The organism is Aliiroseovarius subalbicans, assembly GCF_022678625.1.
Classification (GTDB): Bacteria; Pseudomonadota; Alphaproteobacteria; order Rhodobacterales; family Rhodobacteraceae; genus Aliiroseovarius_A; species Aliiroseovarius_A subalbicans.
On record NZ_JALBYQ010000001.1, the window covers coordinates 905,660 to 960,772 of the forward strand.

General features: G+C 62.4%; 58 protein-coding genes and 1 tRNA gene (2 of these 59 only partly in view). 35 read left to right on the top strand and 24 right to left on the bottom strand.

The window, feature by feature from the left end:
* The 3 genes in view from pdhA to MN188_RS04460 are tightly spaced (at most 27 nt apart) and all read left to right on the top strand, a layout consistent with a single transcriptional unit that may run on beyond the window.
* A protein-coding gene (gene pdhA, locus MN188_RS04450; RefSeq protein WP_242106389.1) for a pyruvate dehydrogenase (acetyl-transferring) E1 component subunit alpha crosses the window boundary here: on the top strand, positions 1–64 show its end. It extends 926 nt beyond the left edge of the window; only the last 64 of its 990 coding nucleotides appear in the window; its start codon lies off the left edge, out of view; it ends in the stop codon at positions 62–64.
* Positions 65–91: 27 nt separating this feature from the next.
* Positions 92–1,447, top strand: a complete 1,356-nt coding sequence (locus MN188_RS04455) for a pyruvate dehydrogenase complex E1 component subunit beta (protein WP_242106390.1) — start codon at positions 92–94, stop codon at positions 1,445–1,447.
* 12 nt (positions 1,448–1,459) lie between these two features.
* A complete protein-coding gene (locus tag MN188_RS04460; protein ID WP_242106391.1) occupies positions 1,460–2,767 on the top strand; it encodes a pyruvate dehydrogenase complex dihydrolipoamide acetyltransferase in 1,308 nt (435 codons plus the stop codon).
* Between the two features lie 54 nt (positions 2,768–2,821).
* Here MN188_RS04460 and MN188_RS04465 read toward each other — a convergent pair whose 3' ends face one another.
* Positions 2,822–3,388 (bottom strand): Tll0287-like domain-containing protein, encoded by a 567-nt coding sequence (locus MN188_RS04465; protein WP_242106392.1) that lies wholly within the window; start codon positions 3,386–3,388, stop codon positions 2,822–2,824.
* Between the two features lie 306 nt (positions 3,389–3,694).
* Positions 3,695–4,516 (bottom strand): serine O-acetyltransferase, encoded by an 822-nt coding sequence (gene cysE / locus MN188_RS04470; protein ID WP_242106393.1) that lies wholly within the window; start codon positions 4,514–4,516, stop codon positions 3,695–3,697.
* A 69-nt stretch (positions 4,517–4,585) separates the two neighbouring features.
* Here cysE and MN188_RS04475 point away from each other — a divergent pair, with 69 nt between their 5' ends.
* Positions 4,586–4,942 (top strand): TraR/DksA family transcriptional regulator, encoded by a 357-nt coding sequence (locus MN188_RS04475; RefSeq protein ID WP_242106394.1) that lies wholly within the window; start codon positions 4,586–4,588, stop codon positions 4,940–4,942.
* A 37-nt stretch (positions 4,943–4,979) separates the two neighbouring features.
* Here the strand turns inward: MN188_RS04475 and MN188_RS04480 are convergent, their stop codons facing one another.
* The 10 genes from MN188_RS04480 to MN188_RS04525 all read right to left on the bottom strand — a co-directional run bounded on the left by MN188_RS04480 (position 4,980) and on the right by MN188_RS04525 (position 14,425).
* Positions 4,980–5,282 carry a DUF7742 family protein gene (locus MN188_RS04480; RefSeq protein WP_242106395.1) on the bottom strand — a complete coding sequence of 101 codons (303 nt, stop codon included), beginning with the start codon at positions 5,280–5,282 and terminating at the stop codon, positions 4,980–4,982.
* Position 5,283: 1 nt separating this feature from the next.
* The gene (locus MN188_RS04485; RefSeq protein ID WP_242106396.1) at positions 5,284–7,725 is read right to left on the bottom strand and encodes a phage tail protein; all 2,442 of its coding nucleotides are present in this window, start codon (positions 7,723–7,725) and stop codon (positions 5,284–5,286) included.
* Complete coding sequence (locus tag MN188_RS04490) at positions 7,652–7,972, bottom strand: hypothetical protein (protein WP_242106397.1); 321 nt, start codon at positions 7,970–7,972, stop codon at positions 7,652–7,654. The genes MN188_RS04485 and MN188_RS04490 overlap by 74 nt, the downstream gene beginning before the upstream one ends.
* 227 nt (positions 7,973–8,199) lie before the next feature.
* Positions 8,200–9,351: an endolytic transglycosylase MltG gene (mltG, locus tag MN188_RS04495; protein WP_242106398.1), complete on the bottom strand. Its 1,152-nt coding sequence runs from the start codon at positions 9,349–9,351 to the stop codon at positions 8,200–8,202.
* On the bottom strand, positions 9,351–10,613 hold the full coding sequence (gene fabF / locus MN188_RS04500; protein ID WP_242106399.1) for a beta-ketoacyl-ACP synthase II: 1,263 nt from the start codon (positions 10,611–10,613) through the stop codon (positions 9,351–9,353). Before fabF ends, mltG begins: the two co-directional genes overlap by 1 nt.
* 84 nt (positions 10,614–10,697) lie before the next feature.
* Positions 10,698–11,360, bottom strand: a complete 663-nt coding sequence (locus tag MN188_RS04505; RefSeq protein WP_242106400.1) for a HigA family addiction module antitoxin — start codon at positions 11,358–11,360, stop codon at positions 10,698–10,700.
* A 186-nt stretch (positions 11,361–11,546) separates the two neighbouring features.
* Positions 11,547–11,780, bottom strand: coding sequence for an acyl carrier protein (locus tag MN188_RS04510; protein ID WP_242106401.1), 234 nt, complete (start codon positions 11,778–11,780; stop codon positions 11,547–11,549).
* 176 nt (positions 11,781–11,956) lie between these two features.
* On the bottom strand, positions 11,957–12,694 hold the full coding sequence (fabG, locus tag MN188_RS04515) for a 3-oxoacyl-[acyl-carrier-protein] reductase (RefSeq protein ID WP_242106402.1): 738 nt from the start codon (positions 12,692–12,694) through the stop codon (positions 11,957–11,959).
* A gap of 9 nt (positions 12,695–12,703) precedes the next feature.
* Positions 12,704–13,642: an ACP S-malonyltransferase gene (gene fabD / locus MN188_RS04520; RefSeq protein WP_242106403.1), complete on the bottom strand. Its 939-nt coding sequence runs from the start codon at positions 13,640–13,642 to the stop codon at positions 12,704–12,706.
* A 150-nt stretch (positions 13,643–13,792) separates the two neighbouring features.
* Entirely contained in the window at positions 13,793–14,425 is a 633-nt protein-coding gene (locus MN188_RS04525; protein WP_242106404.1) for a hypothetical protein, read from the bottom strand.
* A 268-nt stretch (positions 14,426–14,693) separates the two neighbouring features.
* On the opposite strand from MN188_RS04525, the gene rpsF reads away from it, so the two are divergent.
* The 4 genes from rpsF (at position 14,694) to MN188_RS04545 (ending at position 16,639) form a co-directional block, all read left to right on the top strand.
* Complete coding sequence (gene rpsF / locus MN188_RS04530; RefSeq protein ID WP_242106405.1) at positions 14,694–15,050, top strand: 30S ribosomal protein S6; 357 nt, start codon at positions 14,694–14,696, stop codon at positions 15,048–15,050.
* Between the two features lie 19 nt (positions 15,051–15,069).
* Entirely contained in the window at positions 15,070–15,297 is a 228-nt protein-coding gene (rpsR, locus tag MN188_RS04535; RefSeq protein WP_242106406.1) for a 30S ribosomal protein S18, read from the top strand.
* Between the two features lie 10 nt (positions 15,298–15,307).
* A complete protein-coding gene (gene rplI, locus MN188_RS04540; RefSeq protein ID WP_242106407.1) occupies positions 15,308–15,934 on the top strand; it encodes a 50S ribosomal protein L9 in 627 nt (208 codons plus the stop codon).
* Between the two features lie 207 nt (positions 15,935–16,141).
* The gene (locus tag MN188_RS04545; RefSeq protein WP_242106408.1) at positions 16,142–16,639 is read left to right on the top strand and encodes a transglycosylase SLT domain-containing protein; all 498 of its coding nucleotides are present in this window, start codon (positions 16,142–16,144) and stop codon (positions 16,637–16,639) included.
* A 60-nt stretch (positions 16,640–16,699) separates the two neighbouring features.
* Here MN188_RS04545 and tig read toward each other — a convergent pair whose 3' ends face one another.
* Together tig and MN188_RS04555 are read right to left on the bottom strand one after the other, a co-directional pair.
* Positions 16,700–18,031 carry a trigger factor gene (gene tig, locus MN188_RS04550; protein ID WP_242106409.1) on the bottom strand — a complete coding sequence of 444 codons (1,332 nt, stop codon included), beginning with the start codon at positions 18,029–18,031 and terminating at the stop codon, positions 16,700–16,702.
* A 21-nt stretch (positions 18,032–18,052) separates the two neighbouring features.
* A tRNA-Leu gene (locus MN188_RS04555) sits at positions 18,053–18,137 on the bottom strand.
* 161 nt (positions 18,138–18,298) lie between these two features.
* On the opposite strand from MN188_RS04555, the gene MN188_RS04560 reads away from it, so the two are divergent.
* Together MN188_RS04560 and MN188_RS04565 are read left to right on the top strand one after the other, a co-directional pair.
* Positions 18,299–18,832 (top strand): Hint domain-containing protein, encoded by a 534-nt coding sequence (locus tag MN188_RS04560; protein WP_242106410.1) that lies wholly within the window; start codon positions 18,299–18,301, stop codon positions 18,830–18,832.
* A 158-nt stretch (positions 18,833–18,990) separates the two neighbouring features.
* On the top strand, positions 18,991–19,368 hold the full coding sequence (locus MN188_RS04565) for a Hint domain-containing protein (protein ID WP_242106411.1): 378 nt from the start codon (positions 18,991–18,993) through the stop codon (positions 19,366–19,368).
* On the opposite strand, the gene MN188_RS04570 is transcribed toward MN188_RS04565, so the two are convergent.
* Positions 19,365–20,909, bottom strand: coding sequence for an NAD(P)H-hydrate dehydratase (locus MN188_RS04570; RefSeq protein WP_242106412.1), 1,545 nt, complete (start codon positions 20,907–20,909; stop codon positions 19,365–19,367). The two genes, MN188_RS04565 and MN188_RS04570, sit on opposite strands and share 4 nt — an antisense overlap.
* A gap of 175 nt (positions 20,910–21,084) precedes the next feature.
* On the opposite strand from MN188_RS04570, the gene MN188_RS04575 reads away from it, so the two are divergent.
* The 4 genes from MN188_RS04575 (at position 21,085) to MN188_RS17670 (ending at position 23,857) form a co-directional block, all read left to right on the top strand.
* The gene (locus MN188_RS04575) at positions 21,085–21,423 is read left to right on the top strand and encodes a P-II family nitrogen regulator (protein WP_242106413.1); all 339 of its coding nucleotides are present in this window, start codon (positions 21,085–21,087) and stop codon (positions 21,421–21,423) included.
* Positions 21,424–21,455: 32 nt separating this feature from the next.
* On the top strand, positions 21,456–22,862 hold the full coding sequence (gene glnA / locus MN188_RS04580; RefSeq protein ID WP_242106414.1) for a type I glutamate--ammonia ligase: 1,407 nt from the start codon (positions 21,456–21,458) through the stop codon (positions 22,860–22,862).
* Positions 22,863–22,986: 124 nt separating this feature from the next.
* On the top strand, positions 22,987–23,466 hold the full coding sequence (locus MN188_RS17665; protein WP_338023232.1) for a hypothetical protein: 480 nt from the start codon (positions 22,987–22,989) through the stop codon (positions 23,464–23,466).
* Positions 23,444–23,857, top strand: a complete 414-nt coding sequence (locus MN188_RS17670; RefSeq protein ID WP_338023233.1) for a hypothetical protein — start codon at positions 23,444–23,446, stop codon at positions 23,855–23,857. Before MN188_RS17665 ends, MN188_RS17670 begins: the two co-directional genes overlap by 23 nt.
* On the opposite strand, the gene MN188_RS04590 is transcribed toward MN188_RS17670, so the two are convergent.
* Positions 23,814–25,010 carry a class I SAM-dependent methyltransferase gene (locus tag MN188_RS04590; RefSeq protein WP_242106415.1) on the bottom strand — a complete coding sequence of 399 codons (1,197 nt, stop codon included), beginning with the start codon at positions 25,008–25,010 and terminating at the stop codon, positions 23,814–23,816. The genes MN188_RS17670 and MN188_RS04590 overlap by 44 nt on opposite strands.
* A 252-nt stretch (positions 25,011–25,262) precedes the next feature.
* On the opposite strand from MN188_RS04590, the gene MN188_RS04595 reads away from it, so the two are divergent.
* The gene (locus MN188_RS04595) at positions 25,263–25,475 is read left to right on the top strand and encodes a hypothetical protein (RefSeq protein WP_242106416.1); all 213 of its coding nucleotides are present in this window, start codon (positions 25,263–25,265) and stop codon (positions 25,473–25,475) included.
* Positions 25,476–25,528: 53 nt separating this feature from the next.
* Positions 25,529–26,353, top strand: coding sequence for a hypothetical protein (locus tag MN188_RS04600; RefSeq protein ID WP_242106417.1), 825 nt, complete (start codon positions 25,529–25,531; stop codon positions 26,351–26,353).
* A gap of 7 nt (positions 26,354–26,360) precedes the next feature.
* Here MN188_RS04600 and MN188_RS04605 read toward each other — a convergent pair whose 3' ends face one another.
* Complete coding sequence (locus tag MN188_RS04605; protein WP_242106418.1) at positions 26,361–27,140, bottom strand: heme-dependent oxidative N-demethylase family protein; 780 nt, start codon at positions 27,138–27,140, stop codon at positions 26,361–26,363.
* Between the two features lie 106 nt (positions 27,141–27,246).
* On the opposite strand from MN188_RS04605, the gene dddP reads away from it, so the two are divergent.
* Together dddP and MN188_RS04615 are read left to right on the top strand one after the other, a co-directional pair.
* A complete protein-coding gene (dddP, locus tag MN188_RS04610; RefSeq protein WP_242106419.1) occupies positions 27,247–28,590 on the top strand; it encodes a dimethylsulfonioproprionate lyase DddP in 1,344 nt (447 codons plus the stop codon).
* Between the two features lie 129 nt (positions 28,591–28,719).
* The gene (locus MN188_RS04615; RefSeq protein WP_242106420.1) at positions 28,720–29,130 is read left to right on the top strand and encodes a c-type cytochrome; all 411 of its coding nucleotides are present in this window, start codon (positions 28,720–28,722) and stop codon (positions 29,128–29,130) included.
* Positions 29,131–29,205: 75 nt separating this feature from the next.
* On the opposite strand, the gene MN188_RS04620 is transcribed toward MN188_RS04615, so the two are convergent.
* Positions 29,206–30,078 carry an endonuclease/exonuclease/phosphatase family protein gene (locus MN188_RS04620; protein ID WP_242106421.1) on the bottom strand — a complete coding sequence of 291 codons (873 nt, stop codon included), beginning with the start codon at positions 30,076–30,078 and terminating at the stop codon, positions 29,206–29,208.
* A 145-nt stretch (positions 30,079–30,223) separates the two neighbouring features.
* On the opposite strand from MN188_RS04620, the gene MN188_RS04625 reads away from it, so the two are divergent.
* From MN188_RS04625 to purF, 9 genes are all read left to right on the top strand, one after another.
* Positions 30,224–31,435: a bifunctional alpha/beta hydrolase/OsmC family protein gene (locus MN188_RS04625; protein ID WP_242106422.1), complete on the top strand. Its 1,212-nt coding sequence runs from the start codon at positions 30,224–30,226 to the stop codon at positions 31,433–31,435.
* 111 nt (positions 31,436–31,546) lie between these two features.
* Positions 31,547–32,596, top strand: a complete 1,050-nt coding sequence (alr, locus tag MN188_RS04630; protein WP_242106423.1) for an alanine racemase — start codon at positions 31,547–31,549, stop codon at positions 32,594–32,596.
* Positions 32,593–33,375, top strand: a complete 783-nt coding sequence (locus MN188_RS04635; RefSeq protein ID WP_420838962.1) for an MlaE family ABC transporter permease — start codon at positions 32,593–32,595, stop codon at positions 33,373–33,375. The genes alr and MN188_RS04635 overlap by 4 nt, the downstream gene beginning before the upstream one ends.
* Positions 33,372–34,118: an ABC transporter ATP-binding protein gene (locus MN188_RS04640; protein ID WP_242106424.1), complete on the top strand. Its 747-nt coding sequence runs from the start codon at positions 33,372–33,374 to the stop codon at positions 34,116–34,118. The genes MN188_RS04635 and MN188_RS04640 overlap by 4 nt, the downstream gene beginning before the upstream one ends.
* Positions 34,119–34,194: 76 nt before the next feature.
* Complete coding sequence (locus tag MN188_RS17735) at positions 34,195–34,653, top strand: GFA family protein (RefSeq protein WP_353890416.1); 459 nt, start codon at positions 34,195–34,197, stop codon at positions 34,651–34,653.
* Positions 34,654–34,815: 162 nt separating this feature from the next.
* Positions 34,816–35,247: a paraquat-inducible protein A gene (locus MN188_RS04645; protein WP_242106425.1), complete on the top strand. Its 432-nt coding sequence runs from the start codon at positions 34,816–34,818 to the stop codon at positions 35,245–35,247.
* A 106-nt stretch (positions 35,248–35,353) separates the two neighbouring features.
* A complete protein-coding gene (gene radA, locus MN188_RS04650) occupies positions 35,354–36,718 on the top strand; it encodes a DNA repair protein RadA (protein WP_242106426.1) in 1,365 nt (454 codons plus the stop codon).
* Between the two features lie 28 nt (positions 36,719–36,746).
* Positions 36,747–37,310 (top strand): CvpA family protein, encoded by a 564-nt coding sequence (locus tag MN188_RS04655; protein WP_242106427.1) that lies wholly within the window; start codon positions 36,747–36,749, stop codon positions 37,308–37,310.
* Positions 37,311–37,571: 261 nt separating this feature from the next.
* The gene (gene purF / locus MN188_RS04660) at positions 37,572–39,023 is read left to right on the top strand and encodes an amidophosphoribosyltransferase (protein ID WP_242106428.1); all 1,452 of its coding nucleotides are present in this window, start codon (positions 37,572–37,574) and stop codon (positions 39,021–39,023) included.
* A 4-nt stretch (positions 39,024–39,027) separates the two neighbouring features.
* Here the strand turns inward: purF and MN188_RS04665 are convergent, their stop codons facing one another.
* Positions 39,028–39,660 (bottom strand): NADase-type glycan-binding domain-containing protein, encoded by a 633-nt coding sequence (locus tag MN188_RS04665; protein ID WP_242106429.1) that lies wholly within the window; start codon positions 39,658–39,660, stop codon positions 39,028–39,030.
* A 291-nt stretch (positions 39,661–39,951) separates the two neighbouring features.
* On the opposite strand from MN188_RS04665, the gene MN188_RS04670 reads away from it, so the two are divergent.
* The 5 genes from MN188_RS04670 to MN188_RS04690 all read left to right on the top strand — a co-directional run bounded on the left by MN188_RS04670 (position 39,952) and on the right by MN188_RS04690 (position 43,697).
* On the top strand, positions 39,952–40,218 hold the full coding sequence (locus tag MN188_RS04670; protein WP_242106430.1) for a hypothetical protein: 267 nt from the start codon (positions 39,952–39,954) through the stop codon (positions 40,216–40,218).
* A 53-nt stretch (positions 40,219–40,271) separates the two neighbouring features.
* Entirely contained in the window at positions 40,272–40,925 is a 654-nt protein-coding gene (locus tag MN188_RS04675; protein WP_242106431.1) for an SDR family NAD(P)-dependent oxidoreductase, read from the top strand.
* A 96-nt stretch (positions 40,926–41,021) separates the two neighbouring features.
* Positions 41,022–41,807 carry a 5'/3'-nucleotidase SurE gene (gene surE / locus MN188_RS04680; RefSeq protein ID WP_242106432.1) on the top strand — a complete coding sequence of 262 codons (786 nt, stop codon included), beginning with the start codon at positions 41,022–41,024 and terminating at the stop codon, positions 41,805–41,807.
* Positions 41,804–42,457, top strand: coding sequence for a protein-L-isoaspartate(D-aspartate) O-methyltransferase (locus MN188_RS04685; RefSeq protein ID WP_242106433.1), 654 nt, complete (start codon positions 41,804–41,806; stop codon positions 42,455–42,457). Before surE ends, MN188_RS04685 begins: the two co-directional genes overlap by 4 nt.
* Before the next feature lie 88 nt (positions 42,458–42,545).
* Positions 42,546–43,697 (top strand): peptidoglycan DD-metalloendopeptidase family protein, encoded by a 1,152-nt coding sequence (locus tag MN188_RS04690; protein WP_242106434.1) that lies wholly within the window; start codon positions 42,546–42,548, stop codon positions 43,695–43,697.
* 54 nt (positions 43,698–43,751) lie between these two features.
* On the opposite strand, the gene der is transcribed toward MN188_RS04690, so the two are convergent.
* The 3 genes from der to MN188_RS04705 are packed head-to-tail and all read right to left on the bottom strand — an operon-like array spanning position 43,752 to position 47,283.
* Positions 43,752–45,212 carry a ribosome biogenesis GTPase Der gene (gene der, locus MN188_RS04695; protein WP_242106435.1) on the bottom strand — a complete coding sequence of 487 codons (1,461 nt, stop codon included), beginning with the start codon at positions 45,210–45,212 and terminating at the stop codon, positions 43,752–43,754.
* A gap of 48 nt (positions 45,213–45,260) precedes the next feature.
* Complete coding sequence (locus MN188_RS04700) at positions 45,261–46,607, bottom strand: outer membrane protein assembly factor BamB family protein (RefSeq protein WP_242106436.1); 1,347 nt, start codon at positions 46,605–46,607, stop codon at positions 45,261–45,263.
* 40 nt (positions 46,608–46,647) lie between these two features.
* Complete coding sequence (locus tag MN188_RS04705; protein WP_242106437.1) at positions 46,648–47,283, bottom strand: hypothetical protein; 636 nt, start codon at positions 47,281–47,283, stop codon at positions 46,648–46,650.
* Positions 47,284–47,490: 207 nt separating this feature from the next.
* Here MN188_RS04705 and MN188_RS04710 point away from each other — a divergent pair, with 207 nt between their 5' ends.
* Together MN188_RS04710 and MN188_RS04715 are read left to right on the top strand one after the other, a co-directional pair.
* Positions 47,491–48,717 (top strand): efflux RND transporter periplasmic adaptor subunit, encoded by a 1,227-nt coding sequence (locus tag MN188_RS04710; RefSeq protein ID WP_242106438.1) that lies wholly within the window; start codon positions 47,491–47,493, stop codon positions 48,715–48,717.
* A complete protein-coding gene (locus MN188_RS04715) occupies positions 48,714–52,523 on the top strand; it encodes an efflux RND transporter permease subunit (RefSeq protein ID WP_242106439.1) in 3,810 nt (1,269 codons plus the stop codon). Before MN188_RS04710 ends, MN188_RS04715 begins: the two co-directional genes overlap by 4 nt.
* An 80-nt stretch (positions 52,524–52,603) precedes the next feature.
* Here the strand turns inward: MN188_RS04715 and MN188_RS04720 are convergent, their stop codons facing one another.
* Positions 52,604–54,424, bottom strand: a complete 1,821-nt coding sequence (locus MN188_RS04720) for an ABCB family ABC transporter ATP-binding protein/permease (RefSeq protein WP_242107403.1) — start codon at positions 54,422–54,424, stop codon at positions 52,604–52,606.
* A gap of 98 nt (positions 54,425–54,522) precedes the next feature.
* Here MN188_RS04720 and MN188_RS04725 point away from each other — a divergent pair, with 98 nt between their 5' ends.
* Positions 54,523–54,840 (top strand): ArsR/SmtB family transcription factor, encoded by a 318-nt coding sequence (locus MN188_RS04725; RefSeq protein ID WP_242106440.1) that lies wholly within the window; start codon positions 54,523–54,525, stop codon positions 54,838–54,840.
* Positions 54,841–54,843: 3 nt separating this feature from the next.
* Here MN188_RS04725 and MN188_RS04730 read toward each other — a convergent pair whose 3' ends face one another.
* Positions 54,844–55,113, bottom strand: the 3' portion of a protein-coding gene (locus MN188_RS04730; protein WP_242106441.1) for a LysM peptidoglycan-binding domain-containing protein. Its footprint extends 1,002 nt past the window's final position; only the last 270 of its 1,272 coding nucleotides appear in the window; its start codon lies off the right edge, out of view — the gene reads right to left on this strand; it ends in the stop codon at positions 54,844–54,846.

The window sequence follows — 55,113 nt, forward strand, 5'->3', positions numbered from 1 at the left end:
CGAGTTCTCGAAAGAGAGTTCCGAGCCCGCGTTGGACGAGCTCTGGACCGATATCTACGCATAAGCCCCTGGACAGATTGGAGAAAACAAAATGGCGACAGAAATTTTGATGCCCGCACTGTCCCCCACGATGGAGGAAGGGACGCTTGCGAAATGGCTGGTCAATGAGGGCGACACGGTGTCGTCCGGTGACATTCTGGCTGAAATCGAGACCGACAAGGCAACGATGGAGTTCGAAGCGGTCGACGAAGGCGTGATAGGCAAGATCCTGATCGCCGACGGCACCGAAGGCGTGAAGGTGAACACCGCGATTGCAGTGCTGCTGGAAGAAGGCGAAAGCGCCGATGCGCTGCCCGAAGCCGCCACCCCTGCCGCCCCCGCCCCCACCGCCGAGGCCCCGGCCGCCGCAGCTGCACCCGTCACCCCGGTTGTGCCGGATGCGCCGGATTACCCGGCCGGGACCGAGATGAAATCGACCACGGTGCGCGAAGCCCTTCGCGACGCGATGGCCGAGGAAATGCGCAGCGATGACGCGGTGTTCCTGATGGGCGAAGAGGTTGCCGAGTATCAGGGCGCCTACAAGGTCAGCCAGGGTCTGCTGGACGAATTCGGCGCGCGCCGCGTGATCGACACGCCGATTACCGAACATGGCTTTACCGGGCTTGCCTCGGGGGCTGCGATGGGGGGACTGCGCCCGGTGGTCGAGTTCATGACCTTCAACTTCGCGATGCAGGCAATCGACCACATCATCAACACCGCCGCCAAGACGCGGTACATGTCGGGCGGCCAGATGTCCTGCCCGATCGTGTTCCGGGGCGCCAACGGGGCCGCAGCCCGCGTTGCCGCGCAGCACAGCCAGGATTACGCATCCTGGTATGCGCAGGTGCCCGGCCTGCATGTCGCCATGCCTTATTCGGCGGCGGATGCGAAAGGTCTGCTGAAAACCGCGATCCGCGACGACAACCCGGTCGTGTTCTTGGAAAACGAGCTGCTGTATGGCAGCGCCTTTGATGTGCCGGTTCTGGATGATTTCACCATCCCCTTCGGCAAGGCGCGGATCTGGCGCGAGGGCACGGATGTGACCATCGTCAGCTTCGGCATCGGCATGAAATACGCGCTGGAGGCTGCCGACGCGCTGGCCGAGGACGGCATTTCCGCCGAAGTCATCGACCTGCGCACCCTGCGCCCGATGGACACCGGCACGGTGATCCGCTCGGTGATGAAAACCAACCGCTGCGTGACGGTCGAAGAAGGCTGGCCGGTGGTCTCGATCGGCGGCCATATCTCGGCCACGCTGATGCAGGAGGCGTTTGATTACCTCGACGCGCCGGTGATCAACTGCACCGGCAAGGACGTGCCAATGCCCTATGCGGCGAACCTGGAAAAACTGGCGCTGGTGACCACGAAAGAGGTCATCGACGCCGTGAAATCCGTGACCTACCGGTAAGGAGACAGACAAATGGCTACCGAAATTCTGATGCCCGCCCTGTCCCCGACGATGGAGGAAGGTACGCTGGCAAAATGGCTGGTCAAGGAAGGCGACACCGTGTCGTCGGGCGACCTGCTGGCCGAGATCGAGACCGACAAGGCGACGATGGAGTTCGAAGCGGTCGATGATGGTGTGATCGGCAAGATCCTGGTCGCCGACGGCACCGAAGCGGTGAAGGTGAACACTCCAATCGCGGTGCTGCTGGAAGACGGCGAAAGCGCCGATGACATAGCGGTCAGCGCACCTGCGGCCTCTGCCGCAGCGGCGAAAGAGGCGGCCCCTGCAGGGGGCTCCGATGCCGCCGCACCCGTGGCTGCGCCTGCACCCGCAGCCGCGCAATCCGCTGATGGTACACGCATTTTCGCCTCACCTCTGGCGCGGCGCATTGCTGCTGATAAGGGGCTGGACCTGGCCCAGATCACCGGCTCCGGCCCGCGTGGGCGGATCGTGAAGGCCGATGTCGAAGGCGCCACGGCCACCGCCCCTGCCCCGGCTGCCGCCGCCGCAGCGTCCCCCGCAGCGGCCGCGACTGCGCCCGCCCCCACCGGTCCCTCGGCCGACATGGTGGCGCGCATGTATGACGGGCGCGATTATGACGAGGTCAGCCTGGACGGCATGCGCAAGACCATCGCCGCGCGCCTGTCCGAGGCCAAGCAGACCATCCCGCATTTCTATCTGCGCCGCGACATCCAGTTGGATGCGCTGTTGGCTTTCCGCAGCCAGTTGAACAAGCAGCTGGAGGCACGCGGGGTGAAACTGTCGGTCAATGATTTCATCATCAAGGCCTGCGCGATTGCGCTGCAACAACATCCCACCGCCAACGCGGTCTGGGCCGGGGATCGGGTGCTGCAGATGAAAGCTTCGGACGTGGCCGTGGCCGTCGCGATCGAAGGCGGGCTGTTCACGCCCGTGCTACAGGACGCCGAGATGAAGTCGCTGTCGGCTTTGTCTGCCGAGATGAAGGACCTTGCCGCCCGCGCCCGCGAGCGTAAGCTTGCGCCGCATGAATATCAGGGTGGCGCCTTCGCGATTTCCAATCTGGGCATGTATGGCATCGACAATTTCGACGCTATCGTGAACCCGCCCCACGCCGGTATTCTGGCCGTGGGTGCAGGGGTCAAAAAGCCCGTGGTGAATGCCGAGGGCGAATTGGCCGTGGCGACCGTGATGTCGGTCACCATGTCCGTCGATCATCGGGTGATCGATGGGGCGCTTGGCGCCGATCTTTTGAACGCGATCAAGGACAACCTTGAAAACCCGATGACCATGCTGGCCTGACCGGTACGCAGATCAAACAAGAGGCCCCGGCACAAGTCCGGGGCCTTTTTCGTTTCAGTCCAACACTTTGGACAGGGTGAACACGCCACGCATTTCACCCATCGCGAAACCACGTGCCATGTCTTCAGGGTAAAGCTCGGCCAGTTTTGCCACCACAGGCGCGGCCACTTCGTCACCGCCATGGCAGTTCACGCAAAGCTGCCCGGTCGGGATCGCCTTTACAAGGTGGAACACCTGTTTGCCGTCTTCCTCGACGATCTCGGCCTTGACTAGGTCATCCGCCTTTTCACCAGCGGCCTCGCGGGCCAAGAAGCCTTCGATTGCCGCCGCCGTATAGGCATCCGGCGCATTGTCCGGATTTCGCAGCTTGTGGCTGGAGCGTCCCACTGACCAGCCGCTGTCAGCCGACAACGCGGCGGCGATTTCCGGGGCACGGGTGTTGCAGACGCTGATCGCCTTGGGGGCACCCCCTTCGGCCACGGCCTGCATCAATTCATTCTTCAGCGTGCCGCCAAAGGTCATCATCAGCGCCTTGCCCTCTTCGAGCAAGGCTGCTTTGTCCGCTGCCGTCGCAGGCAGGGCCAGCGCGATCAGAGCCGCGCTCAGAGCCATCTTCTTCATGTATCCTCCCGTTCGTTGCCGTCTGTTCGCGCAGCCCCATGCTGGCACGACAGCGTCCATCTCGGAAGGAAAAACATCCAGACATTCAAATATTGGCGGATTTGACCCGCCAACACACCGCCCGCCCAACCGGCGGGAGGGGCTGCCCAGACCCCTGGGGGGATCAGGCCGCAACGACCGCCAGAAACAACGCCGAGAAGGCCAGAACGGCAGCAATCCAAATCTGTTTCATGGCGAAGACTCCTGATGTTTTCAGCACCGGGAACCTGTCACGTCAAACTGGAAAAAGCATTGACTAAGATCAAGTTAGACGCGGCTCTTCGTGCAGCCATCCAGGGTCTGGTCCATTTCAACCGAAGGGTGCTCGCAGCCCGCCTCGCCCACAACCTTGGCCGGCACGCCGGCGACGGTCACGTGGGCCGGAATGTCCTTCAACACCACGGATCCTGCAGCGATCCGGGTGCAGCAGCCGACGCGGATGTTGCCAAGCACCTTGGCGCCCGCGCCAATCAAAACGCCGTCTTCGATCTTCGGATGACGGTCCTCATCTTCCTTGCCAGTGCCGCCCAAAGTGACGGAATGCAGCATCGAGACATTGTCGCCGACTACCGCTGTTTCACCGATAACGATGGAATGGGCGTGGTCGATCATGATGCCCTTGCCGATGCGCGCGCCGGGGTGAATGTCGATGCCGTAAACCTCCGAGCACCGCATCTGGATGAAATAGGACAGATCCTTTCGCCCTACCCGCCACAGGTGATGCGCCAGACGATAGGCCTGCATCGCCTGGAACCCTTTGAAATAAAGGATCGGCTGCAACATGCGGTGACACGCCGGGTCCCGGTCCACGATCGCGGCCAGATCGGCGCGCGCGGCCTCGGACAGGCAGGGATCAGCGGCATAGGCTTCATCCGCAATCTCGCGCAAAAGCACCATGCTCATTTCGTTCGAGCTGAGCTTGGCGGCGAAGCGATAAGACAGCGCCTTTTCCAGCGTTTTGTGGTGCAGCACACAAGCGCCGACCAGCCCCCCCAGAAGCGGCTCTTCGGCAACGGCGGCCTTCGCCTCGTCGGTGATGCGGGCCCAAACAGGGTCCAGTTCGGTCAGATGTGCGCGTGCTTCGGCCATGCTGGCCTCCCTCTCATTGCCCGGCGGTCATACACCAGATAGGCTTCCATATCAAAATGGTAAGCCGTGATGACAGGGATTTCCCGGATGAATGACGCGGATGTGAGACGGTTTCGCGATCGGCTGAGGGATGAACTGGCCGCACTGGAGACCGAAGACGCCTTGGGACAGGATGCGCAGAAGGTCGTGACGCTGGACCAACAATCGGTCGGGCGGCTGTCGCGCATGGACGCGCTGCAAAGTCAGGCGATGGCCAAGGCCACGCAGGCGCGCCGCGCCACCCAGCGCATGCGAATCGCCGCAAGTTTCGCCCGGATGAACGACGGGGAATTCGGCTATTGCGTCGAATGCGGAGACGCGATTCCAGTCAAACGTCTGGAGTTGGACCCGACAATACCCACCTGCATCTCCTGCGCATCGGGCTAGCTGGTTTTTCTAGAAAAACCAGCAAGTCTCGAATTTTCTAGAAAATTCGGCGCGCCGCCGTGTTTGACCGCGCCAGCAGCGCGTCAAACACCAACGCCATGCAGGCGCAATACTCCGGATCGTCCAAAAAGGGTTCGCGCGCGCGCGGCCGCGCCATCGCCACCGCCATCAGGCTGCCATTTCCCCAGACCGGGTGGGCGCAACCTGTCTTGCGGCGGTAGCTGTCGGCGGCTTCAGCCTCAGCCAACATCCGGCGCATCAACCCGGCGCGGGCGGCGGTCTTGGCGTGCAAAAGTGCACACCCCGCCGCCGCCACGTCGCCTGGCAGAACAGGACGCATGTCAGGCCCCCACGCTCAGGCGGCGGAACGGGCCGGCGCCGAACTGGTCGGACACCTGCGCCACGTCGATGTTGAACGGTGCCACCGCCCCGTCGTTACCCTGCGCCGTGGCCGAATAGGTCCAGGCGGGTGCGCTGACGGTTTCCTCGCGCAGCAGAACCTCGCCATCCAGAACGCGCACGACATAGGTCTCAGCAGCTTCGCCCAGCGGCACCTCGACCCCAGCCCAACTGTCGCCGTCGGTGCGGGTGCGGCGGATCCAGCCGACCGCCAAATCCCCGGCCCCATCAAGCTCGGCTTGCAGATGCACAGGCGCATAGGGGCGCAGACCGATCCCGTCGAAGGCATGCACCTGATGGGCATAGACCGGGTCATTATAGGTCCGCGAGGCCGGTCCAACCCGGTAATGACGCAGCAGGCCACGTTCTGATGCAGTCAGCGCGATCTGCTCAGGCGTGCCGTTCAGCAGAACGACATAGCTTCCCGGCGGCCATTGGTCGGGCATGATCGCGTCACTGCCCTGTTGCCCGCGCAGGCGGGTTGTCAGGTCATAAACACCCTCTTCGACCAAGGTCGCATTAGTGAACTGGAACACTTCCCAGTTTGCCGTCGAGCCGTCACCGATCACCGCCACATTGGCACCGTTCAGCACCTCATCGGCGCTGACCGAGGTCAGCTCACCCGACGCCACCCGCACACGCAGCGCGGGTCCGCGGTCAATCAGGCCAGGTTCGGCCCGGAACAGCGTGTTTTCCGTCATCCCGATGACGGACGCGGCGGGCAGCAGCCGGTTCAGCACATAGGCGCTGTCTTGCGGGGCAGACCAGGCCGCGACCGACCCCGGCCAGGGTGTCGCGGTCACCGCCAGATGCGGTGCATGTTCGACCTCGTCGCCTTTCAAAAGCGGTAGGTCCATGAACAGTGGCAGAACCGGCACGGCGGGGGTGAAGGGCTTCGGGCGCACCGTGACCTCGACCGCATCCGAGGGCGTGTAAAGCCCCGGTTCGATGCGCACCGCCTGGATCATGCTGACCCCGGCCTGTTCCACGTGGTCCAGGCGGTAAAGCTCGGTGCCCGCGTCGGTTTCAATCTCGACCACGTCGCCGGCCATGTTGGCTATGGCCGAGGGCGGCAGAGAAAACCGCGCTTGATCACGCGCCACCCGGCTTTCCGCCAGCCAGCGTTCGACAATCGCGCGGCCTTCGCTTTGCAAGAGCACCAGCGGCATTTCCGATTGCGACACCGCGCGGCTGACCTCGTCGGGAAAGACCGCTTCGGAGGAGCGCACTTCGTAGTCGCCTTCCGCCTCGACAAAGTTCAACCGGATGCGCCCGGCGATTTCGGCCGAAGGCGCGCGGCTCAGCGACAGGGTGCCGTCCTGCTCTTCGGTGATGGCCAGGCGCGCGGGGTCAAGCACGCGGTCTGTGCGCCCATTGCGCGAGGTAAAGACCAGCGTGCCTTCCCGCTCGGCCGCCTCAAACCCATAAGCCAGCATGAGCGGTTGCAGCGCGGCCCGGCCCGAGCTGACTTGCCCGACCGAATAACCACGCACAAGGCCGTGCAGTTCGGACACGTCATAGGCGGTCACACCAGAGCGGTCGCAGATTTCGGACACGACCGAGGCCAGCGACCGCGCCGAGGTGCGCCCGTTCAGCCAATGCCCGTGGGCGTAGTTTTCGCCATCGCTCCACAGCGCCGTATTGCCGGGGAAATACGGGAAGGGACGCGCGTCCCAGGCCCAGACATGGGCGCGCGCCATGTCGATCATTTGCACGCCGGTTTCGCTGTCCGTCACGTTATGCGCCGGGTTACCCCAGTATTGATACATCGCGCGCAGATATTGCATCTGGATCAGGTCATCACGCCGCCCGTTCGAGTAATTCGGCAGGCTGCTTTCCGAGCTTTTCGGGTCCAGGAACTTGTTGGGCTGGTTGGTGCCCTTGTCCACGGCGCCGCAGCCCAGTTCATCGACCCAGGCGGCATCGAACTGCGGCCCGCGCAGCGCCTCGGGTTCATGGGCGGAAAAAACCTGCGCGATCGCGCCGTTGGGCCAGAGCAGCCTTTTGCGCCCGGCCTCCCAGACTGGGCGGCGATCGGGTGGTGAGCAGGCCAGGATGCCACTGTCACCAAACACCATGACCTCGCGGACCTGATCAAAGGTTTCGCCCACCAAGGCCACGCGCGCCGACCGGCCCGGGTCCAGCGGACCCGCCCCCTCGACCTCGGCCCGCACCCATTCGGATCCCGCGCGTGTTTTACCTGCGCCGCGCCCACCCATGATGACCCATGTGCGCCAATTGCCTTCGGGCGGCAGCTGGTGCGGTAGCGCCCAAAACTCGAACAGATAAGGCAGCGCGCTCAACGCGCCGTCACTCAGGCTGTTCAGGAACTCCTCCTGCACCTCCGATGTCGCGCAGGCGAGCCAGTCTGCGCCCGATCTCATCGCGTGCTGCGACAAGGTCAAGCTCTCGTCCGGCCGTGTTGCCGGGTGCTGTTCCACGGGCTTGGTCAACTCGTTTCCTTTCGTCAAATAGGCTTTGCATCGCCTTGCGTGCCGCGTCGGCCTTCTTCGAGACCTCAGGCACCGTGTCGAAGGCGCCAGCATCCAGGTCATCCAGGACCCGTTGCAGCGCCTGCAAAGCTGAAATGAAATGTTTCTCCACAAGCTCCAGAACCAATTCCGGAGCCATATCCTTCCCTGGGGGCGTCTTGTTTGTCATGCGTATGGCTTTGCCTCTCATGCTGCTTCCCGCACGAGAGAAACGGAAAAGCGGCCACCGGGATGTCCCGGGGCCGCTTGCCCATCTCTTCTAGCATGTCACAACTTATAGGCGAAAGCGCACGCTATGTCAAATCGAGGCGCACGCACGACGCACGCCAAGATCATGATTTATTAAGGATTTTTTCCCAACGCGGCCTACTGGTTTGCCCGCTCCGCTTCGATCGCACGCCATTTTGCGACGTTGTCGTTGTGCTCGGCCAGGGTGGCGGCGAAAGCGTGACCGCCGGTGCCATCTGCAACGAAAAACAGGTAATCCGTGCTATCGGGGTTCAACGCTGCCTCGATCGCCGCCGGACCTGGGTTGGCAATCGGCGTCGGCGGCAGGCCCGAAATCACATAGGTGTTGTAAGGCGTTTCACGGCGCAGTTCGCTCTGGCGCAGGCCACGACCCAAAGCGCCCTGCCCGTTGGTGATGCCATAGATCACCGTCGGGTCCGTCTGCAGGCGCATGCCCTGGTTCAGGCGGTTCACAAAGACGCTGGCGACCTGACGCCGTTCGGCCGCCACGCCGGTTTCCTTTTCGACGATCGAAGCCATGATCAGCGCCTGTTCGGGCGTGTCATAGGGCAGACCCTCGGCCCGGTTTTGCCACGCCTCGGCCAACCGCTTTTCCTGCACCGCCACCATCTGGGCCAGCAGGTCGCCTCGATCCGCCCCTGGGCGCACCTCATAGCTGTCAGGCGCCAGGCTGCCTTCGGCGGGCACCCCGTCCACGTCACCGGTCAGGAACTCGGCCGCTTTCAGCGCGTCGACGATCTGCCAGGACGTGGCACCCTCAGCCAGCGCAATTCGGTAACGTGTGTCACCCTCGCCGCGCAGCCGGGTGTAATCCTCAGGCACGTCATCGCCCGGTGCAAATTCGGCCTTCACCACGAAGCGCTGGGTGGCAGGGTCTAGTTCTCGGACCTGGATTTCACTGGCCAGAACACCGATGCGATACACAATCTCGGTGCCGCAGGTCGAGGCGCCGCCACGGGTGACGATGTCCACGATCTCCACCATCGAAGCGCCTTCGGGCACCAGAAACGACCCAGCTTTCAACAGCCGCGTCTTGTCGGTGTATTGCGCACCCATGCGCAGGATCGCAGCAGAACTGACTGCGCCTTGATCCGCCAGGCGATCACTAACCCGGTTGAAAGTCGTGCCGCTTTCCACTTTCAGGCAGATCGCGACCTCCAGCGGGCCGGGCTGTTCATACTGGCGCTTGCCCCATGCAATCACGCCACCCGCTGCGATCAGGATCACGACGAACAGGGACAGGGCGTTTGACGCGATGTGCCGCCACATCAATCGGTGACCTTGCCCAGAACCAGGGACGCATTGGTGCCGCCAAAGCCAAAGCTGTTGGACAGTGCCACGTTGATCTCGCGCTCTTCCTTGGCATTGGCCGCCAGGCTCAGCTTGGGCTCAACCGCCGGATTGTCCAGGTTGATCGTCGGCGGGGCCACCTGGTCGCGCAGCGCCAGGATGCAAAAGATCGCCTCGACCGCTCCAGCAGCGCCCAGAAGGTGGCCGATCGACGATTTGGTCGACGACATGGTCGCCGTGGAGGCCGCGTCACCCAGCAGACGCTCAACCGCTGCCAGCTCAATCGTGTCAGCCATCGTCGAGGTGCCGTGCGCGTTGATGTAATCCACCGCGTCAGGCTCCAGCCCGGCGTGTTTCAACGCCGCTTTCATCGCGCGGAAGCCACCGTCGCCGTCCTCGGACGGGGCGGTGATGTGATAGGCATCGCCGGACAGGCCATAGCCCAGAACCTCGGCATAAATCTTGGCGCCGCGCGCCTTGGCATGTTCGTATTCTTCTAACACGACAACGCCCGCGCCCTCGCCCATCACGAAGCCGTCGCGGTCTGCGTCATAGGGCCGGCTGGCGGTTTCCGGGCTGTCGGCGCGTTTCGTCGACAGCGCCTTGCAGGCGTTGAACCCGGCAATGCCAATCTCGCTGATCGCGGTTTCCGCGCCGCCGGCCACCATCACGTCAGCATCACCATGCTGGATCAGCCGGCTGGCGTCGCCAATGGCATGGGCACCGGTGGAACAGGCGGTCACGACCGCGTGGTTCGGACCTTTGAAACCAAAACGGATTGACACCTGACCCGAGATCAGGTTGATCAGCGATCCGGGGATGAAGAAGGGCGACACACGGCGCGGTCCACGTTCGTGGATCAGCACAGCGGTCTCCGCGATGGAATTCAGCCCGCCGATGCCCGACCCGATCATCACACCGGTGCGCTCACGACCTTCGTCGTCCTCGGGCATCCAGCCTGAATCCTTCACCGCCATGTCGGCGGCAGCCATGCCAAACAGGATGAACTCATCCACCTTGCGGCGTTCCTTGGCGGCCATCCAGTCGTCGGGGTTGAACGTGCCGGCGTTGCCGTCACCGTAAGGGACTTCGCAAGCGTAATTGGTGGTCACACGGCTGGCGTCGAACTTGGTGATCGGGCCTGCGCCCGACTTGCCCGCAAGAATGCGTTCCCAGGTTTCCTCGACCCCGCATGCCAGCGGTGACACCATGCCCAGACCCGTAATGACCACTCGACGCATTCTGCTGCCCCTTTTCAGGTTTCTAAATCCTTCGCGCTTGATACCGCGCGGCGGGGGGATGGGGCAAGGGTGAAAGAAGCGGTCTTAGCAGGTGCGCGGGCGAACCTCCGCACGGATTTTTTCACCAATCGCGTGGCGGGCGCGCTCCAGGTCATGTTCGGTCTGCACGTGCACCCAGAAATCGGCGGCGGTGCAGAAATACCGCGCCAGGCGCATCGACAATTCGACGTCCACCGCCAGCGCGCCCTCGACCAGCTTGCGCACGATCTGCGGCGACACGTTCAAGCGCAGCGCCAGCTTGGCCTGGTCGATGCCCAGAGGTTCCAGAAACTCACTGCGCAGAACCTCGCCAGGCGTGGGACACAGAAACACCGGCTTGGGCGCTTCCACGGCCTCGGGCGGCAGGATCTGCACCTCAGTGGGCAAACCGGCCGCTTTCCAGTCCTTCAACCCGCCCTCCATGTGCAAAATGCCCACGTGGCCTTCGTTCAGCAGCATTTTGGCGGCAGCCTCCGAGCGCTTGCCGACCGCGCAGTGGATCACCACGTGCTTGCCGTCGATGGCGGGAAAGAATTCGGGGTCAAAGCTCGACAGCGGCAACAACAGCGCGCCTGCGATGTGTTCCACCTCATATTCCTTGGTTTCACGCACGTCGACCAGCAGAACCTCGCCGCCATCCAGCCAGTCCTGCACCTGCGCCGCGTTCACGGTTTCGACGAATACATCTTGTCTCTGCGCCAGGCCCATCGGGTCCCCTCCTGCGTGATATAAGCCAGTGAACCATAAGTCATTTCGGTGTGGAATGTCCGCCCTGACTGGAAGTCCACGCCGCAACATCGGTCCGGTTTCGACGCTGTAAACAGAAAAACGGCGCCCGTCGGGGCGCCGTTTCAGAATGCTTGCGAAAGAATCGCGTGCTTGTGGGACCTGCCCTTAAGCGGCTTCGGTGATGAACTTCACCGCGTCGCCGAAGGTCTGAATGGTCTCGGCAGCGTCGTCCGGAATTTCGATCCCGAACTCTTCTTCGAAGGCCATGACCAGCTCGACCGTGTCCAGGCTGTCCGCGCCCAGGTCGTCGATGAACGAGGCCGATTCCGTGACCTTATCCTCTTCCACACCCAAGTGCTCCACAACGATTTTCTTAACGCGATCTGCGACGTCGCTCATGGTAAATCCTCACAGTTTTTCAGGCGTTACAGCCTGTTTTCATTTGGCCCCGAAAGGCCGCTCATGTTCCCGTGCGTATCGCCGAGATGCCCTAGCGTCAGGTGACGTCAGGACCAAATCTGCGCCGCCTATAGCATATCGCAACACATAGGCAAACGCTTTCAGACCACAAGGGGTCAGATCATCGCCATGCCACCGTTCACATGCAGCGTGGTGCCGGTGGTGTAGCCAGCCCCGTCGCTGGCCAGATACAGGACTGCCGCGGCGATTTCCTCGGGCGTGCCCATGCGACCGGCGGGGATCTGCACGTTGATCTTGTCCTTTTGATCATCGGTCAGCTTGTCGGTCATCGCGGTGGCGATAAACCCGGGGGCGACACAGTTCACGGTGATGCCGCGGCTCGCGACCTCATAGGCAATCGATTTGGACATGCCGACCATGCCGGCCTTGGAGGCGGCATAATTCGCCTGCCCCGGATTACCGGTGGCACCGACGATGGAGCTGATGTTCACGATCCGGCCCCAGCGCGCCTTCATCATCGACCGCATAACACCGCGGCACAGGCGCATGGTGGAGGTCAGGTTGACCTCAAGCACGCTGGCCCAGTCGTCGTCCGACATGCGCATGAAGATCTGGTCTCGGGTGATGCCTGCATTGTTGACCAGGATGTCTACGCTGCCCATCGCCTCGGCGGCTTGTTTGGGCAGGGCATCCACCGCGGCGGCGTCCGATAGGTTGCAGGGCAGAACATGGGCGCGTTCACCCAGCTCGGCGGCCAGCGCCTCCAGCGGCTCGACCCGCGTACCGCTCAGGCCCACATTGGCGCCAGCGGCATGCAATGTCTTGGCAATCTCGCCACCGATACCTCCGGACGCCCCGGTGATCAGCGTATTCTTTCCTGTCAGATCAAACATTTGCATTCCTTACTTCATGCTCTCAGCGGCAGCTGCCACATCTTCGGGCGTGCCCACGGTGCGGGTGCCGACCTCTTTTGCGATCCGGCGGATCATGCCTGTCAGGGCCTTGCCCGCGCCGATCTCCCAGATTTCGGTCACGCCCTGCGCGGCCATCCAGGACACGCTTTCGCGCCAGCGGACCGAGTGGGTGACTTGATCGACCAGAAGCGATCGGATCGTGGCCGGGTCGATCACGTCGTGGGCCAGCACGTTGGCAACCAGCGGCACCTTGGGGGTGTGCATCTCGACATGGCTCAGCGCTTCGGCCATCGCCTCGGCGGCGGGCTGCATCAGGGCGCAGTGGAACGGCGCGCTGACCGGCAGCAGAACCGCCCGGCGTGCGCCTTTGCCCTTGGCGATCTCGATCGCGCGTTCCACGGCCTCTTTGTGGCCCGACACGACCACCTGGGCGGGGTCATTGTCGTTGGCGGCCTGACAGACCTGATCATGCGCCGCTTGCGACGCGACCTCGGTCGCAGTTTCAAAATCAAGGCCCAGCAGCGCGGCCATCGCGCCTTCGCCCACCGGAACGGCCTGTTGCATCGCCAGACCACGGGTGCGCAACAGCCGCGCGGTGTCGGCGACGGAAATCGTCCCTGCAGCAGCCAGCGCAGAATACTCGCCCAACGAGTGACCAGCGACATAGCTTGCCGCGGTGACATCAACGCCCTCCGCCTCAAGCGCGCGCATGGCGGCCAGCGAGGTGGCCATCAGCGCAGGTTGCGCGTTCTGTGTCAGGGTCAGAGCATCCTGCTCCCCCTCCCAGATCAGAGACGACAGGCTTTCACCCAAAGCCTCGTCCACCTCGTCGAACACAGCCTTTGCGGCTGGATAAGCATCAGCCAAGGCCTTGCCCATGCCGATCGACTGGGCACCTTGGCCCGGAAATACGAATGCGCGGCTCATGAAGTCCTCCTCACCCCGATCTGTTTCAACCGGGATAGCCCGCCACGGGGGCCGGTGCAATTGTCCAAGAGATAAACAGGGTAAAAACGGCTGGAAAAACGCCAAGACCGCCCCCGAAGGCGCGATCTTCAGACAGGCTGTGGCGGTCGATCAGGCAGCGGCAAGACCGATCTTGGGTGTCCTCAACGCCTGTTGCGACATTGTCCGCCCATCGCGCTCACGCGCCCCGTTCAAATCGTGCGCCAGACGTTCGCGTACTGGTTCCAACTCGATTTCTTTGCCCGTTGCAACCTCAAGCGCATTTTCCGTGTTACCTATACGCAGATACAGGCGCGCTGGGGCTCCTTTATCCTTTGACCGCATAAGATACACAGACCCGATTTCATGAAATTCCAACTGCGTCGACAGGCGGTAGTCGCCCTGCAGGTTGCGTTGTCCAACGCGCAGTTCGCGGCGCACCAGATCAACCTGGAGCTCCTGGATGAACCCTTTGCGTGCGTTCCAGACAAGGATTGCGCCCATCATCATAAACAGGACCATAAGTCCCAACTTCATCACCGCGACGTCCGCCCCGGCCTGGCTTGAGGGCAGGAACCACATACCAATGGTGGCCAGAAGGAACCCAATGCCAATGATCTTGCTGACAAGCTCAACCATAAGCCCGCGTTTCTGCGCGGTGCTCGGCTCAGAGATCGTGTAGCCCCAATAGGTCGGACAGACCTGCGGAGCAAATGCCCCGGATACTTGTACGGTACCGTCATTTCCGCCAGTGATCGCGTTCATCGCGCATCCCCTCGTTGATCTGGTTCCATGGCCCCCGTTCATTTGCTTTTCAGAAATGATCGTGGCGCAAATGCGGCCAGTTGGGGTTCATTCGGTGACTGTTAAACACACCCCTCGCACCCCTTCGGGGCTTGCATCCCCACTCCACGCGTGTATAAGGCGCCGTCCTTCCGCATGTCTTATGAATGCGTAGCCTCTCGTGGGTGGGTCGTGGAAGGTCTGGCCCCTGCCCTTTGAAGCGCGCCGAACAACTAGAACTGGAGTAAGCATGCCGCTTTACGAGCATGTCTTCATCTCGCGTCAGGACCTGTCCAACACGCAAGCTGAAAACCTCATCGAACACTTTGGCACTGTCCTGGCCGACAACGGCGGGAAACTCGTGGATCACGAGTATTGGGGTGTCAAAACGATGGCCTACAAGATCAACAAGAACCGCAAGGGCCACTATGCCTTCCTGCGCTCGGATGCCCCGGCACCGGCCGTTCAGGAAATGGAACGCCTGATGCGCCTGCATGACGACGTCATGCGCGTTCTGACGATCAAGGTCGACGATCATGCCGAGCTTCCCTCGGTGCAAATGCAGAAACGTGACGAACGCGGCGATCGCCGTGGCCGTGACCGCTAAGCTGAAGGGGATCTAAACCATGGCATCCAAACCGTTTTTCCGCCGTCGCAAGGTCTGCCCGTTCTCAGGTGAGAACGCGCCCAAGATCGACTACAAGGACACCCGTCTGCTGCAGCGCTACATCTCTGAGCGTGGCAAGATCGTGCCCTCGCGCATCACCGCCGTTTCGGCCAAGAAGCAACGGGAACTGGCCCGCGCAATCAAACGCGCCCGCTTTCTCGCCCTGCTTCCCTACGCCGTGAAGTAAGGAGAGCATCATGCAAGTTATCCTTCTCGAACGCGTTGTTAAACTGGGCCAGATGGGCGACGTCGTTGACGTCAAACCCGGCTACGCCCGCAACTTCCTGCTGCCGCAAGGCAAAGCCCTGACCGCTTCGGCCGCCAACGTGGCGTCCTTCGAAGCGCGCAAGGCTCAGCTGGAAGCCAACAACCTGGAAACCAAGAAAGAGGCCGAGGCTATGGCCGAGAAACTCGATGGACAGCAGTTCATCGTGATTCGTTCCGCCTCGGACGCCGGTTCGCTCTACGGTTCGGTCACCCCGCGTGACGCCGCCGAAGCCGCGACCGCCGATGGTTTCTCGGTCGACAAGAAACAGGTCGCCCTGATCGCACCGATCAAGGACCTGGGTCTGCACGACGTGGCCGTCATCCTGCACCCCGAAGTGCAAGTGACGATCCAGATGAACGTGGCCCGCTCGCAGGAAGAAGCCGAGCTTCAGGCCTCGGGCAAGTCCATTCAGGAACTGGCCGCTGAAGCCGAAGCAGAAGCAGAGTTTGAGATCGCCGAACTGTTCGACGATATCGGCGCTGCCGCTTCGGAAGACGACGACCTTGTTGAAGCCCCCGCCGAAGAGGCCGGGGAAGAGGCTGCGGACGAAGAGTAATCTTCTTCCGCTCACAAGAATTAAGGCCGCTCCATTCGGGGCGGCCTTTTTAGTTGGGTGGCCCGCCTTGCGCGATGGGGAGGTAACGGATCGTCCAGCTGCGGTGCCGCGACCGCGACGATGTGTGCCCCCTTTTCGTCAGCGCACTGACGCCGATCCTTGCTGTGCCCCTATCCGTTCGCCATTGGTGGGCCTATGCTGCGGCCCATGACACATTTTACCCGACGCGCCCTGTTGCTTTCGCTTACTGCCTTTTCCCTGACCGCATGTGCAGGTCGCAGACGAAAGGGCGCACCTGCGGTTACACCGGTCCGTGATGCCTTCAACCCGCCGCTGTATCCCAACGAAACGCCCGAGCTGCGGGCGCTGATCAACAAATGGGCGGATCACTACCAAATCCCGCGCGCGTTGGTGCACCGACAAGCGGTCCGCGAAAGCACACACCGTCCCTGGGCGCGCAACGGACCTTACTGGGGATTGCTACAGATCCTGCCGCAAACCGCGCGCACAATGGGGCACCGCGGCCCGGCCAGCGAGCTTCTCAACCCCGATGTGAACCTGAAATACGCGGGCAAATACCTGCGCGGGGCCTATCTGGTGTCCGGCGGCGATATCGAGGGCGCGATGGGCTGGTATGCGCGCGGCTATTACTATGAAGCCAAGCGGCTGGGGCTTTTGGTGGAAACCGGCCTACGCCCCGGCTGACCCCGCAACGAAAAAGGCCGCCCGAAGGGGCGGCCTTTCGCGTGACGTGAAACGTCAGACTTATTCTTCTTCCAGCGCCTCAACGGCCTTCTGCAGGTCGTCCTTCGAGATCTCTTTCTCGGACACCTCAGCCAATTCGAACACGTAGTCCACGACTTTGTCTTCGAAGATCGGCGCCTGCAGCTGCTGGCGCATCTGCGGGTTTTGCTGGACGAATTCGAAGAACTCGCGTTCCTGACCCGGATATTGACGCGCCTGGTTCATCACCGCCTGCGTCATCTCGGCGTCGGACACTTCGATCTCGTTCTTCTGGCCCAACTCGGCCAGCAGCAGACCCAGACGCACACGACGGGCGGCCAGGGACTTGTGTTCGTCCGTGGCTTCGATTTCCGGGTGGTCGTGGCCTTCCACATCCGGGTTTTCGTCGTGCCACAGCTGGTGCGCAATCTGACCGGCTTCGGCGTCCAGCAGCGACGGCGGCAGATCGAAGTCGACCAGCTTGTCCAGCGCGTCCAGCAAGCCACGCTTCATCACGGCACGGGCTGCACCGGTGTATTCGGCTTCCAGACGCTCGGTGACCTGGGACTTCAGCCCGGCCAGATCCTCGGCGCCGAACTTCTTGGCCAGCTCATCGTCGATCTCGGCAGCTTTCGGCGCTTTCACGGCTTTCACGTTGCAGGTGAAGACGGCGTCTTTGCCAGCCAGGTTTTCGGCGCCATATTCGGCGGGGAAGGCGACTTTGACCTCAACTTCGTCACCAGCTTTCGCACCAACCAGCTGTTCCTCGAAACCGGGGATGAAGCTGTTGGAGCCCAGTGTCAGCGGGTAGTCTTCCGCAGCACCACCGTCGAAGGCTTCGCCGTCAACTTTGCCCAGGAAGTCGATCACGACCTGGTCGCCGTCCTTGGCCTTGGAGCCCTTCTTGCGGTCGGCAAAGTCCTGTGCGGTTTCGGCCAGCGAAGCCAGCGCTTCCTCGACATCGGCGTCGGCGGCTTTGACGATCAGCTTCTCCAGCTTGATGCCTTTCAGGTCGACCTCGGGGATCTCGGGCAGCGCCTCATAGGACATCTCGACTTCGACGTCGTCGCCCTCTTTCCAATCTTCATTGGTCATCTTCACGTCAGGCTGCAGCGCCGGGCGATCGCCGGAGGCTTCGAAATGATCGCTCATCGCGCCATCGACAGCTTCCTGCATGGCCTCGCCCATCAGGCGCGGGCCGAACTGCTTTTTCAGCAGAGCCATCGGAACCTTGCCCTTGCGAAAGCCCTTCAATTCGACTTCCGGCTGAGCCTCGGCCAGCTTTTCGTTCACTTTCGCGTCCAGCTCAGAAGCTTCGATCACGATGTTATAGCCGCGCTTAAGGCCTTCGTTCAGGGTCTCGGTGACCTTCATGATGTCGTCCTTTTCCTCATTTGGTGCGGGTGAAGGGACTCGAACCCCCACGCCTTGCGGCGCCAGAACCTAAATCTGGTGCGTCTACCAGTTCCGCCACACCCGCATAACAGACAAGGCAGCCCGAAAAGGCCGCCCGAAATTCGCGCCCTTCTAACAAAGCCTGCGGGGGGATGCGAGAGGAAAAACCGTCAAAATCGCTCGCTCTTAACCTGATTTTTGGGTATGGTGAGGGAAAACAAGAGCAGACAAACAAAGCAGGCACCCATGGCACAACATAGCCAGGGGCAGAAACGTGGGGAAAACACCTGCGCGCCCCGACATATTTATACCTCCGGTCTTGCGGCCGGATGCAGCGTTTTGACGCTTGATGGCGAGTTACCGGTCGAATTTCTTCACGCCGGGGATCGAATCGTCACCGTCGATCAGGGCAAGGTGAGGTTGCGCGCGATCTCCGCGCGACCGGTTTGGAAGTCCGACCTTGTGCGGATCAATCCGCGTGCCTTGGCACCGACTACAAACGCCCCCGATATCTGGATCGCGGCGCATCAACCACTTTTGATCCGTGATTGGCGCGCCAAGGTGATGTTCGGCCGCACGCGGGCTCTGGTGCCCGCCAACCGGATGCTGGACGGTGAACATATCCGGCGTGAACGGGATGAGGTGCAGACCACCTTGTTCCAGCTGCATTTCGATGAAACGCACCTGCTGCGCGTGGCCGGAATCGACATGACCTCAACCCGCCTGCCCGGCCTGAAGCGTGCGAACCAACGCAAAACACGTGAAACCACCAAGGGCTGATATTACCCAGGCGCCGTTAACTTTCCTTATCCCTGCCCAATTTGCGCCCCATTTTGGCGCGACATCGTCTACGGGATGTAAAGAAAGTCTACCAAATGACCTATCGAGCTGCCGAATTCGACACAGAAACCAACCTTGCACCGGTTCCCTCCAGCACAATGACAGGCATTGCTGCCGGAACGGTCATTCTGACCCTGCGCGGTGAAATCGCCGTCGAGGACCTCCGGGAAGGTGACAAGGTCATCACGCGTGACATGGGTGCGCAACCGCTTCGCCACGTGACACAATATAGCGCGAGTGTTTCGGTTATCGCCAAGAACAGCATGGGGCAGAACCGCCCGTCCCGCGACGTTCGCGTGGCTTCCACACAACCGATTCTGAACCGGGGTGAAACCACCTCCGTCGCTGCGGCAATGGATTTCGTTTCCGTTCTGCGTGGTGCCGTCGAGGAATCCCTGCTCTACCGCCTCTGCTTTGACCATGAGCACATCATCTATGCAGATGGGCTGGAAGTGACCACGGCCCGAGCGGCTTAAAACCCCAACGTCCTGAACACGCTCGGCAATTGGTCGGGCAGATCTTCGGCGATCAGCCCTGGACCGAAAGTCAGCGCACATTCCACATGCAGCCAGGCCGCGGTTTCCGCCGCCTGCATCGGCGCAAAGCCACGGGCCAACAGCCCGGTAATGAACCCCGCCAGCACATCCCCCGACCCAGCGGTTGCCAGCCACGGTGCCGCACGGTCATAGGCGGCTGAGTTGATTGAACAGCGCCCCTCCGGACCCGCAATCACTGTATCCGCCCCCTTAAACAGCACAACACAGCCTGCCCGCGCGGCGGCCTCGCGTGTCGCGTCGACCTTGGAGTAAGCGGGGCCTGTTTTGGAAACGGCTTTCAGCTTTTTGGCGATGTCAGGGAAAAGTCGTTCGAATTCACCTGCATGCGGCGTGATCACGCAGGCAGCCGTCAGCATTTTGAAGAGTGTTGACGGGTCATCCTGAAACGCTGTCAACGCATCTGCATCAAGCACCGTCGCCCGCCCAGCAGCCAAGGCCACAGGAACCAGGTCCCGCGCGCGATCCACGCCCAGCCCCGGCCCCAGGCACAACACGTTGAGCCTTTTGTCCGCCAATACGGCCTTGAGTGTCGGCGCGTCGCCAACGGGTGACAACATGATTGCATCCAGCTGCGCTGCATTCTCCTGAAGGGCCCCGGGCGTCGGCGCGACTGTTACCAGCCCAGCCCCAACTCTGAGCGCGCCGCGTGCCGCCAACCGCGCCGCACCGCCCTTGCCGGACCCACCAGACACGATCAGGGCGTGCCCGTGGGAGAACTTGTGCCCCTGATTACCTTTTCCCAGTTCTTGGGGCTTCTCGACCATCTTAACCCAATGGCCCTGCGACATTGCTGGGCGGCTCTTCAAGCCAATGGATTTCACAACCGATTTTCCGCAGGCCTTTGATCCCGCCGCAAGGACATGTCCCAGCTTCAAGGTATGAAAGGATACGGTCAGATCCGCTTCAACGACATTTGGGCGGTCACCCAAAGGGGTTCCGCTGTCACTGCAATACCCGGAAGGCAGATCGACCGACAATGTGCGATGTGTTTGCCCCACTTCGGGCATGCAGGACAGGGCGGACAGTGGCAACGCCACCTCCCGCGCAAGGCCCGTCCCAAACAGCGCGTCGATCACGAGATCGCAAGTGCCGGGGAACGGTGCGCGCTCCCAAGTTGATGCTTTCAGGGATTGAGTCTCACCCAACACCTCCCACCGTTCATAATTCACCCGCGCATCTGACGGCAGTTTTTCGGCGTCCCCATACAGAAACACCTCAACCTCCCAGCCCCATTCCTTCAACAGCCGCGCCACCACGAACCCGTCGCCGCCATTGTTCCCCGGTCCGCACAACACCACGGCACGATGCGAGGTCTTTGCCAGCTCGGGCCATTCCTCAAAAATCGCCTCAACCACGCCCCTGCCCGCGCGCTCCATCAGCTCCAGCCCGGTCACGTCACCCGACTCGATCGCCGCCTGTTCGATGGCGCGCATTTGGGCGGCGGTCAGCAATTCGGTCATGATCTTCGCCTCTAAAATTCGCAAATCGCCCACATTGCACGCAATCTGCCTAAATTTTGGGCACAGGCACCGGAATCCCGCCCTGTGTCAACTTGCACTCAGCCTATCCAATTGAGCCCCCCGCGTGAAAGTGATCTTTCACCTTCGACGCATAGAATCCATGGGGGACCACCACATGAAAAAGATCGAAGCCATCATCAAACCGTTCAAACTGGACGAAGTGAAAGAAGCGCTGCAGGACATCGGCGTGCAGGGCCTGTCGGTGATCGAGGTCAAGGGGTTTGGCCGCCAGAAGGGCCACACCGAGCTCTATCGCGGCGCCGAATATGTTGTGGATTTCCTACCCAAGGTCAAAATCGAGGTCGTGCTGCCCGCCGACCAGGTTGACGGTGCGATCGAGGCCATCGTGGACGCCGCCAAGACCGACAAGATCGGCGACGGAAAGATCTTCGTCTCGACCGTTGAACAAGCCATTCGCATCCGCACCGGGGAATCCGGTCAGGACGCGCTGTAAGAACACCAAGTTACCGAAAGAGGGATACTGAAATGAGCAACAAAGACCTTCTCAAGCGGATCAAGGACGAAGACATCGCCTATGTCGACATCCGCTTTACCGACGTGCGCGGCAAGCTGCAGCACGTGACCGTGGATTGCGACCTGGTCGACGAAGACTTCCTGGAAGAAGGCTTCATGTTCGACGGGTCGTCGATTGCCGGCTGGAAGTCGATCGAAGCTTCGGACATGAAACTGATGCCCGACTGCGACAGCGCCTATGTCGATCCGTTCTATGCGGAAAAGACCCTGTGCGTGCATTGCTCGATCGCCGAGCCGGACACTGGCGAGCATTACGAGCGTGACCCGCGCGGCACCGCCCAGAAAGCCGAGGCTTACCTGAAGTCCTCTGGCATCGGCGACGTGGCCTATATGGGTCCGGAAGCTGAGTTTTTCCTGTTCGACGACGTGCGTTTCTCCAACACCATGAACAAGGTGTCGTTCGAAGTGGACGCCATCGACGCGTCCTGGAACTCGGACACCGAATACGAAATGGGCAACTCGGGCCACCGTCCGGGCATCAAGGGTGGCTATTTCCCGGTCAACCCGATCGACGATGCGCAGGACATCCGTGGTGAAATGCTGACCACGATGAAGCAGCTGGGCATGAAAACTGACAAGCACCACCACGAAGTGGCGTCTTGCCAGCACGAGCTGGGCCTGATCTTCGACAGCCTGACCAAACAGGCCGACGAGCTGCAGAAATACAAGTACGTCATCCACAACGTGGCGCATGCCTACGGCAAATCGGCGACCTTCATGCCGAAGCCCATCGCGGGTGACAACGGCACCGGCATGCACGTGAACATGTCGATCTGGAAGGATGGCAAGCCGCTGTTCGCGGGTGACAAGTATGCTGACCTGAGCCAGGAAGCGATCTACTTTATCGGAGGCATCCTGAAGCATGCGAAGACGCTGAATGCCTTCACCAACCCGGCGACCAACAGCTACAAGCGCCTGATCCCCGGTTTCGAAGCCCCCGTTCTGCGCGCCTACTCGGCCCGCAACCGCTCGGGCTGCGTGCGTATCCCGTGGACCGAAAGCCCGAAAGCCAAGCGCGTCGAGGCCCGTTTCCCCGATCCGGCCGCGAACCCCTATCTGTGCTTCGCAGCGCTTCTGATGGCCGGCCTTGACGGCATCAAGAACAAGATCGATCCGGGCCCAGCACAGGACAAAAACCTCTATGACCTGCCGGCAGAAGAGCTGGAAGGTATCCCGACGGTTTGCGCCTCCTTGCGCGAAGCGCTGGACAGCCTGGCTGCGGACCATGACTTCCTGCTGGCCGGTGACGTGTTCACCAAAGACCAGATCCAGGGCTACATGGACCTGAAGTGGGAAGAGGTTTACGCCTATGAGCACACGCCGCACCCGGTGGAATATCAGCTCTACTACAGCTGCTGATCGCCACTGTCGGTCGAAAATCAGGGCGTCCCAATCGGGGCGCCCTTTTTTGATGTCCGGTGAAAGGGATTCTCAACAAATCTGATCCATACCGGAGCCGTAACGGTTCCGGGATGAGGTTAGAATGACCCCCAGTTGGCGCACCGGCCTTTTGATTTGCCTTGCTGTAGCCTCGGCCAGCCCCCTTCGGGCGGGGTCCGAGACTGTGTTGTTTCAACCCGGCGGCGCCGTTGTGGGCGGGGCGAAACCGCTTCTGGCGATGCATCCCGCTGCCACCAATGCTGCCGTGCCGCACAGTGCTGCCAGCTTGTTCACCGGGCAAAGCGGGGCCAGCCTGTTTGCCCCCTTGCCCGCACGCCCGTCCCGCGCCGCCGCGCGTGCCGCCGCCCGTGCGGCCGATGCCCAGGCCCGCACCGTGGCCGCCGCGGCACAGGTTACGCTGTCCGCGCCGCAATCGCTGCCTGCGCTGACCCAGATTCAGCGGCTGCGTCATCTGATTGCCCAGGCCGAGGCCGGGGCGAAGGGCTATGACGCCGTGCAACACGGGGCGAAGATCAAGCCTGACACCCCCCCCCACGCAGATGAAAGTCCAGGACATCTATGACTGGATCTCGGCAACGCCTGGCCAGCCCCACGCGATCGGGCGCTATCAGTTCATCCCGGCCACGCTGAAACGTCTGGTCACCAAGCTGGGCGTTGGGGTGGATGAGGTGTTTTCCCCCCGATTGCAGGATCGGTTGGGCGATACCCTTTTGCTGGAGGCGGGCTTGGCCGCCTTTCGTCAGGGCCGCATGACGCGACATGTCTTCATGAACAACATGGCCAAGATCTGGGCCGGGTTGCCGAATTCCTCCGGTAAATCGCACTACGATGGCTATGCCGGCAACAAGGCAACGATGACCTGGGCGCGGTTCGACCGGGAAATGGCGCGGATATTTCCCACGCCCGCGACTACGTCAGCAGGCGCGAATACCACAACAGCCCCAAACGGGTAAGCTGCGCGGTCACCGGCGCCCAGAGGCTGCGAAAGGCGATCGGGTCCAACCCGGCCTGCCCTGCGATGGCCGACAGCGGCGCGCGCCCGGTAATCCCGGCGATCAACGGGGCGGCCGCCTTGTCAATCTTCAAGGAGATCGCCTCGCCCTCGACCTTCACGTTGACCCGACCCCGTTTGGCGATCTCACCGGCCAGCGCCGGGGCTGACCCGCCCTTGAGATGTGGCACCAGCGTCGGGTCAGTTCCATCCGCCACCGTTTGGTCCCGCCCTTTTGCCACCGCATAGCCCGTGTGCATCTTGATCGTGCCGCGCAGCTCTTCGGCGATGGCCATGCGGGCGATCGGGTCATCCGGCAGGCCGATGTCCCCGACAATGTCGCGCGGGTCGTACAGGCTGGGCTGTGAAAACCCCGCCAGCTGCAGCCCGGCTTGATCCAGCGCCTCGGCCACTTCTCGCACGCGGTAGGTCCGGTCGGTCGAATGCAGCAGAAGGTCAAAGAAACCTGCGTCCCCTTGCTTGTGGTCCACCACGTTCCGGTTCAGCGCAAAGGGATGGTTTTTCGGCAGGGATTTGAACACTTTGCGCGCCTCCCGCAGCTTGTCCTTGGGCGACATCCCGTCAAACAGCGCGGCAAAGGCATCCTGAAGCGGATACACGCCGGACCGCCCGAACGGGGCATAGACCATGAAGCCCAGCCCGCCCCCCGGCGCCAGCGCCCGGCCCAGCGCGTCAAACCCGTCCTGCGGCCTTGGCAGGTGATGCAGCACCCCGCAGCAGTCGATGTAATCGAACTGCCCCATCTCTGGCGCGTCCAGAAGGCTGCCGGTGACAAAAGTGATGCCCTTCAGCCCACGCACGCGCGCGCGTTCTTCGGCAATGGCGCGCGAGGCGCTGGACAGATCGACATAGGTGATCTCATAGGGCCGCTTGGCCATGGTCATGACCTGGGCCAGCTGGATCAGCGCATCCCCGGTACCGCCCCCCGCGACCAGTGCCTTCAACGGCTCACGCCAATTGCGCGCACCGTTCCACAGGAAATGATCCATTTCCAGCGGGTGCGACGGGGATCCATTGACAAGGCGACGACGCTCCTCGTTCGGATCCCGCGCGGGATAGGGAAAGGCTTCGTATTGCGCTTTGACGTCGTTCATCCCTTGGGCCCCTGTCCGAATTTTGCGCGCAGTTTGCCGGGTCCGGAGCCAAATGGCCAGAGCCTGTCAGGTGTTTCCATTTTGAGGATACTCTGCGGGGCCGCACCGGGAAAACGGCTGCAATTGTGGCAATAACTTCACCGAAATTTACCTTTTTCGCCTCACTGTTTCCAAATCACGACCTCATTGGCTGAGTATTGTTCAGAAGAGAGAGCCAATGGACAGGCCATTGGACACCATCAAGGCAGAGTTATGAGCACCTATACGAGCATACAAAAAACATCGCTCTTCCGCCTGCAGGCACAGATGGCAGAGCACCGGCTGGTGCGTGCCTTTCGGCAACGTGGCTGGCTGCGCACCCTGCGCGGAAAGATCGATTTTGGTGAACGCCGCGCCACGCATGGGGTGAAACGCATCCGCCATTGGCAAGATGGAGGTTTCATCACGATGAAACTGCCAGCCTGAGCAATGGTACCGGTCTGCCCCATCGCGGGCCGTCATGAAAAAAGGGGGCCACCATGGACCTGAGCGAGATCGAAACCACCTTGCTTTTCACAATGCTGCCCGAGGTCGACTTTGATGCCCTGCGCACGCGGCTGAACACCCGGCTTGCGTCACTTGGCTTGGTCCTCCACCCGGCGGTGGTGCCCGAACCGGGCTGTGCGATCTTCACCGGGTCCGGGCTTCAACTCCTGATCACCACGGACGCCGCTCCTCTGGGGGCCGAGGCGTTCGGCGGCGCCATCGCTCCGGACACGACACCGGCCAACCGGGCCGCGTTGACCGGTATCGTGGCTCGGCATGGCGCCCATCTGACAATCACGATCTGTCACCTAGCGGACGAAGACGTGGCCGACATCACCACCGCCCGCGACAGGCTTCAGCTGGCCCATATCACCGCGGCGGAGCTGGCGCGGCTGCGTTCTCCACTGGCCGTGCACTGGCAACCCAGCAACCGCCTGATGCAACGCGCTGCCTTTGAGGCGATGGTCGAAGACGACACCCCGCTGGAGCTGTTTCTGTTCCCCGTGGACGAAGTCACCGGACCGCGCAAGACGCCCGGTCTACGACTTCACGGAGCACGCGTCTGGCTTGGTGCCGAGTTGCACGCCCAATTTGGCGCCCTGCCCCGCGACGTCGTGCGCCGTGCTGCTCTGGCCTTCGTGAAAGCCGCTTGCGGCAGTGAAACCCTGATCACCGGGCAGAGCTTTCATCATGCCGGTCAGGTGTTTCGTATCGCGCACGCGCCTCGGGGCAGCCGGATCGACTTGATCCCGGCGGCGCAATCCCCGCTGCCGATCGCACCATCGCCACGCGCACCAATCCACAGACCCGCGGCCTGAACCCGGTTCAGCGGGTTTCGCCAAGCAGGTGCAGATCCTCGTCACTCAGCACACTGAAAGGCACCACGTAGGTGTGGATCGAAAACACGACCGCATCGGATTTTGCCAGTCGCAGCATGCTCTGACGTTCGACCCGTTTCCATTTCGGCCCGGTGATTTCACGGCTGCGCCGGTCTTCTTCGCGGCGCGGTTGATGCAGTTCGGGATCGCCGTAGGTCAGTTGGTTGGCCCGCCACATCGGCCGGCCGACACGGATGCCGTCAAACAACCGTTGCACCCGCCTGGCGATATCCGCTGTATAAGCCGCCACTGGGACGTGAATCGCGATCATCGGCTTCATGAACTTCTGTGACAGCGTCCAGCTGGCCGGAAAACACAGAACTGCTCCGGTCAGAACGTGTTCCTCGCCCCGTTTCTGCATCAGGACAAGATCCTCCTGCACCAGCGCGCCGCAGGTCTCCAGCGGTCGGGAACGGTCAGCCTTCACCACGCGCCCGTCCGGGCAGGTGATCCGGTCCCCATGACGTTGAAACCCGTCCTTACCCTCAATCTCTTCCAGCACCCTGTCCAGCAGCTCCTCGGCCGCCGGGCGCGCAGATGGATCAAGCCGCACCACTGCGGCGCCCTTGTCGGTCATCAGCCTGACCCGGTGCGCCATTTGCGCGCCATAGGCGTCATCCATCTGCAACCACTCGCCCGGTGCTACCGGGTTCAACCCCGGCAGGCGGCGGGTGCGTTCCTCGGCCCAGGGTTTGACCGGCAGAACCGTCTGACAAATCTCGACCATCGTGCCCCCCTTGTTCAAACGCGACACTGGCGCGGCGCAAACGGGAAGGCAAGCGGGCAAGGGGTCACTAGCGTTGAAGGAACGGATTTCAAACAGGGGACCCGCCATGAATGATCATTACCGCGATACGCGCAAGATCGACCCGACCCGGGGTGACCGATTGGGTGATGGCACGCCGAACGATAAGGACAGGATCGAAATCGGCCCCACCCTGATGGCCTTTCGCGAATGGGAAGCGGCCGGGCTGACCCTGCCGAACCTGGAACGAATGCGCGAATATCGCTGGAAACGGTTGACGCAGCACATCGTCGATCGCGGCTATGCTGGGCTGCTCATGTTCGACCCGCTGAACATCCGCTATGCGACCGACAGCACCAACATGCAGCTGTGGAACACCCACAACCCGTTTCGCGCCGTGCTGCTGTGCGCCGATGGCTACATGGTGATCTGGGACTACAAGAACGCGCCATTTCTGAGTAAATTCAACCCGTTGGTACGTGAACAACGCTCTGGCGCCGACCTGTTTTATTTCGATCGCGGCGACAAGATCGACGTCGCCGCCGACGTCTTCGCCAACGAAGTGCGCGTTCTGCTGGCTGAACATGCGGGCGGAAACAAACGCCTGGCGGTCGACAAGATCATGCTGCATGGGCTGCGCGCACTAGAGGCGCAGGGCTTCGAGATCATGGAAGGCGAAGAGGTCACGGAAAAGTCCCGCGCGGTCAAAGGCCCGGACGAGATCCTGGCGATGCGCTGTGCATCGCTCGCCTGCGAAAACGCGGTGGCCGAGATGGAGCGCTTTGCCCGTGCGCAGGTGCCTTTGGGCAAGACCAGTGAAGACGACATCTGGGCGGTGCTTCACGCCGAGAACATCAAGCGCGGCGGTGAATGGATCGAAACGCGGCTTCTGGCGTCTGGCCAACGGACCAATCCGTGGTTCCAGGAATGCGGCCCGCGCGTGGTTCAGAACAATGAAATCGTCGCCTTCGATACCGATCTGGTCGGCTCCTATGGCATCTGTGTCGACATTTCCCGCACCTGGTGGATCGGGGATGAAAAGCCCACGAATTCCATGGTTTATGCAATGCAACATGCGCATGAACACATTATGCAGAACATGGAGATGCTGAAACCCGGCGTCACGATCAATGAATTGGTTGCGGGCTGTCATCAGCTTGATGATGCGTTCTGGGGCCAGAAATACGGCTGCCTGATGCATGGCGTCGGCCTGTGCGATGAATGGCCCCTGGTGGCCTATCATGACAAGCATGTGGACGGCGCGTTCGACTATGCCCTCGAGCCCGGCATGGTGTTGTGCGTCGAGGCGCTGGTGGGCGAAGACGGCGGCAGCTTCTCGATCAAGCTTGAAGATCAGGTTTTGATCACCGAAGACGGCTTTGAAAACCTGACGAAATACCCCTTCGACCCGGTGTTGATGGGACAGGCCTGACAAGGCGGCGGGCGCGGTCATTGATATTTATCAAGGTAGATGCGGAATGTTTGCGCTATAATTCCGCTACGTGGAATCCCAACCTGCCGATAATCGGCAACCGCGTGAACACGAAGAGGAGGGTAAGTTATGTTGAACACGTTCCTTCGTTCCTGCAGCGCCGTCGCATTGATCGGACTGGTGAGTGTCGGAACCGCCGTGGCCGACGACCTCGGCAAGGGCGAATACCTGACGTATTGTGCAAGCTGTCATGGCGCTGACGCCATGGGGGGCGGTGCGATTGCTGAGTTCATGTCCGTTCGGGTCCCTGATCTGACCAAAATCGCAGAACGCAACGACGGGGCATTCCCGTTTCTGGACGTTGTGCACATGGTCGATGGCCGCTCTGGTGTGATGGCCCACGGGACTGAAATGCCCGTCTGGGGCGACCGCTTCACCGCCGAAACCGGCGAACCGATGATCGGTGATCTGAGTGCGATCTACGAGGTGCGCGGCCGCGTCCTGTCGCTTGTTTCGTATCTGGAATCGATCCAGAAATGACCGGATAGACGCGAAAGCGTCCGGTCGGGCCTTCGCACAGCGGGGGCCCGGCCCTGTTTTGGCCCTAGGCTGGCGTTACCAGGCAAGATCAAACCGGGCCAGGATACCGAAATGATCCGAGCCCAACAGCGGCAGGCGTTGTGTTTCGCCCTGCCCGCTGACCAGAACATGGTCAATTGGCACACGCAACCAACCGCCTGCTTTCATAAGGCTCACATGCGGGCGCCCGATGCGGCGGGTGTTTGACGCCTCTGCGACGTCTCGCATCATGTGTGACCACGGGACCATGTTGAAATCCCCGCCAATCGCGATCGGGCCGTCCAATGTGGCCAGCACCGGCAGCAGGCGCGCGGCTTGGCTGGCCTGACTGTTGGGCCATGGCCAGTGCAGGTGGATCGACACAACCCAGACCGGTCCTTCCGGAGTCGAGACCTGCATCCCCGCCATCCCGTCATGTTCGGCGCAAAAGGCGGTGTCACGGATCACCGGCCAGCGCGACGCGACCGCCACACCGCCGATAGTTTCAAACGGGCAAAACTGCTGCGCCGGATAGGTATCGCCCAGCGTGTCGAACAGGGCCAGGTTCACGCCGCTGACCTCTTGCAAGGTCACGAAATCCGGTTTGTGCAACAGGATATCCTGCCCAAGGCGCGCCGGGCTGGGCATGCGAAACAGCATGTTCTTCTGATAAAGGCTCAGACTGGCGCCATTGGGGGAGGCATCCGCTCCACCCAATGCCCACAGGATCGGCACGAGCGCCACCGCACCTGCGCTGAGGTTCACAAGGGCCAGTAAGGGTCGGCGGCCCGCCAAAAGGCCGAGTGCCGCAAGCACAAGCACCGCGGCCAGATGGGGCCGCAAAACCGCCAAGGAATCGCCCATCGGATGCAGCGCGCCCAGATATCCGCCAACAAGCGCCACAAGACCCATCACGGTCGCGTATGTCATGAACCGTATCAGCACGCCTCTTGGTATCGCGAAAAACACTCTGGGGGAACGCCGCATCACCTCGACGTGAGCGACCCGTTGCCGACCTTGCGCGAAACCCCGCCATGCTCCTATCTGGACGTCAGACCCTAAGCGGAGCCAAACAATGAAAACCGAAAAGATCACCTTCACCGGACATGATGGCAGCGAATTGGCCGCGCGGCTGGACCTTCCCGACGGGCCGCATCTGGCCACCGCGCTGTTTGCGCATTGCTTCACTTGCTCCAAGGACATCCTGCCCGCGCGCCGGATCGCCGCCCGGCTTGCCGGGGCGGGCATTGCAGTGCTGCGGTTCGATTTCACCGGGCTGGGCCATTCCGAGGGGGAGTTTGAGAACACGACCTTCACCTCGAACGTCGCGGACCTTAGAGCCGCCTGCGCAGCACTGTCGGACCGGGGCATGGCGCCTTCGCTTCTGATCGGCCATTCGCTGGGCGGGGCAGCGGTGTTGAAGGCCGCAGGTGTGATGGTGGATGTAAAGGCGGTTGTGACCTTGGGGGCGCCCTTCGCACCGAACCACGTCACCCACAATTTCGCCGACCATCTTGAAGAAATCATGAAGGATGGCGTGGCCGAAGTCGACCTGGGCGGGCGCCCATTTCGCATCGGCAAAGACTTCCTTGACGATATCGCCGCGACAGAGCTGACGCCTGCCATCACCCATCTGAACGCGGCCCTGCTGGTGATGCACGCGCCACTGGACCAAGTGGTTGGGATCGAGAACGCGCAGGAGATTTTCGTCACTGCGCGCCACCCGAAAAGCTTTGTCACGCTCGACGATGCCGACCACCTGCTTTCACTGGCCGATGATGCCGAATACGCCGCTGGGGTGATCACCGCCTGGGCCAGGCGGTATCTTGACCTGTCCCCACCCGCCCCGCCCCCAGGGGTGCCCGAAGGCATCGTGCGGGTAAGCGAAGCAGACCCGAACGGGTTCTTGCAAGACGTGAGCTCGGGGCCGCTGCACCACGCGTTGGCGGATGAGCCGCTGGCGTATGGCGGAACCAACAAAGGCATGTCGCCCTATGGGTTCGTGGCCGCCGGGCTGGGCGCCTGCACGTCGATGACGATCCGCATGTATGCGCGGCGCAAAGGCTGGCCGCTGAGCGGGGTGCGCGTGGACGTGAGCCACGACAAGGTGCACGCGCAGGACGCCGAAACCGGACGCAGTGAAAAGATCGACACGTTCAGTCGCAGCATTCATCTGAGCGGGGAGCTGAGCGACGTTCAACGCCAGCGCTTGCTGGAAATCGCTGACAAATGCCCGGTTCACAAGACCCTGGAGCATTCCAGCCGGATCGAAACCCGTCTGGCGTGAGCCGAAATCGTTCAAAAACTTCGGACCGTTTTCTTTGAAAGAAAACGGCACCCGTTCGCCTGAACTGCAATTTCCCTTGACCTTGGCCCCCGGCACGTCAAAAACCCCCGCATGAGTACAGGACGTTTGACGATTGATCTGGACGCGCTGGCCGCGAACTGGCGCGCACTGGATGGCATGAGTGACGCTTCCGTTCAGACGGCGGCGGTGGTGAAAGCTGACGGCTATGGGCTGGGTGTGGCCAAGGTGGGCCGCGCGCTTGCCGCAGCTGGCGCGCGGCGCTTTTTCGTGGCGATGTCCGAGGAAGGTGCCGCCTTGCGCGACGCCCTGGGTCCCGGCCCCGAAATCAGCGTGTTTTCGGGCCACATGTCGGGCGACACCGACATGATCCACGACCTGAACCTTGTGCCCATGCTGAACTCACTGGACCAGCTGACCCGTCATTTCGAAGCCCTGCCAGGCCACCCGTTCGGCATCCAGCTCGACACCGGAATGAACCGATTGGGCATGGAACCGGGGGAGTGGGAGGCCATCGCCCCCATCGCATTGGCCCAGGGCCCGACCGTGGTAATGAGCCACCTAGCCTGCGCCGATGAACCCGAGCACGCAATGAATGCGCAGCAGCTGGCCGCCTTTCACGCAATGACCGATGGGATCGAGGCACCACGCTCTCTGGCGGCGACCGGGGGTATTCTTCTGGGGCCGGAGTACCACTTTGACCTGACCCGTCCCGGTATTGGCCTCTATGGCGGTCTGCCGTTTGAAGACGCGCGCATGGTGACCTTCCTTGACCTGCCTGTGGTGCAGATCCGCGACGTCGCCGCCGGTGAAAGCGTCGGCTATGCCAACAGCTGGGTCGCCGAGAAACCCGCGCGCATCGCCACCCTGTCGGGCGGTTATGCGGACGGTCTGCAACGCCATATCTCGAACCAGGCGGTGCTGTTTCACGACGACACGCCCTGCCCCATTGTGGGCCGCGTGTCGATGGACCTGATCGGTGTCGACGTGACCCACCTGGGCGAAACCCCCAAAGCGCTGACCATCCTTGGACCGCATCAAAGCGTGGACGACCTGGCCCAGGTTGCCGGCACGATCGGGTATGAGATCCTGACCCAGCTTGGCCTGCGCTATACCCGTCACTACGCGCGGGGGCGCTCGTGATCCTGACCACGCCTCTGGCGGCCATCGGCCGGTCGACGCTGGCGCTTCTGGCGACCATCGGGCGCGTGACGCTGTTTGCCTTGTCGGCGCTCAGCCACATCCTGCGCCCGCCGTTCTATCCGCGCGAATTTGGCACGGCTTTGTTGAATATCGGCTGGTTCAGCTTGCCCGTCGTGGGCCTCACCGCCATTTTCACCGGCGGCGCGCTGGCGTTGCAAATCTATGCCGGCGGCCAACGTTTCAGTGCTGAGGCCGTGGTGCCGCAGATCGTCGCCATTGGCATGGTGCGCGAATTGGGCCCGGTTCTGGTCGGCCTGATGATCGCCGCGCGCGTCACCTCCTCGATCGCCGCCGAGATCGCGACAATGAAGGTGACCGAACAGATCGATGCGCTGGTCACCCTGTCCACCCACCCCATGAAATACCTGACCGCGCCGCGGGTTCTGGCCGCCGTGATCACCGTGCCGGTGCTGGTCGGCATCGGTGACATCATCGGCATCTGGGGCGGGTTTCTGGTCGGCACCGGGCAGCTTGGCTTTGCCCCCGGCACTTATATCCAGAACACTTGGGATTTCCTGGAAACGCCCGACGTGGTGTCGTCACTTGTGAAAGGCGCCGTGTTCGGCTTCATCGCCGCCGTGATGGGCTGCTATCATGGCATGAATTCGGGTCGCGGGGCACAAGGCGTGGGACGCGCCACCAAATCCTCGGTCGAGGCGGCGGCGATCCTGATCCTGGCCGCCAACTTCCTGCTCACCAACATGTTCTTCTCGTCATGATCGAGCTTCGCGAGGTCCATAAAGGGTTCGGTGCCAAGAAGGTTCTGCAAGGGGTCAACCTGACCATCCCGCGTGGCGAAAGCATGGTGGTGATCGGCGGCTCGGGCACCGGAAAATCCGTGCTTTTGAAATGTGTGCTGGGCTTGATGACACCGGACGCGGGCACGATCCTGCTGGACGGCGAAGACGTGGCCCGCGCCGAGCGCGACGCCTTCCTGGCCCGTTTTGGCATGCTGTTTCAGGGCGGTGCGCTGTTTGACAGCCTTCCAGTTTGGCAAAACGTCGCCTTTCGCTTGCTGCGCGGGTCGCTGGCGCGCCCCCGTGACGAAGCCCGTGAGATTGCGATCGAAAAACTACGTCGTGTGGGGCTGAAACCCGACGTGGCCGACCTTTTCCCGGCCGAGCTGTCAGGCGGTATGCAGAAACGCGTGGGCCTGGCCCGTGCCATCGCCGCGGAGCCCGAGATCATCTTCTTCGACGAACCCACCACCGGGCTCGACCCGATCATGGCCGGCGTGATCAACGAATTGATCCGCGAAATCGTTGTGGAAATGGGCGCGACCGCGATGACGATCACCCATGACATGTCCTCGGTCCGTGCCATTTCCGACAAGGTGGCGATGCTGCACGAAGGCGTGATCCAGTGGACCGGCCCGGTGGCCGACCTGGATGCCAGCGGCGACCCCTATGTGGCGCAATTCATCAACGGCAGCGCCGACGGGCCGATCGAGGCTGTGCGCTGAACGGGTTGACCCACCTTCCGCGTCGCAAACAAAGCCGCCCTTGACTTGGGAACACGTGTCAAACGATCCTCGCATCATGACGGATTTTGAAACCCGCTGTAAATGCGGACAAACCACCGCACGGTTTTCGATTAAACCGAGGGCCCGGTTTCGCTGCCACTGCACAAAGTGCCAGAGTGTTTACAAATCATCTTATGCGGATGCTTTGGTTTTCCGAAGAGGCCAGGTTCGAATTGACGACAGCGACAAGATCAAATGGGTTCACACCAAGCGCCCGTCGCCTCTGATCCGAGGCCTTTGCAAAACCTGCGACGCCCCGGTGCTTGCACACTTTTTCGGGGCCTTGTCGATGGTGCCCGCTCTTTCGGTGTCAGGGCTGGAATTGCCCCCGGTCAACTGCGACATCTACTATCGGACGCGAACCAAAGATATTGACGACGATGTCCCGAAATACGCGGGTGCCATGGCTACTTACGCTGGATTGACCATGCCATTTCTTGGAGTCCTTTTGGCAACGGGGCGTTCCGTTAGATAGTCTAATGTGTTCCGAATTGGCGCGGCTTGAAGAATTGAGAATGGGAAAGTAAATCCCGTTTCGGCACCAAAGGAACCTTCGGAATACAAGATAAGTGTGGTCGGCAGGCGTCGTGACGGTTCCCATATTGGCAAGGTGCCGAAATCTCGGTAGGTCTCGGGCATGTTGAAATATGCCAACCTCACTCTTCTGATCCTATTCCCCGTCGCCTGGTTCGCGCCCCTGATGCGCGCGGGGATCGCCCTGCCCCTGTTCGGGCTGAGCGAGATCAGCGTGATCTCGGGTCTGCAAAGCCTGTGGGAAACCGACGTGGCGTTGGCGCTGCTGGTCACGTTTTTTGCTATCTTTTCGCCTTATCTCAAGACGATCGGCCTGGGCTTGATCCATTTTGGCATGCTGCGCCGCCGGGTGCTGCCGGTGCTGAACGTTCTGGGCAAACTGGCGATGGCCGACGTGTTCCTGATCGCGCTCTACATTGTTGTGTTCAAAGGCGTGGGCATGGCCAAGGTCGAAACCGCCTGGGGGCTATATCTGTTCACCGGCTGCATTCTGGCTTCGCTAGCCATCAGCCACCTGACTGTGAAACGGCGCTAACGGGCCGGAAGATCCTCAAGGCTTTCAATTCGTTTTCTATGCAAGAAAGCGCATCACAAACACCCACGTTCTTGCGACGCTCTCAGGATTGAGGCACAACAGCCGGATGGCAAAGACCAATTCTTTCACCTGTAACGCCTGCGGCGCGGCCCATACCAAATGGTCGGGGCGCTGTGAGGCCTGTGGCGCCTGGAATTCCATCGTCGAAGAGGCACCCCTGTCCGCTGGGCCAGCCTCGAAAAGCCTGGGCGGCAAGCGCGGCGCCAATATGGTCCTGACAGATCTGGCGACCGAAGAAGCGCCGCCGCAGCGCACGATCTCTGGCGTGGCTGAGCTCGACCGGGTGCTTGGCGGTGGGCTGGTGCCGTCCTCAGCCATTCTGGTAGGCGGTGATCCGGGCATCGGCAAATCCACCCTGCTGTTGCAGGCCGCCGCGCAATTTGCCCATCGCGGGTTGAAAACCATCTATGTCTCGGGCGAAGAAGCCACGGCACAAGTGCGCATGCGCGCGCAACGGCTGGGGCTGGAAAAGGCACCCGTAAAGCTGGCCGCCGAGACCAACCTGCGCGACATTCTGACCACGTTGGACGCCGAAAAACCCGACCTTGTCATCATCGATTCGATCCAGACCATGTGGGCCGACAACGTGGAAAGCGCACCCGGCAGCGTCAGCCAGGTGCGCGCCGCGGCGCATGAGTTGACGACCTTCGCCAAACGGCGCGGGATATCCGTGGTTCTGGTCGGCCACGTCACCAAGGATGGTCAGATCGCCGGCCCGCGTGTGGTCGAACACATGGTCGACACCGTGCTCTATTTCGAAGGCGAACGCGGCCACCAGTTTCGCATCCTGCGCGCGGTGAAGAACCGCTTTGGACCAGCCGACGAAATCGGCGTGTTTGAGATGACCGGCACCGGGCTGGCCGAGGTGTTGAACCCCTCGGCCCTGTTCCTGTCTGACCGCGAAGACCCGGCCCCCGGCAGCGTCGTCTTCGCCGGGATTGAGGGCACCCGCCCGGTTCTGGTCGAGCTTCAGGCACTGGTCGCCCCCAGCCCGCATTCGCAGCCGCGCCGCTCGGTCTTGGGCTGGGACAGCGGGCGCCTGGCGATGATCCTGGCCGTTCTTGAGGCACGATGTGGCATTCCTTTCACGGGCTTGGATGTCTACCTTAACGTCGCGGGTGGGATGAAGATCACCGAACCGGCCGCGGATCTGGCTGTTGCGGCGGCGCTACTTTCTGCGCGCGAGGATGCGGCGATCCCGAAAGACACTGTGGTTTTCGGCGAAATCAGCCTATCAGGGGCATTGCGCCCGGTGGGGCAAACGGAAAACCGCTTGAAAGAAGCCCAAAAACTTGGTTTCTCAGCGGCAATCGCACCGGCGCAGAGCAAACTTGGCTCCAAATCGGGGCTGAAGGTCCAGAAAATGCCCGACCTTGTGGGCTTTGCGGGCGAGATATTCGGCGCGGGATGAACCGCTAGAGAAGGCTCAGAGGGCAAGAATGGAAGCGTTCACAATCATCGATGGCGTCGTGGCTGTTGTTATCCTGGTATCGGCAATCCTGGCCTATTCGCGCGGTTTCGTGCGAGAAGGCATGTCAATTGCCGGCTGGATCGTCGCGGCGATCCTGGCCTACATGTTTGCCCCCAAGGCGCGGCCTTTGATCGAACAGATCCCGGTCCTGCGTGATTTTATCGCCGACAGTTGCGAATTGTCGATGATCGCCTCCTTTGCCGCCGTGTTCGCGCTGGCGCTTGTGGTTGTGTCGATCTTCACACCACTTTTTGCCTCGGCAGTGCAACGTTCGGCCCTTGGCGGGGTTGACCAGGCGCTTGGCTTTATCTTCGGCGTCGCGCGCGGCGTGCTTTTGGTCGCCATCGCTTTGGTGATCTACGACCGCGTGGTGACCACGGACACGATCCCGATGGTGGATGATTCCCGCACCGCGAAGGTGTTTGCCCGCACTCAGGACCGCATCAACGACCAGATCCCCGCCGACGCACCCGGCTGGATCGTCGAACGCTATGAGGCACTGGTTGGCGCCTGCAGCGCGGGCGCCAACTGACCCCTGCCCCGCAGCCTTGCGTGGCGCCTCTGAAACGATGGGCGCCTCGCCAATCCCTGATTTTACCAGCCACGCCCGCCTGTGTGACGCGGCCCTTGGCGTCCGTTTTGTCCAAAGCTTGGGTGTAACAGCCGCTTTACGCGGCCATCTGAGCCAAAACCACGCATCCCCCCTGATCGGCTGGTGACACAGCGCCGCCGAGCGACTAAGACAGGGCCATCCAAGATCCCGGATTCGGAGCTGCTGCCCATGCTGCCTGCCATGCCCCCTGCCCACCCCTTCGACGATGACAAGCTGAAGGAGGAATGCGGCGTTTTCGGCGTGATCGGCCTGGCGGATGCTGCGAATTTCGTGGCGCTTGGCCTGCACGCGTTGCAGCACCGGGGACAGGAAGCCGGCGGCATCGTCACCCATGACCCGGAACATGGCTTCAACTCGGCGCGGCGTTTCGGCTATGTGCGGGACAATTTCACGTCTCAGAAACTGATGGAAACCCTGCCCGGGCCCCTGGGCATCGGCCACGTGCGCTATTCCACCGCCGGCTCGAAGGGCGCCGTGATCCGCGACGTGCAGCCGTTTTTCGGCGAATTTTCCATGGGCGGGGCCGCGATCGCCCACAACGGCAACATCACCAACGCCAATGCCTTGCGCAAAGAACTGATCGAGCGCGGTTCGATCTTCCAAAGCTCCTCGGACAGCGAATGCATCATCCACCTGATGGCGCGCAGCCTGCAACGCAACATCCCCGAGCGGATGGAAGACGCGCTGCGTCGGGTCGAGGGCGCATTTTCCGTCGTCGCCATGACGCGCACCAAGCTGATCGGCGTGCGCGACCCACTGGGCGTGCGCCCCTTGGTTCTGGGGCAGCTTGGCGACGGCTGGGTGCTCAGCTCAGAAACCTGTGCACTTGACATCATCGGTGCACAATTCGTGCGCGACGTTGAACCGGGCGAAATGGTTGTGATCACCGACAAGGGGGTGGAAAGCCACTATCCCTTCCGCAAGACCCCGTCGCGGTTCTGCATCTTCGAACATGTCTATTTCTCGCGCCCCGACAGCATCATCGGCGGGCGCAGCGTCTATGAAACCCGCCGCCAGATCGGCGTTGAACTTGCGCGTGAAAACCCGGTCGAGGCCGACCTGGTCTGCCCGGTGCCCGACTCAGGCACGCCCGCAGCGATCGGCTTCAGCCAGGAAAGCGGCATTCCCTATGCGATGGGTATCATCCGCAACCAATACATGGGCCGCACCTTCATCGAGCCAACCGAGCACATCCGAAACATGGGCGTGCGCCTGAAGCTGAACGTGAACCGCGCGCTGATCAAGGGCAAGCGGGTGATCCTGGTTGATGACAGCGTGGTGCGCGGCACCACCAGCCGCAAGATCAAGGAAATGATCCTGGACGCGGGCGCGGCCGAAGTGCATTTCCGCATTGCGTCGCCCCCCACGGCCTGGCCATGTTTCTATGGCGTCGACACGCCGCAGCGCGAAAAGCTGCTGGCAGCCACGATGAGCGAAGAAGAGATGCGCGCGCATCTGGCGGTGGACAGCCTCAAGTTCATCTCGCTCGACGGGCTGTACCGCGCTGTCGGCGAGGCAAAGGGGCGTGACGCCGCCTGCCCGCAATACTGCGACGCCTGCTTCTCGGGCGAATACCCCGTGGCCCCCGCCGACATGATCGAAAAGGGATTTGAGATGCAGGCGGCCGAATAAGGCGTCAACTGTCCGGCAGATCAAGAATGTGTTCCGGTGCCCGGGGCACCGCGTCAGGCGCAGGCGTTGCAGGCGGCATCGTCTGGTCCAACTCTTCGCTCCACTCGAAATCCGCCCCAACATAGCCCAAGCAGGTGTCGCTGAATTTCGAGCCTGGATAGACATCCAGAATGGTGATCTGCACGTGCCGGTGGTTCAAAAGTCGCGCCAGATCGACGTGGCTTTCCAGCGGATGATCAGGCAACTGAACAACCTCGCGCAGCGCGGTGTCGGTCACGATCTCGATCCGGCGTGGGCGGGCGTTGTTGAAATACGCCGTTTCAGATTTGCCATAGCCGTTCATGAAAATCAGCCGGCTGAACGGCGGCGACCCGCCGAAGCTCAGCGTGATCACCTCGCCCACACCGACGCCGTCAACGCCTTCGCACCAAGCGCTGTCGGGATTGCCATCAAACAGGTTTTCCGGGCCATAGTCATTGCCAGCCTGCCCCGGCAACACCGAGGTGGCACAATAGGTCACCGCATCCACGAACTGGGTCGCGCCCATCGTGGCGCAGGTGTCAGCCTCGACCGACGTGGAAACCGCAAGCGCGCTGGCCAGCACGATTGCAAAGGCTCTTCGCTGTGTTCTTGTCACGTCTTTCCCTCTACGCTCACGCCACCGAATGCACCACGGCCCAACTTTTGCATTGTTGGCGTGGTTGGCACAGCGGTCCCGCACAACGCCTTCGTTTGCCTGCATTCTACCGCAGGTCGTCGGCGGCTTCCTTGACCTGCCTCACAGGCGACACTTGGCAACATGACGCCGGTTGCGCTGCAATGCGGCGAAACCCCGCCCACCGCGTGCACACACATCCGGGCACGCTTTTCTTCTCGGTACGAGGCTGATACCCGCCCGCCCTCACGCAACGGTCAGGACAGGCGCAAAATGAGCAACGCAGCCCAGGAAACACCGAAAAACGTCGCCGACGAGGCAACCAAACCGGCCGATCTGTCGTCGGGTCGCACGCTGTTGATCGGCACCGCCGGACCGGACGGCGCGATGAGCGCACTTGTGCGTCTGTCGGGCGGGAAAATCGTCAAACTCGCCACCGGCGACCGGCTGGACGGGGGTAAGGTTCAAAATATTGAAACCGGGCGATTGACCCTGCTCAGGCGCGGTCATAGCGAGACCCTGACTGTGCCCAGCTCCTAACCCCCGCCACCTTCATGCTTGACGCACCGGGCAAGTTGCCGCAAACCCGCGCCATGACAGTCGAGACACAGAAAACCGCCCTGATCACCGGCGCCTCGCGCGGTCTGGGCGCCGCATTGGCCGAAGCCTTGGCTCCGACCCACCACATCATTGCCGTTGGGCGCACCACCGGCGCGCTGGAGGAGCTGGACGACCGGATCCAGGCCGCAGGCGGCTCGGCCACGCTGGCACCGCTGGACGTGACCGATAAGGGCGCGATGGCGCATCTGTGCCGATCGATCTTTGACCGCTGGGGCAATCTGGACCTTTGGGCGCATACCGCGATCTATGGCCCGGCCCTGATGCCGACCTCGGATCTGGACGACAAGGGCTGGACCCGCGCCTGGACGACAAATGTCGAAGCCACACGCGTGTTGATCCACATGGTGAACGCGCTGATGACCGACGAGAGCACGGCGCTGTTTTTCCACGATGACCACGCTGGTGAACCGTTCTTTGCCGGCTATGGCGCCAGCAAGGCCGCGCAAATGGCCCTGGTGCGCAGCTGGGCGGCCGAGAACGCCCGGATCGGCCCGCGCGTGGTCATTGCCGAGCCCAAACCGCTGGCCACCGCGATGCGCTCGCGCTTCTTCCCGGGCGAAAACCGCGCGCCGCTGGCGGCACCGGCAGACGAAGCTGCACGCATTCTTACCGATCTCGCGATCTGACGCGCTCCGCCCTTCCCCCCTGCAAACCGCTCAAGCTGCCTTGCCGCACGCGCAGCACTCGCCTATTGAGGGGGCGTAGCAGTCAAAGGCGGCCCCATGCGCATTCTTCTTACCAATGACGATGGTATAAACGCCCCAGGGCTTGTGGTGGCCCAGGCCATTGCCGAACAGATCGCCGGCCCCGAGGGCGAGATCTGGACCGTGGCGCCTGCGTTTGAGCAATCAGGCGTCGGCCATTGCATCAGCTATACCCATCCCTTCATGGTCGCCAAGCAGGGCGAACGCCGTTTTGCCGCCGAGGGCAGCCCCGCCGATTGCGTGTTGGCGGCGGTCTATGACGTGATGCCCGAACGGCCCGATCTGGTGCTGTCTGGGGTGAACCGCGGCAACAACGCGGCCGAGAACACGCTTTACTCCGGCACCATCGGGGCGGCGATGGAGGCCGCGCTGCAGAACATCCCGGCGATCGCCATGTCGCAGTATTTCGGGCCGGGCAATGCCAGCCTGGACGACCCGTTCGAGGCCGCCGTGGCCCATGGCGCGGGGATCGTGCGCAAGCTTTTGGATCAGGCTCCCTGGGAGCACGGCGCTGACTACCGCCTGTTTTACAACGTGAATTTCCCGCCCCACGCCGCCGCCGACGTCAAGGGCGCGCGAGTGACACGGCAGGGTTGGCGACCCAACACCTTTTTCGGGGTCGAGCCGCACACAGCGCCTTCGGGGCGCAAGTTCCTGTGGATCAAGGGCGGGCCGCAGCACGAACCGACGGCTGAAGGGAGCGACGCGGCGGCGAACCTGGCAGGCTATAGCTCGATCACCCCTATGCGCGCGGATCTGACCGCCCATGACGCCCTGCCCAAACTGGACGCGATCTTCGAATGAGCGAGGCGGTGACAGACGCGGAACGCAAGATGCAGTTTCTCTTCGCCCTACGCTCGCACGGGGTGACAGATCCAAAAGTGCTGGGCGCGATGGAGGCCGTCGACCGCGCGCCTTTTGTGAAGGGGCTGTTTTCCGAACGCGCTTATGAGGACATGCCGCTGCCAATCGCCTGTGGTCAGACCATTTCGCAGCCCTCTGTGGTGGGGCTGATGACTCAGGCGTTGGATGTGCAGCCGCGCGACAAAGTGTTGGAGATCGGCACCGGATCGGGCTACCAGGCCGCGATCCTGTCCAAACTGGCGCGCCGGGTCTATACGATCGACCGCCACCGCCGCCTTGTGCGCGAGGCGCGGTTATTGTTCGAAAACAACGACATGCACAATATCACCACGATGACCGGGGACGGATCGCGCGGATTGCCTGAACAGGCCCCGTTCGACAAGATCATCGTCACCGCCGCCGCCGAGGACCCGCCCGGCCCCCTCTTGGCGCAGCTGGCCATTGGCGGTATCATGGTTGTGCCGGTCGGCCAGTCGGACGCGGTGCAGAGCCTGATCAAGGTAACGCGCCACGACACGGGATACGACTATGAAGAGCTTCTGCCGGTGCGTTTTGTGCCCCTTCTTGAAGGGTTGGGGCAGGATGAGTAAACCGCGTTAAAAGCGTGATAAGCGCGACGCGTGAATGATGAATGTGACAGCCTCGGCAACAGGGGCGCACGAATGTGAGGACCGAGCCATGCCTTTCCCGACCCCCAATTCCCGCCCCCTGTCCCTGCGCCTGACGCTCATGGGCTCGGCGTTGATCCTGCTGAGCGCCTGTGAGACCGGGTTCGACCTGGACATGCGCCGGTTCGGTGACGGGTTCAACACCAGCCAAGCGACCCAAACCGTCACCGCCGAACGTCCGCGCCCAGATGCGCGTGGAATCATTTCCTATCCGAACTACCAGGTTGCCGTGGCGCGCCGTGGTGACACACTGGCCAGCCTGGCTGCGCGGATAGGCGTTCCCGCGGCGGACCTCGCCCGGTTCAACGGCATCCCGACCGACGCGGCCCTGCGCAAGAACGAGTTGGTCGCCCTGCCCCGCCGGGTTTCGGAAACCGCCACCGGACCGATCCAGCCCGCTGATACGATCGACATTACCACGCTGGCTGGCGACGCCATTGACCGCGCCGGTAGCCCGTCTGCCACGCAGCCCGCTGTGCAGACCGGCGAAGAGCCGGTGCGCCACCAAGTGGCCCGCGGCGAAACCGCGTATTCCATCGCACGGCTTTACGGCGTGTCGGTGCGCGCGCTTGCCGATTGGAACGGGCTGGGCGCCGCCCTGACCGTGCGCGAAGGGCAATACCTGCTGATCCCGGTCAAAGCCGAGGAGCAGCCGCGCCAAGCGGCGGTCTCGACACCCGGTCAGGGCTCGACAACGCCCACCCCGCCCTCGGCGGCCAAACCCCTTCCTGATGAAGTCCCCGCCGCGGCCGCAACATCCCCGGACAAGCCCGACAGCCCCGATCTGGCCGGCACCCGCACTGCCGCGTCGGCTTCGCGCATGGCCCTGCCGGTGGCGGGCAAGATCATTCGCGCCTTCGCCAAGGGCAAGACGGACGGGATCGATATTTCCGCCAGTGCAGGAACCCGTGTGAATGCCGCCGCAAACGGCACCGTGGCCGCGATCACCCGCGACACCGACCAGGTGCCAATCCTTGTGATCCGCCACCCGAACAACGTGCTGACCGTCTATGCCAACATCGACAACATCGCGGTGAAAAAGGGTGACACGGTCAAACGTGGACAGAAAATCGCAACGGTGCGCGCCGGGGAACCCGCCTTCCTGCATTTCCAGGTGCGTGAAGGCACGACCTCGGTCGACCCGATGCCTTACCTGAACTGATCCCAGTAAGCCCCTGACCTGAAATAAAAACCCGCGCAGTCAGCGCGGGTTTTTTCATTTGTCGTCGGCCCCACCTTTGCCCAGGTGCTTGCGCAATCGGCTGGGGGTGGACTTTTTCTTGTTCTTGTATGGGTTCTGGTCCGCCTGGCTGCGCATCGTCAGGCGGATCGGCGTGCCCGGCATGTCGAAATCCTCGCGCAATCCGTTCACCAGATACCGCGTATAGCTGGCCGGCAGTTTGTCGGGCAACGAGCACATGACGACAAAGCCCGGCGGGCGGGTCTTTACCTGGGTCATATAGCGCAAGCGGATGCGGCGCCCACCCGGTGCGGGCGGCGGGTGTTGCGACACCATTTCCGCCAGCCAGTTGTTCAGACGCGCGGTGGACACGCGGCGGTTCCAGACGTCATGCGCCTTCATCACCGCCTGATGCAACCGGTCCATCCCTTTGCCGGTTTTGGCCGAGATTGTCACCAGTGGTGCACCGCGCAACTGCGGCAACAACCGGTTGAATGCCTCTTTCAGCTCTTTCAGCTTCGCCTGTTTTTCAGGTTCCGCGTCCCATTTGTTCACCGCGACAACCACCGCGCGGCCTTCGCGTTCAGCCAGGTCGGCAATGCGCAGATCCTGTTGCTCGAACGGAATGGCGGCATCCAGAAGCACCACGACCACTTCGGCAAATTTCACCGCGCGCAAACCGTCCGAGACGGAGAGCTTTTCCAGCTTTTCCTGAACCTTGGCTTTTTTGCGCATCCCGGCGGTGTCGAAAATCCGGGTGGGCGTGCCCCCCCAATCGAACCGCAGCGAAATCGCATCGCGGGTGATGCCGGCCTCAGGCCCGGTCAAAAGGCGGTCTTCGCCCAGCAACTGGTTGATCAGGGTCGATTTTCCCGCGTTCGGGCGGCCTACGACGGCCACCTGCAAGGGTTTCGCATTGGTCGGCACACGGGGTGCATCGGGGTCGCCGTCTTCGACCGTGACATCGGTGTCCGGCGCGTCGGCGGCAGCGCGTTGCTCAAACTCTTTCGCGATCGGGGCCAGCATGTGCATCAGCTCGCCCATGCCTTCGCCATGCTCAGCCGACAGACGCAGCGGTTCGCCCAAACCAAGCGCATAGGCCTCCAGCACGCCCGCGTCAGCGGCTTTGCCCTCGGCCTTGTTGGCGGCCAGGATCACGTGGGCGTTCTTCTTGCGCAGGATGTCGGCAAAGATCTCATCGGCGGGCAGAACACCTGCACGCGCGTCGATGATGAACAGGCAGGCATCGGCCATTTCCACCGCGCGTTCGGTCAGGCGGCGCATCCGGCCCTGAAGACTTTCGTCGGTGGCTTCCTCAAGCCCGGCGGTGTCGACCACTGTGAACCGCAGGTCGCCCAGGCGTGCCTCGCCCTCGCGCAGGTCACGCGTGACGCCAGGCTGGTCGTCGACCAGGGCCAGGCGTTTGCCAACCAGGCGGTTGAACAGGGTGGATTTGCCCACATTCGGGCGCCCCACGATGGCAAGGGTAAAGCTCATGTCGCTCTCCGGGTGTCGTCAAGCGCCCCGCATACACGGGTTTTGGCCTTAGCGTAAAGCCAGAAGTTGACCGTTCTGGGTGACGATGTAAGCCACACCCGACACGACGATGGGCCGGGTGGCCGCGCCGCCGGGGATGGCCACGTTGGCAACCAACGCGCCGTCTTCGGGATTGAATCCGCGCATCTGCCCGTCGGACGAGGCGACCCACAGCTTTCCACCGGCCAGCACCGGGCCGAAATTGGCGGCAATTGCCTTGCGGCGGCGCACACGTTCCTTGGTGTAATATGGCAGTTCCACAGCCCAGATACGCGCGCCGGTCTCAGCGTCCAGCCGCACCAGATTTGCTTCGTCCGAGACCAGGAAGACCGAACCGCCTGTGGCCCAGACCGCGCTGATCGCGCCCTCTTTCGCGGTCCACAGTCTTGTGCCGCTTTGCGAGATAGCAGCCAGGCGACCGGCGGTGGTGCCAGCATAGATCACGTCGCCCGCGACCACTGGATCACCGGTGAAGTCGGACACAGCGGTATAGGCGCGGCCGCGACGTTCGCCGCTGACCAAGCTGGACCAGACCCGCACACCGGCCTTGCGCAGCGTCGCCATGACTTCCCCGGTGGCAAAGGGGAACAGGGCCAGCCGGTCCGTGACCGCCGGGCTGCCCGCGCCGACAACGCCGGTGATTTCAGGGGTGCTGGCCAATTGCCATTTCACCCGGCCGTCTTTCAGGTCGATCCCCCAGCCGCGGTTGTCACGGGCCGAGACATAGACCATTCCGTCCACCACGGCAGGGGCGCTGGTGACAGGGGCCTCGACCTTCTGGCTCCATTTCACGGCACCGGTTGTCGGGTCCATGGCGGTAACAGTGCCAAAGCCACTGGTCGCCACCAGGGTGCCGTCGCCAAAGGCCAGGCCGCCGCCCGAGGCGCTGTCTGCGCCTTCACGCGGCGGGGTCAGGTCCGCGCTCCACAGCGTTGCACCTGCGGTCGAGGTCGCGGTGACCCGCGCGCGGCTGTCCAGGGTGAAGATCCGGCCATCGGCCAGGATCGGGTCTGCAGTGATCCGGTGTTTGCGGCTGTTGCCTTGACCGATGCCGGCGCTCCAGATCACCTGGGGGGTTGCGGACAAGGCGGGATGCTGAACCCGGTGCGACGGGCTGCCACCCAGATGGGTCCAGGCGGCATGGTTCACTGTGGCCGGAAGCACGATTGGCAGCGACTGGTTTTGGTTTTCCGGCTCGTCCGGCGTGGCCTCTACCTCGGTCGCGTCGCCCTCTTGGGTCTGAGGGTTTGGACTGCGCAGGTCTTCCCGCAGGCCCTCAAGGATCACCTCACGGGAGCTGCAAGAGGCCAACAGGCCCAGCAGGATCAGAATTCCGGCGCTCTGGCTCAGTTTCACGACGTTGCCCCCTCTTTCTCTATTACCCCGACCCGAGCCTTCAGGCCCCTGCGGGAGTGCCCCCCAGCGCCACAATCAACTGAGACGCGCGGCGGCGCAAGGGCTCCGATGCCTCGTCGTCAATCAAAAGCGCTTGCAAGCGGGTCATGGCCGCTTCGGGATTGCCCTGTTCCACCTCAGCGATGGCGATCTGTTCCTCGGCCAGAACCCGGAACGGCGCGCCCGCTGCGGTCAGCGGTTCAAGCAACAAGACGCGCTCATCGGCAGTTCGACCTGGCAGGAGCGCCAGTTTCAGCGTGGCCAGATCACGGTAAAGCCTGGGAAGCGTGGCGTTGTCGGCCACCGCTTGCAGCGCGCTGGCCGCGTCGGCCCCCTGTGCCTCAGCCGCGATCAAGAGCCCCAGAACCGCCTGGGCGTCGCCCTCGGCCGCAATGCCCTGTAGTCCGGTGGCGCGATCGGCAGCCTCATTTTCGCTCATCGCGGTCAGAATGGAATCGCCAAGTGCCTGCGCGCTTGCGCGGTCACTGGCCTTGCGCCATTCGTTCCAGGCTGCCCCGCCCACCAGCAATACCACCAAGGCGATGCCAATCCAGCCATAGCGGCGCATCAGTTTGAAAAGGTGGTCGCGGCGGACCTCTTCGGTCACCTCGTCAATGAAACTGTCTTGATTGCTCACCGCATCGCCCTCGCCCAGGAATTTCCCCCTCCTTACCCCGAACCTAACGGCAATGCCAAGGGGCGCTTGCGTCCGACGCAAGGCCGCGAGTGAACCAAAACGAAACAGAGCCGTATTAAGGGCAGCAGGTGGCTTGTGGATCAGGGGGGAAAACCCTATTTCAGAGAGCAATTCGACTTCACCCGCGGCGACATTTTGGGGAGCCCCATGCGACTAGTACCTATCCTTACGGCCCTTTTGGTGGTCGCGGTCCTGTTTTTAGCTATTTTTCAGCGCGACAGCTTGTTGAACTTCGCCCGTGGCGAAGAGCCCTCCGCCATCGCCGAAGTTGATGACGCACCCGTTGACGACACCCCTGAGGCCACCGGTGTGTCGGTCATCGCGCTGAAATCTCAGGTCCAGCGGATCGACAGCGCGGTTCTGGTGCGCGGTCGCACCGAAGCCGCGCGCCAAGTGGCGCTTCAGGCCGAAACTTCGGGCCAGGTCGTGTCCCCCCCGCTGCGCAAAGGGGCCTTTGTCGAGGCGGGTCAGGTCATGTGCCAGATCGACCCGGGAACCCGCGAGGCGTCGCTGGCCGAGGCAAAGGCCCGGCTGGCCGAGGCAAACGCCAACCTGCCCCAGATCGAGGCCCGCGTGATCGAAGCCCAGGCCCGGCTGGACGAAGCCCTGATCAACCTTAACGCAGCCGAGAAGCTTTCTGAGGGTGGGTTTGCCACCGAAACCCGGCTGGCCAGCGCCAAGGCCGGGGTCGAAGCCGCCCGCGCAGGGTTGATCGGCGCGAAAGCCGGCACCTCCTCCACCGAGGCGGCGATTCAATCCGCCGAGGCCGGCGTGGCCGCCGCCAGCCGCGAAATCGAGCGCCTGTCGATCACCGCGCCCTTTGCCGGCCACCTGGAGACCGACACCGCCGAGCTGGGCAGCCTGCTGCAACCCGGCGCGCTGTGCGCCACCATCGTGCAGCTTGACCCGATCAAGTTGATCGGTTTCGTGCCCGAACTGGAGGTCGATAAGGTCAAAACTGGCGTTCCGGCCGGCGCCCGCCTGGCCAATGGCAAAGAGGTGCAGGGCATCGTGCGCTTCCTGTCACGCTCGGCCGACGCGACCACCCGCACCTTCCGGGTCGAGGTCGAAGTGGCGAATGCTGACCTTGCAATCCGCGATGGTCAGACCGCCGAAATCATCATCGCCGCGGATGGGCGCATGGCGCATCTGGTGCCACAATCGTCGCTGACCCTGTCGGACGACGGCACCCTGGGCCTGCGCATCGCGCAGGACGGCAAGGCGATGTTCGTCGCGGTCGACATGATCCGTGACACGGTCGACGGCGTCTGGGTTGCGGGTCTGCCCGACCAGGCCGACATCATCGTGCTGGGCCAGGAATACGTGGCCGACGGGGTCGCGGTTGACGTCACTTACCGGGAGCCCGACGCATGATCCAGATCATCGACTGGGCCGCCGAACGGGCCCGTATGGTTGTGGCCTTCATTTTCCTGTCGATCATGTCGGGGATCGTGGCCTATGTCAGCCTTCCCAAGGAAGGTGAGCCCGACATCGACATTCCCGCCCTGTTCGTCTCGGTTCCTTTCCCTGGCATCTCGGCGCAGGACAGTGAACGGCTTCTGGTGCGCACGATGGAGACCGAACTGGCCGATATCGACGGGCTCAAGACCCTGTCGGGCACGGCTGCGGAAAACTATGCCGGCGTGGCGATGGAGTTCGAGTTCGGCTGGGATAAATCCGCCGTGATCGCCGATGTGCGGGACGCAATGAACTCGGCGCAGGAGCAATTTCCCGAAGGCGCCGACGCCTATTCGGTGAACGAGATCAATTTCTCGGAATTCCCCATCGTCATTGTGAACCTGACCGGCAACGTGCCCGAACGCACGCTTGTGCATCTGGCGAACGGTTTGCAGGACCGGCTTGAGGGCATTGACGCAGTGCTGGAGGCGTCGCTTGCGGGCTACCGCGAAGAGATGCTGGAGGTCGTGATCGACCCTCTGAAACTTGAGGCTTACAACGTCACCGCGGGCGAATTGATCTCGGTCGTGCGCAACAACAACCAGCTGATCGCAGCAGGTGAGGTCACGACCGCGTCGGGCGCAACGTCGGTGAAAATCCCATCGTCCTTCGACGATGTGTCGGACATCTACGGCTTGCCGGTGAAGGTAAACGGTGACAGCGTCGTGACGCTGGGTGATCTGGCGACGATCCGCCTGACGTTCGAAGACCGCCAGGGCACCGCGCGGTTCAACGGTGAAACCACCGTGGCGTTGCAGGTGGTCAAGCGCAAGGGCTTCAACCTGATCGACACCGCCGCCACCGTGCGCGCCGCCGTGGCCGAAGAGGCCGCCTCCTGGCCACCCGAGCTGCGTCAGGCTGTGACCGTGGGCACCTCGAATGACCAAAGCTATGTGGTCGACAGCATGGTGCGCCAGCTGGAAGGTTCGGTGATCACCGCGATTGCGCTGGTCATGATCGTGGTGCTGGCCTCCCTCGGCATCCGCTCGGCGCTCTTGGTGGGTTTTGCCATTCCGACCTCGTTCCTCTTGACCTTCGCCCTTTTTGGTGCGCTGGACGTGACCATTTCCAACATCGTGATGTTCGGCCTGATCCTGGCCGTAGGCATGCTGGTCGATGGCGCCATCGTCGTGGTGGAATATGCCGACAAGCGGATGCGCGAAGGCGTGGGGCCGATGCATGCCTTCACCGCCGCTGCGAAACGCATGTTCTGGCCGATCGTCAGCTCCACCGCCACCACGCTGTGCGCCTTCCTTCCGATGCTGTTCTGGCCCGGCATTCCGGGTGAATTCATGGGCTGGTTGCCCAAGACGCTGATCTATGTGCTGTCGGCGTCCCTTCTGGTGGCGCTGGTGTACCTGCCGGTGATGGGCGGTGTATCGGGGCGGATCAGCCGCATGTTCGACGGGGTCAGCCAGATGCTGCGCCCGCTGCCCTGGCTTGTGCGCGCCGCCCTGGTGGTCCCGTCCGCCTATCTGGTGTTCCTGGCCGCGATGCAGATTCTGAACCCGAACTACCTGATCCCCGCCACCGAGGGCGCGGCGCGGGCGACCGGTTTGATGGCGATCCTGCCCGGGGTCGTGCTGTTCCTGATCGGGGCCACGTTGACCTCGATCACCCTTGCCGCCGCGCGGATCGAACGCAAACCGCGCGCGATCAAGGCCGGATACCGCCGCACGCCGTTCGGCTGGGTGATCCACCTGATCGCGGGCAATCCGATCATGCCGCTGGTGTCCATTGGCGCGGTGATGATGTTCGTGATGACGACTTTCACAATCTATGGTCAGCGCAACCTGGGTGTCGAATTCTTTGCCGAAACCGAACCGGAACAGGCGATCATCTATGTCCGTGCCCGTGGCAATCTGTCGATCGAGGAAAAAGACGACCTTGTGCGCATGGTCGAATCCGCGGCCCGTGGCACAACCGGTATTGAAAGCGTATTTTCCTTTGCTGGCGCCGGAGGCTTGAACCAGAACACCGGCGGTGCCTCGGGCCCGCGCGACACCGTGGGTCAGGTGCAGATCGAAATGGTCGCCTGGCGCGATCGTCCGCGCGAGGAATACGACGTGAAGCTGTTGGGCTTCATCCCCTTCACCCGCACCCGGCTGAACCCGGAATATGACGGGGATGTGGTGATTGAAAACCTGAAGGCGTCGCTGGCCCACCTGCCCGGCGTGCGCTTCGAAGTGCTGCCACTGGAGGGCGGCCCTGCCTCGGCCAAACCGGTGCACCTGCGCCTGAAGGGCGACGACCTGACCGTGCTGGCCCAGGCCGCCGCCATCGCCGACGCAAAGTTCCAGGTCACGCCGGGCCTGTCCGCCATCGAAGACACCCGCCCCCTGCCCGGCATCGACTGGCAGCTGGACGTGGACGTGCAAAAGGCCGGGCGTTATGGCACCGACGTGGCCACCGTGGGCGGCATGGTGCAGCTTGTGACCACGGGCCTGCTGCTCGACACGATGCGGGTCGACAGCTCGGACGAAGAGATCGAGATCCGCGTGCGCCTGCCGGTCGAGGACCGGGTGCTGTCGACGCTGGATGCGCTGAAACTGCGCACGCAAGCGGGGCTGGTGCCGCTGTCGAACTTCGTCACCCGTTCACCGGTGCCCAGCCTGGCGCAGATCGACCGGGTGGACCAAAGCCGATATTACGACGTGAAAGCGGCGGTGGACGCGGGACTGATCAAGCTGGTGGACGAAGACGGCGTTGCCCGTGTCCTGCCCGCAGCCGAGGCCGACGCGATCATGGCCAGCGACGACGGCACGGGCCTGACCCGCGTGCCGGTCACCGCGAACGAACGGATCGAGGACCTGACCACGTGGTTGGAGACCGACGTTCTGCCTGACGGTGTCAGCTATGAATGGACCGGGGATGCCGAGGAACAGGCGGAATCAATGGCCTTCCTCAGCCAGGCCTTTGTCGGTGCGCTGTTTTTGATGTTCATCATCCTGCTGGCGCAGTTCAACTCGCTCTACAACTCGGTGCTGGTGCTGCTGGCCGTGGTTCTGTCCACGGCAGGCGTGCTGGTCGGCATGCTGGTGATGCAGCAGCCGTTCTCGATCATCATGACCGGGACCGGGATCGTGGCGCTGGCGGGGATCGTGGTGAACAACAACATCGTTCTGATCGACACCTACCAGGATTATTCGCGCTATATGCCGAAGATCGAGGCGATCACCCGCACCGCCGAGGCACGCATTCGCCCGGTGCTGCTGACCACCATCACCACGATGGCGGGCCTTGCGCCGATGATGTTCGGCCTGTCGCTGGATTTCTTCAACGGCGGTTATTCCATCGACGCGCCGACCGCGCTGTGGTGGAAACAGCTGGCGACGGCGGTGGTGTTCGGCCTGGGCATTGCCACAGTGCTGACGCTGGTCTTCACGCCCTCGATGCTGGCCCTGCGGATCTGGCTGGTCACCTATGCGGGCTGGCTGTCGCAACTGCTGGCAAAACTGTCGATGGGCCGCTCGTCGCGGGCCGCCCAGGACTGGGCCCTGGCCCGCGCCGCCAAGCGTCAAAAGCTGGGCGATCTGGTCTGGGATATGGACGACGACGAGGATGAGGTGGACGCCGCAGAAGGGGATCACCCCCCCGCAGCGGAGGACATCCAGACGGTAGTGGAGCAAAGCGGGTTGGAGCCGCCCGACGCGGATAAAGAGACGTCCGACGAGGTCACACCCCCTGCCCCCGATGGCACACCGATGAAAGCTGCCGAGTAAAGCGCGACCCGAAATCTTTAAAAGATTTCGGGTCGGTTTTCTTTGGAAGAATACGGGCGCCTGCCCGGCATGTCACACGCTCAAGCGGCGGCCTCGCCCTCCTCGGCGGCCTGACGCGCCCACATCGAGGCATAGCGCGCACCCTTGGCCAGCAGGTCGTCATGTGTCCCGCGTTCAGTGATCACGCCCTGCTCCAGCACCACGATCTCATCCGCGTCGGCGATGGTGGACAGGCGGTGCGCGATGGTGACCACGGTGCGGCCCTTGCCCATCGCCTTCAGGCTTTCCTGAATGTCGCGCTCGGTCTCGGTGTCCAACGCCGAAGTCGCTTCATCAAGCAACAGGATCGGCGGGTTCTTGAGCAGCGTGCGGGCAATGCCCACGCGCTGTTTCTCACCGCCCGACAGCTTCAGCCCGCGTTCGCCGACCTGGGTGTCATAGCCTTCCGGCAGACCCACGACGAAATCGTGGATACGCGCGGCCTTGGCGGCGGCTTCAACCTCGGCGCGGGTCGCTTCCGGGCGGCCGTAGGCGACATTGTAGTAGATCGAGTCGTTGAACAGCACCGTATCCTGCGGCACCACGCCGATGGCGTCATGCAAGCTGTCTTGCGTCACGTCGCGCACGTCCTGCCCGTCGATGCGCAGTGCGCCGTCGTTCACGTCATAAAACCGGAACATCAACCGCCCGATGGTGGACTTGCCCGACCCGGACGGCCCGACAATCGCCACGGTCTTGCCCGCCGGCACCTTCAGCGACACGCCCTTCAGGATCGGCCGCGCGGCGTCATAGCCGAACAGGATATCGTCGAACTCGAGCGCGCCGCCCGGCACCTTCAGAGCGGGCGCGTCGGGCTTGTTCTGCACTTCGGCAGGCTGGTCCAACAGGTCGAACATTTCGCCCATGTCCACCAGCGCCTGGCGGATCTCGCGATAAACCGTGCCGAGAAAATTCAGCGGCATGGTGATCTGGATCATATAGGCGTTGACCATGACGAAATCGCCCACAGTCAGGCTGCCATCACTGACCCCGATCGCCGCCAGAACCATCACGCCGACCAACCCGCAGGTGATCAGGAAGGCTTGGCCGAAGTTCAGAAATGCCAAGGAATACGAGGTCTTCAGCGCGGCCTCTTCATAGCCCGCCATCGCCACGTCATAGCGGTCCGCCTCGCGCTTTTCAGCACCGAAATACTTCACGGTTTCAAAGTTCAGCAGGCTGTCGATCGCCTTCTGGTTTGCGTCCGTGTCCTGGTCATTCATCTGCTTGCGAATGCGCACCCGCCATTCGGTCACCTTGAAGGTGAACCAGACATAGATCGCGATGGTTCCGACCACGATGGTCAGATAATTGGCGTCAAAATAGAAAAACAGCACGCCGGCGGTCAGCATCAGCTCCAGCACAAGCGGCCCAACCGAAAACAGCATGAAGCGCAGCAGGAATTCAACGCCCTTCACGCCGCGTTCAATGATCCGGCTCAGCCCGCCGGTCTTGCGCGTGATGTGATAGCGCATGGACAGGCGGTGAATGTGGGTGAAGGTCTCAAGCGCCAGTTGCCGCAGCGCGCGCTGCCCCACGCGGGCAAAGACCGCGTCGCGCAACTGCTGGAACCCGTTCGTCATCAACCGCGCCATGCCGTAAGCCACGGTCAGCCCGACCGCGCCCAGTCCCAGCATCCACGCCGCGTCCGTTGCGTCCCCCGACAAGGTATCGACGGCGGCTTTGTAGATGAACGGCGTAAAGGCCGAGATGATCTTCGACCCGACCAGCAGCAGCATCGCCAGCACGACCCGCTGCTTTACCCAGGACTGACCTTCGGGCCAGAGATAGGGCGCCACCTTGCGAATGGTGCGCACGCCGCCTTCGGGTGCATCGGTCGATGTGATCTGGGACGGGGACATATGCAGGCTTTCCTTGATGGTTGCCGGAGGGAATAACATCCGCTAAACAGGTGTCAATTCAATATTTCATGAATAGGTGAAATGTGGAGCAAGGTAAAGTGCTGACGGCCCTGTCCGCGATGGCCCATGAAACCCGGCTGGAAATCGTGCGCCTTTTGGTGCCGTGTAAGGGCGATGGCCTGCCTGCCGGCGTGCTTGCCGACCGATTGGGCGTGTCGCCCTCCGGGTTGACGTTTCACCTGAACGCGCTGGAACAGGCGGGGCTCGTGTCGTCCCAGCGCAAAGGGCGGCAGGTGATCTATAGCACCCGCACCGACACGCTGGGCGGTGTGATCGGCTATCTTCTGAACGATTGCTGTGGCCGCGACCCCGAGGTTTGCGCGAAAAGCGAGATGACGGATTTTGTGCTGCCCTGAACGCTATTCGTTGGGCATTTCGAAGACCTGACCGGGGTAGATCAGGTCGGGGTTGCGAATGCGGTCCTTGTTGGCCTCAAAAACACGCACATACAAAACGCCTTCGCCGTATTTCTCGCGCGCAATGGCCCAAAGCGTCGACCCGGGCTGCACTGTGACCTGCTGCACGGGAGGCGCCTCTACACTACCCGACTCCAGCCCCGCGTCGTCCCGCGCGACAAGCGTTGCGGGTTCTTCACGCTTGAACGGTGTTTCCGTGCGCGAAGTGACGGT

What these genes read in the sequence shown, in the direction of transcription:
- MN188_RS04490 (WP_242106397.1), bottom strand. Translation starts at nt 7,972, where the DNA reads ATGGCTCCGGAATTGGTTCTGGAGCTTGTGGAGAAACATTTCATTTCA.
- MN188_RS04460 (WP_242106391.1), top strand. Translation starts at nt 1,460, where the DNA reads ATGGCTACCGAAATTCTGATGCCCGCCCTGTCCCCGACGATGGAGGAA.
- radA (WP_242106426.1), top strand. Translation starts at nt 35,354, where the DNA reads ATGGCAAAGACCAATTCTTTCACCTGTAACGCCTGCGGCGCGGCCCAT.
- fabD (WP_242106403.1), bottom strand. Translation starts at nt 13,642, where the DNA reads ATGAGCCGCGCATTCGTATTTCCGGGCCAAGGTGCCCAGTCGATCGGC.
- rplI (WP_242106407.1), top strand. Translation starts at nt 15,308, where the DNA reads ATGCAAGTTATCCTTCTCGAACGCGTTGTTAAACTGGGCCAGATGGGC.
- MN188_RS04605 (WP_242106418.1), bottom strand. Translation starts at nt 27,140, where the DNA reads ATGGTCGAGATTTGTCAGACGGTTCTGCCGGTCAAACCCTGGGCCGAG.
- MN188_RS04625 (WP_242106422.1), top strand. Translation starts at nt 30,224, where the DNA reads ATGAAAACCGAAAAGATCACCTTCACCGGACATGATGGCAGCGAATTG.
- MN188_RS04505 (WP_242106400.1), bottom strand. Translation starts at nt 11,360, where the DNA reads ATGGGCCTGGCGCAGAGACAAGATGTATTCGTCGAAACCGTGAACGCG.
- MN188_RS17665 (WP_338023232.1), top strand. Translation starts at nt 22,987, where the DNA reads ATGACCCCCAGTTGGCGCACCGGCCTTTTGATTTGCCTTGCTGTAGCC.
- MN188_RS04475 (WP_242106394.1), top strand. Translation starts at nt 4,586, where the DNA reads ATGACAGGGATTTCCCGGATGAATGACGCGGATGTGAGACGGTTTCGC.
- fabG (WP_242106402.1), bottom strand. Translation starts at nt 12,694, where the DNA reads ATGTTTGATCTGACAGGAAAGAATACGCTGATCACCGGGGCGTCCGGA.
- dddP (WP_242106419.1), top strand. Translation starts at nt 27,247, where the DNA reads ATGAATGATCATTACCGCGATACGCGCAAGATCGACCCGACCCGGGGT.
- alr (WP_242106423.1), top strand. Translation starts at nt 31,547, where the DNA reads ATGAGTACAGGACGTTTGACGATTGATCTGGACGCGCTGGCCGCGAAC.
- MN188_RS04655 (WP_242106427.1), top strand. Translation starts at nt 36,747, where the DNA reads ATGGAAGCGTTCACAATCATCGATGGCGTCGTGGCTGTTGTTATCCTG.
- MN188_RS04690 (WP_242106434.1), top strand. Translation starts at nt 42,546, where the DNA reads ATGCCTTTCCCGACCCCCAATTCCCGCCCCCTGTCCCTGCGCCTGACG.
- der (WP_242106435.1), bottom strand. Translation starts at nt 45,212, where the DNA reads ATGAGCTTTACCCTTGCCATCGTGGGGCGCCCGAATGTGGGCAAATCC.
- glnA (WP_242106414.1), top strand. Translation starts at nt 21,456, where the DNA reads ATGAGCAACAAAGACCTTCTCAAGCGGATCAAGGACGAAGACATCGCC.
- MN188_RS04645 (WP_242106425.1), top strand. Translation starts at nt 34,816, where the DNA reads ATGTTGAAATATGCCAACCTCACTCTTCTGATCCTATTCCCCGTCGCC.
- MN188_RS04510 (WP_242106401.1), bottom strand. Translation starts at nt 11,780, where the DNA reads ATGAGCGACGTCGCAGATCGCGTTAAGAAAATCGTTGTGGAGCACTTG.
- MN188_RS04710 (WP_242106438.1), top strand. Translation starts at nt 47,491, where the DNA reads ATGCGACTAGTACCTATCCTTACGGCCCTTTTGGTGGTCGCGGTCCTG.
- tig (WP_242106409.1), bottom strand. Translation starts at nt 18,031, where the DNA reads ATGAAGGTCACCGAGACCCTGAACGAAGGCCTTAAGCGCGGCTATAAC.
- MN188_RS04715 (WP_242106439.1), top strand. Translation starts at nt 48,714, where the DNA reads ATGATCCAGATCATCGACTGGGCCGCCGAACGGGCCCGTATGGTTGTG.
- MN188_RS04525 (WP_242106404.1), bottom strand. Translation starts at nt 14,425, where the DNA reads ATGAACGCGATCACTGGCGGAAATGACGGTACCGTACAAGTATCCGGG.
- MN188_RS04600 (WP_242106417.1), top strand. Translation starts at nt 25,529, where the DNA reads ATGGACCTGAGCGAGATCGAAACCACCTTGCTTTTCACAATGCTGCCC.
- fabF (WP_242106399.1), bottom strand. Translation starts at nt 10,613, where the DNA reads ATGCGTCGAGTGGTCATTACGGGTCTGGGCATGGTGTCACCGCTGGCA.
- MN188_RS04575 (WP_242106413.1), top strand. Translation starts at nt 21,085, where the DNA reads ATGAAAAAGATCGAAGCCATCATCAAACCGTTCAAACTGGACGAAGTG.
- cysE (WP_242106393.1), bottom strand. Translation starts at nt 4,516, where the DNA reads ATGGCCGAAGCACGCGCACATCTGACCGAACTGGACCCTGTTTGGGCC.
- MN188_RS04560 (WP_242106410.1), top strand. Translation starts at nt 18,299, where the DNA reads ATGGCACAACATAGCCAGGGGCAGAAACGTGGGGAAAACACCTGCGCG.
- surE (WP_242106432.1), top strand. Translation starts at nt 41,022, where the DNA reads ATGCGCATTCTTCTTACCAATGACGATGGTATAAACGCCCCAGGGCTT.
- MN188_RS04620 (WP_242106421.1), bottom strand. Translation starts at nt 30,078, where the DNA reads ATGACATACGCGACCGTGATGGGTCTTGTGGCGCTTGTTGGCGGATAT.
- MN188_RS04480 (WP_242106395.1), bottom strand. Translation starts at nt 5,282, where the DNA reads ATGCGTCCTGTTCTGCCAGGCGACGTGGCGGCGGCGGGGTGTGCACTT.
- MN188_RS17670 (WP_338023233.1), top strand. Translation starts at nt 23,444, where the DNA reads ATGAAAGTCCAGGACATCTATGACTGGATCTCGGCAACGCCTGGCCAG.
- MN188_RS04485 (WP_242106396.1), bottom strand. Translation starts at nt 7,725, where the DNA reads ATGAGATCGGGCGCAGACTGGCTCGCCTGCGCGACATCGGAGGTGCAG.
- MN188_RS17735 (WP_353890416.1), top strand. Translation starts at nt 34,195, where the DNA reads ATGACGGATTTTGAAACCCGCTGTAAATGCGGACAAACCACCGCACGG.
- MN188_RS04615 (WP_242106420.1), top strand. Translation starts at nt 28,720, where the DNA reads ATGTTGAACACGTTCCTTCGTTCCTGCAGCGCCGTCGCATTGATCGGA.
- mltG (WP_242106398.1), bottom strand. Translation starts at nt 9,351, where the DNA reads ATGTGGCGGCACATCGCGTCAAACGCCCTGTCCCTGTTCGTCGTGATC.
- MN188_RS04595 (WP_242106416.1), top strand. Translation starts at nt 25,263, where the DNA reads ATGAGCACCTATACGAGCATACAAAAAACATCGCTCTTCCGCCTGCAG.
- MN188_RS04465 (WP_242106392.1), bottom strand. Translation starts at nt 3,388, where the DNA reads ATGAAGAAGATGGCTCTGAGCGCGGCTCTGATCGCGCTGGCCCTGCCT.
- MN188_RS04545 (WP_242106408.1), top strand. Translation starts at nt 16,142, where the DNA reads ATGACACATTTTACCCGACGCGCCCTGTTGCTTTCGCTTACTGCCTTT.
- MN188_RS04720 (WP_242107403.1), bottom strand. Translation starts at nt 54,424, where the DNA reads ATGTCCCCGTCCCAGATCACATCGACCGATGCACCCGAAGGCGGCGTG.
- rpsF (WP_242106405.1), top strand. Translation starts at nt 14,694, where the DNA reads ATGCCGCTTTACGAGCATGTCTTCATCTCGCGTCAGGACCTGTCCAAC.
- MN188_RS04670 (WP_242106430.1), top strand. Translation starts at nt 39,952, where the DNA reads ATGAGCAACGCAGCCCAGGAAACACCGAAAAACGTCGCCGACGAGGCA.
- MN188_RS04455 (WP_242106390.1), top strand. Translation starts at nt 92, where the DNA reads ATGGCGACAGAAATTTTGATGCCCGCACTGTCCCCCACGATGGAGGAA.
- MN188_RS04640 (WP_242106424.1), top strand. Translation starts at nt 33,372, where the DNA reads ATGATCGAGCTTCGCGAGGTCCATAAAGGGTTCGGTGCCAAGAAGGTT.
- MN188_RS04675 (WP_242106431.1), top strand. Translation starts at nt 40,272, where the DNA reads ATGACAGTCGAGACACAGAAAACCGCCCTGATCACCGGCGCCTCGCGC.
- purF (WP_242106428.1), top strand. Translation starts at nt 37,572, where the DNA reads ATGCCCCCTGCCCACCCCTTCGACGATGACAAGCTGAAGGAGGAATGC.
- MN188_RS04590 (WP_242106415.1), bottom strand. Translation starts at nt 25,010, where the DNA reads ATGAACGACGTCAAAGCGCAATACGAAGCCTTTCCCTATCCCGCGCGG.
- MN188_RS04685 (WP_242106433.1), top strand. Translation starts at nt 41,804, where the DNA reads ATGAGCGAGGCGGTGACAGACGCGGAACGCAAGATGCAGTTTCTCTTC.
- MN188_RS04565 (WP_242106411.1), top strand. Translation starts at nt 18,991, where the DNA reads ATGACAGGCATTGCTGCCGGAACGGTCATTCTGACCCTGCGCGGTGAA.
- rpsR (WP_242106406.1), top strand. Translation starts at nt 15,070, where the DNA reads ATGGCATCCAAACCGTTTTTCCGCCGTCGCAAGGTCTGCCCGTTCTCA.
- MN188_RS04570 (WP_242106412.1), bottom strand. Translation starts at nt 20,909, where the DNA reads ATGACCGAATTGCTGACCGCCGCCCAAATGCGCGCCATCGAACAGGCG.